The organism is Haloarcula terrestris, from assembly GCF_031624315.1.
GTDB classification, from domain to species: domain Archaea; phylum Halobacteriota; class Halobacteria; order Halobacteriales; family Haloarculaceae; genus Haloarcula; species Haloarcula terrestris.
Map to the genome: position 1 here is coordinate 165,315 of NZ_JAMQOM010000002.1, position 54,778 is coordinate 220,092.

Sequence of the window (54,778 nt, forward strand, 5' to 3'; positions counted from 1 at the left end):
TAGAAATCCTCGAAGCGGTCCGACAGCGATCCGCGGGAGCCCTCCGGTCCTTCGAAGGCCGTCGGGTCGTCGTCGTCCGTGCGCTCGTACTTGCCCGTGAGGAAGCCGCCGGCCAGCGGCGAGTACGGACAGACGGCCATGTCCTGATCGGCACACACATCGAGGTAGTCCTTCACGTCGTCGCGGTAGCCCGCGTGGAACAGCGGCTGGGTAACCTCGAAGCGCTCGTAGTCCTCGACATCGCTCTTCCAGAGGGCTTTGGTCAGCTGCCAGGCGGCCATCGTTGAGGCCCCGAGGTGGTGGACCTTGCCCGCGTGGACGAGGTCGTCAAGCGCCGACAGCGTCTCCTCGATATCGCTCTCCTCGTCCCAGCGGTGGATGTAGTAGAGGTCGAGATAGTCCGTGTCGAGGCGGTCGAGCGTGCCTTCGATTTGTGCGCGGATGTGCTTGCGGCCGAGGCCCGAATCGTTGGGGCCGGGCTCGCCGCGGCCGTCGAAGGGGAAGTACACCTTCGAGGCGATGACGAAGTCCTCGCGGTCGTAGTCGTCGAGCCACTCGCCGATGTATTCCTCGCTGGTTCCGTTGGGGTTGCCGTAGACGTTGGCGGTGTCGATGAAGTTGATGCCCCGCTCCCAGGCCGCATCGAGCAGGTCGTGGGCCTCCTCGCGGTCGGTCTCGACGACGCCGCCGGTCTCACGGCCGAAGCGCCAGGTGCCGAAACACAGCTGTGAAACTGTCGTCCCGGTCGAACCGAGTCTGGTGTATTCCATACCGGAGCCACATCGGGCTACCCGAAAAAGGGGTTTGGTCCCGGCGAAGGCTGTCCGGTACTCCTACGACCGCATCACGGACGCCGCGACGACCAGCCCGGTCACCAGCAGAAACGCCACCAGCGAGAGGTTCGGCACTGTCAGGCCCAGCACCCGGTACTGTATCTGTGCGCAACTGATCGCCCCGAGGCCACAGGTCGTCTGGCTCACCTGCAGCCAGGAGTGGTAGGCCGCGATGGCGCTCCCCGGTATCGCCAGCGGCAGCGCCGTCCGGACGACACCGGCGCGGTTCTCGACGGCGGCGACGCCGAGGACGACCACCAGCGGATACAGCAGGATTCGCTGATACCAGCAGAGCCGGCAGGGCGTCAGTCCGAGACCCAGCGAGAGATAGAGGCTGCCGGCCGTCGCAACGCTGGCGACGACAGTCGCCGCGGCCAACAGGAGCCGAGGTCGGTCGGAGACGAATCGGGAGTCGACCACAGCAAAACCGCCGACGGCCGGCCGAAAAAGCGTTCCGAGAACCGACCCATCTCACGGCTCCCCCTTGCACTGACTCGTCAGCACTCGCTTTTTCAGTGCCGCCGCCGACAGCCAGCGTATGCCCGATGATTCGGACCCCGAGGCGAACCTCGAACAGTGGAAGTCCGCGATGCAGGAAGAGCACGCCGAAGCCATTTCGAACCCGGACCCCGACGAGTCCCACCAGATTGAGGGCGTCGCGCAGGTCACGTATCGGGTGACATTCGACTACGACGCCGAGGACGACGCGCTCGAACGGGAAAGCGCCGAGGAGGTCGACGACCTGACCGACCCCGAACTGCTCTCCTGTGCGTGTGGCGTTCGCGGGATGACGCCCGAAGAAGCGCGGGAGCACATGGCCGCCGCCGTCGAGGCAGAATAAGCCGGCCCGAACTGCCGGCTCATACTGTTGGCTGTAACTATTTTAAGATATTCGCCACCCCAGGTGGAGAAATTCTTTACAGACTTACAGCCGACAGTATCAGTCGTGGATGGTCACGCTGTCGTGGTCGACCGAGATATCGAGCAGGCTTGTCACCTCGTAGTCGGTGTCATCCAGCGCCGAATCGCCCTGTTTCCGGAAGACGACGACGATGTCCGAGATGTTCGCGCCGATGCCGTCCAGCGCCTCACAGATGGAGGCCATTGTCCCGCCGGTCGAGAGCAGGTCGTCGACGATGAGTAAGTCGTCGCCGGCCTCGATATCGTTGATGAACATCTCGGATTCGGAGTAGCCGGTGGTCTTGTGCAGCGGGACCTCGTCGTTCAGGCCGTAGGAGCGCTTGCGGATGACCACGAGCGGGATGTCCGTCTGCAGCGAGAGCGCGGTCGCGATGTGGATGCCCATCGCCTCCGGCGCGACGATCTTGTCCACGTCGAGGTCGGCCGCCCGCGTCACGCCGACAACGACCTCGCGGAGGAGTTCCGGCTCCAGCATCGGCACGCCGTTACTGAGTGGGTGGACCAGATAGGCGTAGCCGTCCTTGTCGATGATCGGCGCTTCGTGTAGCGACTCGCGGAGCTTCTCCATGCCCCCGTTACCTGAAGGGAGCTAATAAACCGTTCGAGGCTGGGCTCCGGTGTGTGCGGTGAGGCACAGCGTCGTGATCCGGACCGCTTCGCGTGCACCGAACGGAGAACGTGACGGCCTATTCGTGGCCCGAAACCGGGACTGGCTCGTAGGGTTCTTCCAGGTACTCGATGTCCGACTCGCTGAGGTCGACTTCCAGGGCTTCGACGGCCGCTTCGAGGTGGTCGATGCTCGAAGTCCCGAGAATCGGTGTCGTCACCCACTCCTTGTGGAACTGCCAAGCGAGGGCGAGCTGGGCCATCGAGACGCCCTTTTGATCGGCGAGTTCCGCCACGCGCTCGTTGATTTCCCTGCCGCCGCCCGCCGCGTACGGCCGACCGATTTCGGCCTCGTGCTCCCCGCGCGTCGTCGCGTCGAACTCCTCGTGGGGCCGAGTCAGGAAGCCCGCACCGAGCGGGCTCCAGGGCATTACCGCGATGTCTTCCGTGTCACAGAGCGGGAGCATCTCGCGTTCTTCCTCCCGATAGACGAGGTTGTAGAGGTTCTGCATCGAGACGAAGCGGTCGAGGTTCAGCCGCTCGGACGTGTGCAGCGCCTCGGCGAACTGGTAGGCCCACATCGACGAGGCCCCGAGGTGGCGGACCTGGCCGCGCCGCACCGCGTCATCGAGTGTCCGGAGTGTTTGTTCGATGGGTGTGTCGTAGTCCCAGCGATGAATCTGGTAGAGGTCGACGGTGTCCATCCCGAGCCGGTCCAGCGAGTTCGATAGCTCCTGCTCGATGGCTTTCCGCGAGAGGCCACCGGAGTTGGGGTCGTCATCGCGCATCTGGCCGTACCCCTTCGTCGCGATGACGAACTCGTCGCGGTCGTACTCCGCGATGACCTCGCCGAGGATTTCCTCCGATTCGCCGTCGGAGTAGACGTTCGCCGTGTCGAAGAAGTTGATTCCCAGGTCGATAGCGCGCTCGATGACCGCGCGGCTCTCCGCGCGGTCGAGCGTCCACTCGTCGCCCTTCGTCCCGAAACTCATGCAGCCCAGACAGATGTCAGAGACGGTGATGCCGGTCGACCCGAACGTGGAGTACTCCATACCGGCTGGTCGGCCAGAGCGGTATAAAGTCCTGTGCCGGCCGCGTGGATTGTCGGCAGGTCGAGAGTTCCCGGTCCGCGTGGGGCCACGGTGTCGGGAGACGGATAGCTAGATTTCTGTAGCTGGCGGCCCGCTGAGATTGTATGTCCGAATTCCGCCCCGTCCCGGCGACTGACCGCGACGCCTGCCAGCGGATTCTCCAGTACGCGTTCGTTCCCGAACGGGGTCCTGTGACGCCGGACCCGGACGGCGACTGGCCGCCGTCGCTGTTCGATCAGCGCGGCCTCTACGACGACGGGACACTCCGGGCCGTCTGCAAACTGTACTCCCTCGATACGACCGTTCGCGGCGCGGCGACGACGGTCGGCGGTCTCGGCGCAGTGGCGACACCGCCCGAGTACCGCGGGCAGGGGTACGCCCGTGACCTCTGTCGGCACGCCGTACACGAGTCCCGTGAGTCCGGCGTCGGGCTCGTCGCTCTCTGGCCGTTCTCGACGCCGTTCTACCGCCGTCTGGGCTGGGGTACGGCGAACACCTATCGCCGCTTCGACCTGCCGCCGTCGGTGCTCCCGGAGCACGACACCGCCGGACGGATGGTCCGCCTCGACGCCGACGACTGGGAGCGGCTCCGCGGGGTCGAGGCGGACGCGGCCGCCGGGACGGCGCTCTCGCTCCGGCGCTCGGAAGCGTGGTGGCGCGAGCGGACGCTCGCCGACTGGGACGGGGACGGTCTCCCGTACTGCTACGGCTACGAACGCGACGGGGAACTCGAGGGCTACGTCGTCTACACCGTCGCGGACGACGCTGACCACACACTCTCGGTCACAAATTTCGCCGCCGCTGATGAGGAGGCCCGCCGTGCGCTGTTCGCCTTTCTCGGGCACCACGGCGCACAAATAGAGCGTATCACGCTCCAGTTGCCGCCCGACGCCGCTCTCCTTCACCGCGTCGACGACCCCAGTGCAGTCGACTGCACCGTCGAGGCCGGGCCGATGGTCCGTCTCACCGACGTGGGCCACCTCGAAGGCCTCGACTGGCCCGACGGCGACCTCACGTGTATCCTCTCGGTCAGCGATGCGCTGCTCGACCACAACGACGGGCTGTTCCGACTGGCAGTGAGCGGCGGCACAGCGACAGTCGAGCCGATTCCGGCCGCCGACTCGGCAGCCGACGCGGCTGTCGACATTGCGACGCTTTCCCAACTGACCGTCGGGACACACGGCGTCGATGCCGCCGAACGGCTGGCCGAACTGAAGATACGCGACGAATCGCTCCGAGGCCCGCTCGCGGACGTTTTCCGGCCTGAATCCGTCTATCTTGGCGAGTTCTTCTGACCGTCGGTCACTCAGTCGACGGTGAGTCGTCGCCCGCTCCCTCGCTGATTCGGATGGTCGTGATGCGAGTGCCGTCGACGCTCGTCACCTCGAACACGTAGCCGGCCGTTTCGACGCTGTCGCCGGCTTCGGGCGCGCGGTCGAGTCGGGCAAGCACCAGCCCGCTGACGGTCTCGAACGCGTCGCTGTCGAGGTCGACGCCCAGCGTGTCGGCGACTGTCGACAGCGGGACGCCGCCGTCGGCGTCGTAGCTCCCGTCGCTCCGTTTGTGTATCGAGTGTTCCCGCTCGTCAACGTCGAACTCGTCGCGCAGGTCGCCGACGACCGCCTCAACCACGTCCTCGACTGTTGCGATGCCCTCGAAGGACCCCCATTCGTCGATGACTGCGGCCATCTGCTGGTGGTCCTGCCTGAACTGCAACAGCAGGTCGTTGATAGCCGTGGTCTCTGGAACGATGAGGATTTCGCGGGCGATATCGCCCGCCGTCGCATCGTCGCCCTCCTCGCTTGCCCGCACTACGTCCTTGACATCGAGGAACCCGACGATCTGATCGCTGTCGTCGGCGTCGACCACCGGATAGCGCGTGTGTCCCTCGTCGAGGACGGTCGACCGGATATCTGACAGCGTGGCGTCGCCGGGAACGCTGATTACGTCGGGCCGCGGGACCATGACCTCACGGACGTTGGTGTCGTCGAGGTCGAACACGCGCTCGATCATCGCGACCTCTGCCGTGTCGATGTTCCCCTCCTCGCCGGAGCGTGCCAGCACCCGCCGAATCTCACGCTCGCCGAGCGTCTCGTCCGTCTCCGAGGCCGCCGGGACGCCCAGCAACTGGGTGAAGGCGTTGGCCGAGCCGTTGAACACGACGATACCCGGATAGAACAGGTAGTAGAAGGCCTTCATCGGCGGCGCGAGCAACAGCGAGATCCGTTCGGTCCGAGCGATTGCGAACGTCTTGGGTGCGAGTTCGCCGAAGACGACATGGAGGAACGTGATAATACTGAACCCGACCGCAAACGCGACGAGGTGGAGAAGGCTCTCGGGCAGGACCGGGGCCAGAACGGGTTCGAGCAGCGCCGCGACGGCGGGCTCACCGACCCACCCCAGTCCCAGCGACGCGAGGGTGATCCCGAGCTGGGTCACCGCGAGATAGTTGTCGAGGTCGGTCATCACCGCCTGGAGCGACCCTGAACCGGCCCGCCCCTCCTCAACCAGCTGATCGACCGACGTGCCGCGCACGCGGACGAAAGCGAACTCCGCAGCGACGAAGAAACCATTCAGTCCCACGAGCAACAGCGCCACGACGAGCTGTGCCGCCGAAAGCGCGACGTTTACCATCGCGACTCTGTGACGGCGGCATCAGTCGTTCTCGATGTGTGCATACCGATGCATCTCGGTCGACCCACTAAAATGCTGGAATAGACGTGCCCGAGCGACCGTCAGTCATTGTCTGTGAAGTGAGCTGCCAGCGAGCAGGGCCTGCCTGACCAGTTCCGAGGAGAATGCCGGTGAGAAAGTGAGTACCGTCCCCAAGAACAACGCGCCGAAGCTGCGGAGAGAACCAGTCCCCGGCTCGGCTGACGGATCTCTTTGGGGGCGTTCTCAAGCTCGCGTTCGAGGCTGTTGCTGTAGGAACGCGATGCACCGGAGGGGTCGTCGGTACTGTCACTCATGCTGTGGTCACGGGCGAGGGGTCGCCGACTCGCTCGCTGTCACCTGCTCCCGGTCGCTGATTAAAACGTTCGTCCCCCGGCTCCATCGGGGCCACCTGCCGAATCCCAGCCGGTATCAGACGTTGAGTCGAACGGTCGCGTCGGTGATGTCCGAGACGTACCGGTCCCGCAAGTGGTGGACCTGCTGGTTCACCGTGCCGTCCCACTGCAACTCCGAGAGTGTCTCTGGATCGGCGTCCGGGCCGACTTCGACGTGCAGGTCGCCGTTCCGGATGTCGTTCACAGTTCCGACCTCGACGCCGTTCTGGTCGACCACTCGCTTTCCGACGTGTTTGTCAGTGAATTGAGCAACCATGCGTAGAGACATGATCCGAGGACGTGAATGTGTTTGGGATGCACATGCAGGCACAAGGGCCCGCGAGCCGCCGTGGGCGTTTGAACTGAGGTGGACTATTCGATGGCTCTGCGGTATGGTTGCTCGGCCTGTTCTTCCACCTACCGCTGCGAATCCGATAGAGGTCGATGTCCACTGTGGCCACGACCGGGGAGCCTCAGCGCCCCGTTTAGCGTCGAAAATTCGGCCTCGGCACTCACGACTCACAATCTATTCATAGTGAATGTGTTTACAGCGTCTATAGAGTCCGCTCATCCCGTTACTGTTCGTCCAGCATCTGGATGCCGCGCTCCACAACCGCCTCGGTCACGAAGAGACTCGTCTCACGCTGGAGTGCTCGCATACGGGATGCCGCTTCGTCTCTGTCGAGCAATCCCCGGCCGTACCCAAGCGCGATGACGCCGATAGAACCGTGTACTTCGACATCCGCGTCGGATGCCGTCTCTCGGGCGGCGAGGTCGTCGGTTAGAAGAACGACTTCCCGCTCTTTTGCGACCGCAATCGCGGCGCGTTCTCCGGCGTCCAGTTCCTCAGTTCCGACTCGGCTTTCGTCGGCTTCGACGAGTTCGTACGAGAGGTCGGCCACCCCGTCCGGAACACCACCGGCGTCGACCTCCTCGTAAACCGTTTCCGGGACGAGTAGTGTGTCAAACGTCGAGAGCGGTTCGAGAGACCCGATTTCGGCGAGGTGAATGAGCGGTCCCGCGTCCGAGACAGCCGCAAGCGTCACGCGTTCAGGCCCCAGTCGACATCGTCCTCGACGACCGTACGTTCTTGCTCCGCGCGCTCGACTTTCGTCCGCCCGACGTGCTCGATGGCTTCCTCGCGGTCGAGTTCCCCGTTGAGATACTGCGCGAGAATGAGATCCTCCCACAGGTCTTCGAGACCGCGTTCGAGTGCCCGCTCGAACACCTCGGACTCGGGGAGGCCACGGGCTTCAGCGATTTCTCGAACCCGGTCGGAGATTTCGGCAGCCATACCGTGTGATTATTCGGCAACGATCATAAATCCGTGTCTGTCTGATCGGCGACGCCGTGGATAGACCGTGTCCATCCGCAGACTCTCACAAAGACGCATCTCCTGTCGAAAGGTAGTGGCCTCGGCACTCATAGGGCTCGTCACCACTGGGGAGTCACCCCGGTTCAGCCCTGTGGTCGTCGTCATCGGCCGGCAGATGCTACCGCCGCCGGCGACAAGACGGTTACTCATCGGGGCCACAGAGTAGAACAAACGCTAAACCCACGCGGGTTGACCAGGCGTATATGAACAGGCGACGCTTTCTGACGCTCTCCGGGGTGGGTGTCGTCGGCGCAGTTGCGGGCTGCAGTGGCGATACGGACAGCAGCGAGTCCGTCGACACCCACCCGGCGGCCGCGGATCTCGAAGCCCAGCCTCGCCGCGGCGAACTGGGTGGCCACGTCATTCTGGCGTTCGAAGATCCCTCCTGTCCGACCTGTCGCCGCTTCCACGAGAACACGGTTCCGGATATCCGTGAGAATATCGTGGACACGGGCAAAGGCGCGTATGTCGTCCGGACCTACCCCGTCATCTATCCCTGGGGCGAGCCGGCGACGCAGGCGCTGGAGTCGACCTTTGCCCGCGACAGCGCGGCGTTCTGGGCGCTGTTCGAGCACTACTTCGCCGAGCAGCCGTCGTTCGACCCGGACAACGTCTTGGAGCGGACGGCGACGTTTCTCACCGAGGAAACCGACCTCGACGGCGAGGCGGTCGCAAGTGACGCCCGGAACAGGGTACATGACGACGCCGTCCAGGCGGATATTCAGGCGGCCGAAAACGCCGGATTAGGCGAGACGACGCCGATAATTCTGCTGTTCGACGACGGCGAGTTCGTGACGAAAGTCAACGGGAGCGTTAGCTACGACCTCATCGCCGAGGCGCTGGGAGAGCGCGACCGATGAGCATCCGACGGGGACTCCGACTGCCGACGACGCGCGGGGACTGGCGGCTCATGGGTCGGACGGTCTGGCTCGTGCTCACGCTGCCCGTCTACGCAGCCGTTGCCGCAGTCGCCGCCATCGTCTCGCTGACGCTGTTCGTCGTCTCGCTGAACGTCCCGCTGGTGCTGGACCTCGTGATCGGCGGGTCACTGCCGCTTGCCAGCCGACTGCACGTTCTCGCCGAGCTGTACCCGTTCATCGGCACGTCGTTCAACCCCGCACAGGGACTCCTGCTCGTCGTCGTCGCCGTCCTCACCGGCGTGGACATCGGTCTGGTGACCTACCACTTCCGCAAGCACGGTCTCGACCTCCAGCAAGGCGGCGCGGGCGTGGCGGGCGTCATCCTGGGCACGCTCGGCGCGGGCTGTGCGGCCTGCGGGTCGGCGGTCCTGCTGGGGCTGCTATCGCTGCTCGGGGTTTCGACCTCGCTGCTCTTTCTTCCGCTCGATGGCCTGGAGTTCGCGCTGTTTGCGCTCGTGGTGTTGACCCTCTCTATCTACTGGCTCGCCGAGGGGATGCGTGGCGGTGAGATCAACGGGTGTCCGGTCGATATATAGGTGGTCGCCGCACCCGGTCTGGATCCATCGGGCTCCACTCGTTCCAGCGGGAGAAAACGTATAGTGTCGTCAGACAAACACCCGTGCTGAGAAGGCATGTCCGAGACGGAGTCCCAGGTGACGGCTTCGACGGAGTCCCCCGCCGAATACGAGCACCTCCACCGGAAGCGGAAGGAAACGGCCGGCACGGTCGAACTGGCCGAGGTCGTCGACGTGTGGGTCGGCGAGCACGAACTCGTCTGTCGGTTCCAGTTCGACTGGGCGACAGAGCCGATCCAGCGGCGCTACGACCTGGACAGCGACCGCGAGATCGCCACGGTCGAGCGGCTCTGTGAAGCGAACGGCTTGCAGTTCGAACAGGCCAGTCATTTAGCGGGGTCGCTGGTCGAACTCGAATACACCGGCTCGCAGTGGCTGCCGCGGCCGGAAGCCGCCTACACCGACGGCGAAGGGTCGGCGGTCGAGACGTTCCGCGCGGAATTACGGCTGCTGGTGCGTGAACTCGCCCAGTCGCCCGCGTTCCTCCGGCGAGGCATCGAGCGCGTCCGGGCGCTGTCGACGACACAACTGATTATCGGCGTCATCCTCGTCAAGAAAGTCGCCATCATTGCGCTGCTTGCTCACCTGCTTCTGTAGCCCGGCTGTCGCTGGGTACGGAAACAGTACCGACGGCGACCGCTCAGTTCGTCGTCGTGATCTCGACCACGTCGCGGTGGTCGAGTTCGGTATCAGCGCCGATCTGCCGCTCGGTGCGCACGTCGTGGGCGTGCAGAAAGCCCTCGCCGATGTCGGTGTGCAGGAAGTACGCGAAGTCCTCGGCGGTCGACCCGTCGGGCAGGACGAAACAGTCCTGCAGGAAGGTGCCATCCTCCTGAGGCTTGCGCGCGCCGGGGAAGACGGCGATGGCCTCCAGTTCCTCGAACAGCGCGGTTTCCAGCGCGTGCTGGACGCCGGTGCCGCCGAACTCCGTAACAAAGTCCCGGATCTGCTCCAGCCCCGCGGCCTTCTCCTCGGGCAGGTCCGCCGTCACGGTGAAGTCCTCGTCGCCGGGTCGGTAGTCCAGCACGCCCTGCTCGTTGCCGTTTTTCAGCGCCTTCTCCGCGTGGGCCGAAACCGGCACGAAAGTCAGGTGCTCGTACGCCGGGTCCTCGGTGACGGTCTCCCAGTTTTCTTGGGCTTCCGGGGTGTCCATCTTGTTCGCCGCGATGAGCATCGGCTTCGTTCGGATGCGGATCTCGCGGGCCAGGGCCTGCCGGTCCTCGTCGTCCCAGGTGTCGGGGTCCAGTTCCAGATCCAGCGCGAGCACGACCTGCTTGATCTCGTCGGCGTTGATCTTGAACGCCGACATCTGCTCGGCGAGGTCGTCCTCGATAGCCTTGTCCTCGCCGTGGTAGCCCGAGCGGTAGCGCTCGATGCCCTTCTCGAGGATGTCGAGGTACCACATGTCCAGTTCGTCTTCGAGGAAGTCGATGTCCTCTCGCGGGTCGTGGTCCTCAGTGGGTTCGCCCTCAAGGTCCGTCTCGCCGGTGAAATCGACGACGTGGACGAGCACGTCGGCCTCGTTAAGGTCCGTCAGGAACTGGTTCCCCAGCCCTTTCCCCTCGTGTGCGCCGGGGACGAGGCCGGCTACATCGACGAGTTTCGTCGGAACGAACCGGACCCCCTCCGTGCAGTAGCCGTGGTTGGGCGTGCAGGTGTGGTCGAACTCCGGGGCCGCACAGTCGACGCGGACGTACGCCTCGCCCATCGAGGGATCGATTGTCGTGAACGGATACGCGCCCTCGGGCACGTCGTTCATCGTCGCCGCATTGAAGAAGGTGGACTTGCCGACAGAGGGTTTGCCGACGAGCCCGATCTTGTAGCTCATTGCGCAGATGAAGCAGTTTCAGCTGCTTAAACGCTGTTACACGAGCTACGAGAGCGTGTGAGTCACACACGTACTATTGCCGATCAGATAAAAGCCAGCGTTCACAACCGCCGTTCGTACACGTTGACGGGGTGTTCCTGCCCGCCGACCTGAGTCGTCCGCTTGCCGACCTTCTCGAAGTGCTGCCGATAGAACCCGTTGCCGATCTCGTTTTCGGCCAGCACTTCGTCGCGGATTTTCCGCACCGAAAGTTCGTGCAGGTGCTGTTCACCACGGTGCAGTAGCTCCGTCCCGATCCCTTCGCCCCAGTAGTCCGGATGGACGTACAGGTCGAGATCGCCGAAACCGGTCGCGTCCGTCATCCCACAGCTCATGTATGCCACCACGTCGTCGTCGGCTGTCGAGACGAACAGGCCGACCTCTTCGAGTTCGATCATCTGCTCCAGCACCGGTGGAGCGTACCCTTCTCTGAGATGCTCGTTTACGACCTCTTTGCCGAGGATGTCGTCGTACACCGCGTGCCACGCAGCCCTGGCCACTCGGCGGATATCCGCGATATCCATCGATTCGGCCGGACGGATTGTTGTCTGGAACGACATGTGTGAGCATGTAACGCGAACCATCATAGAACTGTGGCCTGTTTGACAGCGCGAGCGCTCCGGTACGTCCTGCTGTTCTCTCAGTAAGAGGGTAACTCTTATGTACACTTCTGTACGTTAGTGTTCAGTAATGGACGACAGTGAGGAGATAGCCCCAGCAGTTCAGTCGATTCTCGACGCCGCCCGGGAGCGCGGTGGCGGCGGTGACCGGATCTCGGTGACGCCCCGGTCGCTGCCCGACGCCTTTGACGCGACGGCGGCTGACGGGCGGACGCCAGTCATCGCCGAAATCAAACCGACGAGCCCGACCGCGGACGGCGAGCGGACCGACGACCCGGTCGACCTCGCCCGGCAGATGGTCGCGGGCGGCGCGGCGGCGCTGTCCGTGCTGACGGAGCCGGAGCACTTCGGCGGGTCGGCGGCGACGCTCGAACGGGTCCGTGACGCCGTTGACGTTCCGGTACTCCGGAAGGATTTCATCCTTCACGAAGAGCAACTCGATGTCGTCGAAGCGGATGTCGTCCTGCTTATCGTCCGCTTTCTCGAAGCGGACGGGACCGACGACTTGGCGGATCTGCTCGCTGCTGCCTGCGAGCGGGGCTTCCAGGTGCTCGTGGAGACCCACACGGCGGCGGAGGTCGAGAAAGCACTGGATGCCGGCGCTGACATCATCGGCGTCAACAACCGCGACCTCGCAGAGCTGGAGGTCGATCTGGGCACGTTCGAGTCCGTCGCGCCCGACGTGCCTGAGAGCGTCACGCTCATTGCGGAAAGCGGCATACAGACGGAGGAAGACGTGACGCGGATGCGACGGGCCGGCGCGGACGCCTTGCTGGTCGGGTCGGCCATCATGGACCACGGCGAGACGACGGACGTGACGGCGAACACGCGGCGGCTGACACAAACGGAAACCGATGCGGCGACGACTACAGACACATGAGTACTGACGACGCACACGACCCCAAGTTCGGCGAGTACGGTGGACAGTACGTGCCCGAGGCGCTGATGCCAGCTATCGAGGAGCTGACCGACGCCTACCAGCGGTACGTACTCGAAAACGAGGACGGCTTCATGGACGAATTCCGGGAGCGGCTGGCCGACTTCGGCGGCCGGCCGACCCCGCTGCAGTACGCCGACCAGCTCTCGGCCCGGTACGACACGGACGTGTACCTCAAGCGCGAGGATCTGCTGCACGGCGGCGCGCACAAGCTCAACAACGCGCTGGGCCAGGTGCTGCTGGCGAAGTACATGGGCAAGGAGCGCATCATCGCCGAGACCGGCGCGGGTCAGCACGGCACGGCGACGGCGATGGCGGCGGCCCATCTCGACATGCCCTGTGAGATTTACATGGGCGAGACCGACATCGCGCGCCAGCGCCCCAACGTGTTCCGGATGCGCATCAACGGCTCCGAGGTCAACCCGGTGACGGTCGGCCGCGGCACGCTGAAAGAAGCCATCTCCGAGACGATGCGGGACTGGGCGACCACCGTCGAGAACACCCACTACGTCATCGGGAGCGTCGTCGGCCCGCACCCGTTCCCGAAGATGGTGCGGGACTTCCAGGCGGTCATCTCCGAGGAGGCCCGCGAGCAGGCCATCGAGAAGACCGGCGGGCTGCCCGATTCCGTGCTGGCGTGTGCCGGCGGCGGGTCGAACACGATGGGCACGTTCGCCCACTTTGTCGATGACGCCGAGGTCGACCTCTACGCAGTCGAGGCCGGCGGCTCCTCGCTGCAGGTCGACGAAGACGAAGGGGTCGCGCCCAACTCCGCGACCCTCTCGACCGGCGACGAGGGGGTCCTGCACGGCGCACGCACGAAGCTCCTGCAGGACTCGGACGGCCAGATCATGGAATCCCACTCCGTCTCCGCGGGGCTGGACTACGCCGGCGTCGGCCCGGAACTGGCCCACCTGGTCGACGAGGACCGCGTCATCCCGGTCAACGTCGACGACGACGACGCCCTGGAGGCGTTCCACCGGCTCTCCCAGGACGAGGGTATCATCCCGGCCCTGGAGACTGCCCATGCCTTCGGCTACCTGGAGGAACATCACGATGAGGTCGGTGACACCGTCATCGTCAACGTCTCCGGCCGCGGCGACAAGGACCTCGAAACGGTCATTGAGGAGACCAGCAAACGGGACCTCGACATCGCGCCCGATATGTCCATCTTCGAGCGGGTCGGCGGGGGTGGCCTCTGATGGGGCTCGAACGCGCTTTCGCCGACGAGCCCGCCTTCGTCCCGTACCTCGCGGCCGGCGACCCGAACTACGATGCGTCCCTGGCGTACGTCGAGGCGCTGGCCCGCGGCGGCGCGGATGTCATCGAACTCGGCCTGCCGTTCTCCGAGCCCATCGCGGAGGGCAAGACCATCCAGAACGCCATCGTCCGCTCGCTTGAGGCCGGGATGACGCCCGACCGCTTCTTCGAGTTCGTCGAGGACCTCGACGTGGACGTGCCGCTGGTGTGTATGACCTACTACAACCTCATCTATCAGTATGGTGAGGGCGAGGGTCCGCGACCGTTCGTCGAGAAGGCCGCCGCGGTCGGCATCGAGGGCCTCGTCGTCCCCGACCTGCCCGCCGAAGAAGCCGGGCCGCTCCGCCGGGCCTGCGACGAGTTCGGGCTCGATCTGGTGTTCATCGTCGCGCCGACGACGAAGGGTGACCGCCTGGAGCGGATGCTCGAACAGGTGTCGGGCTACGTCTACGTCCAGGCGCGCCTGGGCGTCACCGGCGCGCGCGAGGACGTGGACGACGCGACCGAGGAATCGCTGGCCCGACTGTCCGACTGGGACGTGCCCAAGGCTGTCGGGTTCGGTATCAAGACAGGCGACCACGCCGAGCGCATCGTCAGCGCCGGTGCTGACGGGATTATCGTCGGCTCCGCGCTGGTCGATATCGTCGCCGAGGGCCACGAGAACGGCGACTCCGTCGGCGAAGTAGCTGACCGACTCGAAGCGAAGGCTCGTGAACTCAAAGACGGCGCGCTTCGGGGGGCGTCAGAACGACCGCAACCGGAACGCACATAATCGTACTTGCCACACTGTCTCATATCATGACTGCAGGAAAACGCGCACGACTCGAACGCATCGGGACAGACGACACATACGTCATCGTCCCGATGGACCACGGTATCACAATGGGGGCCGTAACGGGCCTCAAAGACATCGAATCGACCATCGACGCGGTCACGAGCGGCGGCGCGGACGCCGTGCTCACCCAGCGAGGTATCGCCGGCCGCGTCCATCCGAACAAGAACGACGCGGGCTACATCACCCATCTCAACGGCTCGACCACGATTGGCCCGGACGAGCAGGACAAGCGGGTGACCGGCACGGTCGAGGACGCCATCCGCGCCGGGGCCGACGCCGTCTCGTTCCACATCAACGTCGGCAGCCAGTACGAACCCGAACAGATCGAGGAACTCTCGGAACTGACAACCGAAGCCAGCCAGTACGGCCTGCCGGTGCTGGCGATGGCCTACGCCCGCGGTCCCGACATCGACTCCGAGAACGAGGACTACAACCAGTCCGTTGGTCACGCCGTCCGGCTGGCCGAAGAACTGGGTGCGGACATTGTCAAAACGGGCTACACCGGCTCTGCCGAGACCTTCCAGCACGTCGTCGAGTCCACGTCGCTGCCGGTGGTCATCGCCGGCGGCTCGAAGGGAACTGACGAGGACACCGTCCGGATGGTCCGGGGGACGATGGACGCCGGGGCCTCCGGCGTCTCGATGGGCCGCTCTATTTTCCAGCACGACGAACCGGAGAAGATCGCTCGCGCCGTCTCCGCCGTCGTCCACGACGACGCTACCACCGAGGAAGCGCTCCGCGAGGCCGGCCTGGCCGTCGAGGCCTAAAGGCCAAACAGCGACCGCATTCGCGCCCCGAGACCCTTAGCCTCGGCTTCGTCATCGGTCGCATCCGCGTCCTCGCTGGGAGCGTCCGACGGTGAAGTATTGGTTTCCTGTTTCGGACCGTCGGTAGCATGCAGCGCCGGGGCAGCCGCCTGTTCCGACTGATCGGAATCCTGTTCCGGCGCGTCGATATCTCGTTCTGACACACCGGCGTCCTGTTCCGACTTGTCGGCAGTCCGCTCCGACTCGGCGGCAGTCCGCCCTGACCCGTCCACTGGTTCTGATTCGCTTTCCACCAGATCAGTGCCGTCGATTATCGACGCGGTTTCGGCTTCGTCCTCGGAGTCTCGACCATCGGACTCTGAGGCGGATGACTCGCCGGTGTCGGTCAATTCGGCTGTGTCGTCCGCTGGTGGATCATCCCTGCTGTCCGGTTCGGGCGGCGATGGACCGATCAGGTCGCCGTCGTCGGCGACCCCGTCCGGTGGGTGAACTTCCTGGCCACCGTCCGTTGTCCCAGCCGCGTGTTCCTGTGCTGGCTGTTCCGGAGGCCCGGTCGGTATGGTGTCATCCGAGGCGGGTGGCTCTGCTGGCGCGGACGCGTCTGCCGTGGTGTCGGTCGAGGCCTTCTCGGTATCGACGAGCTGTTCCGAAATCCGCTTGTAGGCGATTGCTGCGCCGCTGTTGGGTGCGTTCAGGACGACAGGTGTCCCGTTGTCCTGAGAGTGGGGAACGGCGTCGTCCTCCGGGACGTGGCCGAGCAATTCGACATCGAGGAACGCCGCGATCTCGTCAGCACCGGGCGAGGCTCCCGTCCCGGATTTCGTGAGGATGAGGCCGCGCACTGGCGCGTCGACCCGCTCAGTGAGCTCTTTCGTGTTCGAAACGTTCCGGATCGACGCCACCCGCGGCGTCGAGATGAGCAATACGTCGTCGGCGAGTTGCAGCGGCCGAATCGTCTCTTCGCTCAGTCCCGCCGGCGTATCCAGCAGCACGACATCGTGGTGCCACCGTAGGGTTTCGACGATGTCGGGCAGTCGGTCGAGGTCGGTATCGGCGTACCCCTCCAGGGTCGTCCCGCTCGGCACGATTGAGAGGTTCACGTCGGTTTCGTACATCGCGTCCGTGACCGACGCGTCGCCGGCTAACACGTCGTGAAACGTCGTGTCCTCGTCGGTATCGATCTCGATGTCGAGGAAATCGACGAGGTTCGCCATCGCGAGATCCATCTCCACGACAACGGTTGAGTATCCAGCCTCTGCCAGCAGCGTACCGAGGTTGATGCTTGATGTGGTCTTCCCGACCCCCCCTTTTGCCCCGGCGATTGTGTAGACATGGTTAGTAACCATTTGTAGGTTGCTTTATTATACAGGTGAGTCGTTAGTAAGACTCAATGATAAGTTCTCTGGCCAACATTTAATTACGATAATTGGGAGCAAATAAATAACAACTGTCCTTCGAGATGTCAGTTAAATCGGCAGAGTTTCCGTTCGTACACGCCACTCACAGATAGTTTCAGATTTGCGTCCGTAATATCTGTCATCCAACAGACTGACCCGGGTTCCGCCACGTTCAAGCCCCGCCGTTGCGGACGTGGGCGTATGACTCGAAGCGTCTGGCTCAAAGCCGACAGCGAGGTCGGCGATTGGGAGGCACGGAAACGCCGGATAACAGCCGGTATCGAGGCCGGCGTCGACTGGGTGCTGGTCGACGAGGAAGATGTCGACCGCGTCTCGGAACTCGGTGCGATAAACATCGCCGCGTTCACCAACGGGGATGTCCACGTGATGGAAGCCGAGGCCGAAGAATCCGCAGCCGACGCCACTATCGTCGGCAAGAACGGCGAAGGCGACGGGACGGTCGATTTGCCCTCCGATTTCTCCGGCTCCGCGGACCTCTCGACGCTGCGGCAGAACGGGGCCGCCCCCGACGGCGGGTACGTCCGCATCTTCGACGAGGACTACGAGGCCTTCGCCGAAGCGGTCGCCGCCGAAGCCGATTTCACCCTCGTCATCGGCGAGAACTGGCAGATCATTCCGCTCGAAAACCTCATCGCCCGCGTCGGCGAGGAGACGGACCTCATCGCCGGTGTCAGAACCGCCGAGGACGCCCGGACGGCCTACGAGACGCTGGAACTCGGGGCCGACGGCGTCCTGCTTGACACGGACGACCTCGACGAGATACGCAAGACCGTCGAAGTCCGCGACGAGATGGGCCGGGAGTCACTCGAAATGGAGTACGCTGAAGTCACTGCCATCGAACAGACCGGTTCCGCCGACCGCGTCTGCATCGACACGGGCAGCCTGATGGAACACGACGAGGGGATGCTCGTGGGGTCGATGGCCCGTGGACTCTTCTTCGTCCATGCCGAGACGGCGGAGTCGCCCTACGTCGCCTCGCGGCCGTTCCGGGTCAACGCCGGCGCGGTCCACGCCTACGTCCGAACCCCCGACGGCGGGACGAAGTACCTCTCTGAGTTGCAGTCCGGCGACGAGGTTCAGATAGTCGACGCCGACGGCCGCACCCGCGAGGCCATCGTCGGTCGCGCGAAGATCGAGAAGCGCCCGATGTTCCGCGTCCAGGCCGAAACCGAGGACTGCGACCGCATCGAGACGCTGCTCCAGAACGCCGAGACGATCAAGGTCCACACCCGCGACGGCCGAACTGCGGTCACGGACCTCGAACCCGGCGACGAGATTCTCGTCTACCACGAGGACACGGCCACGCACTTTGGCGAGCGGATCGAAGAGAGCATCATCGAGAAGTAAGGCGGCCTCGGTTCGGGGCTGGCCGCAACCGACTGGTTACTGCTGGTCGGGTTCGACCGGCTCTAACTGCGTCGTACACCAGTGACAGAAGTCGATGTCCTGGTCGATTTCCTTGCCGCAGTTCGGACACTTCACGCCGGCTTCGACCTCTTGGGTCTGGTTCTCGTTGACGGCGACCCAGTAGGCGTCGACGACGTTGAGCGTCGTAATCACGACCGAGCCGATCGTCACCTCGGTGGGCCTGGACTGATACGCTGACGAGATCGCTTCGAGGGTCAGTTCGGAAACCGGCTGGATCGTCCCGGTGACGACTAATAGCACCGACAGCGTGAACAGGAGGCCAAGCCACAGCAGTCCCCGCCCCCACTTGCGGAGATAGAAGTGTCCCAATCCGGGAAAGATGAACGCAAGCACTACGGCCAGTAACGGCCGCTTGCGCCCTGTCTCAGTCATACTCGGCGAATCTGTGGCGCATACCCCTATATCTTCCGAAGGCCCGATGTTCGGAGGAAAAGCCTGTGACGGACTGTCGAGAGCGGTTCCGGGCTCAGGTATCGCTCCGAAGCTGTCCGACCAGCGTCCGGAGCGTTGCGAGGTCGTACTGGCCCGGTGCAGTCGCGTCGGCGGGGTCGACCGGCGCGTAGCCGATGCGGGAGCCATACAGCGGGGCGACGGCTCTGGAGTGGCGACCGGCCGACCCCATACACATCGTGGCGACCTGCTCGCCCGTAGCGGTCAGCTCCCGGGTCGCCCCGAGCATCGCCAGCACGTCGTCCGGCGACTGAGCCGTGCTGGCCATCTTCCCAACGTCGCCGTGACCACAGGCCCGTTCGAGCCGGTCGACGATCGCTCCCCGGTCGGGCGTCGACTCGAAGTTGTGCGTCGAGACGACCACGGATGCGCCGCGGTCGCGGGCTGCGTCGGCGACGCGTCCGGCGTCGTGGTCACCGGCCCCCTCAAGCGCCGCGAGTTCGAGATCGACGGCCGTCACGGACTCGTGTTCGAGCGCGGTTTCGAGCGCGCTGAGCCGGCCCGCCGTGTCGGCAGCCTCGCCACCCTCCCAGGTCGGTCGGTTCGTGACGAGTATCGGAAGCTCGCCGTCGTAGGCGTCCAGCTGTGCCAGCGGCTCGTCGGCGAAGTCCAGTCTGAGTTCCAGCCCGTCGGCGTCGGCGCGGGCGGCCGGCTCCACCCCGAGATCGTCGGTGGCAGCGAGCAAGGTGAACGACTCGAAGTCCATACGCCGGCTTCGGCGGACCGGTACAAGAACCCCGCGTCTATTCGACCGGTTCGTGGACGGCCCGGAAGCCATCCTCAGTCGGCTTGACGGAGTCGACCGCGTAGAACCGGATTCGCTGCTCCTGTTTCGTATTGACGGCGAAGTCGTACTGTTCGGCCTCGTACCCCGGCTCCTTGCCGTCGGCCCGTCGCTGCTCTACCCACGAGCGGTGGTCATTGAGGCGCTCGCGGGCGATGGTCCGGGAGCGCTCTGGTGCGGTCGCAGCTCGGTCTTCCAGTGCCGACAGCAGGTCCGGGTCGCGGTCCACGCCAACCGAGTTCCGGCCGGCGACCATCGCCGCCAGCGTCGTCGTCCCGGTGCCGAGAAACGGGTCGAGAACGGTGTCGCCGTACACCGAGAACATCGAGATGAGTCGGTATGGCACCGTCAGCGGGAAGGCACCCGAGCGGTCTCGAAGCCCATCGTCGAGGTCCTGGGTCTCGCCGGGCAGTTCCCAGAGGTCGGAGAACCACTCGTTGCGCTCCTCCCAGAAATACGCGCTCTCGTAGCGGCGGTCAGCGCCGGGTTCGAGGCGGCGACGTTCCCCGTTGCGGAACACGAGGATATGCTCGTGTTCAAGCGTCGGATAGGCGTTGGGCGGCACCATCCCCGAGCCCATGAATTTCGCGCCGCTGTTGGTCGGTTTGCGCCACAGGATATCGGGCAGCGCGCGCAGCCCGTGATCGGTCAGCCGGTCGGCTATCTCCGCGTGGTTGGGATAGGAGCGAAAGCCGTCATCCAGGGACCGCGTCGCGTCGCCGACGTTGATACAGGCGATGCCGCCGGGGACGAGCACACGCTCTAGCTCGGCCCACACCGCATCGAGCACATCGTGCATCAGCGTGAACGCCCGGTCGCCGTCGTCGTTGTCCAGCGCCGCCCCGATGTCGGGGTCCAACTGTGCGAAGATGTCGTCCCACATCTCGATCATCGGATAGGGTGGCGACGTGACCACCAGTTCGACGCTGTCGTCGGGGCACTCGAGCGTGCGGGCGTCACCGGTTCGAACCCGGTGTGTCGTCTCCATACCGGTCCCAGCGGATGAACTGACTCTAGTCTTGTGGTTGTCGGTCGGGAGAATTGCTAGTGTACGCTGTTTTGGGACTGTCGGGTATCTTCCTGTAGAGAACCAGAAAGCCCCGGCTGTCATCGGACGCGAAGCGTCCGATTGCCCGCGAGAGCTTCGCTTTCCCGAGCAGTCGACGCAACGCGCCGACGCCGCCCCTTTCAGTCCCACCCGAAGCCGGTTGGTCAATCCACGTTGGGTGGGACTGAAAGGGGCCGTCCTCTCAGCGAACCCCGATGACGCAAGCACTGGACGAGCGACTGGAAGGAGCGAGGAAGCGCGCAGCGAGTCGCGGGAGCTGAGAGGACGGGGGCTTTCTGGTTGTTCGGATTGTCCGCTGGATGCCAATATGCTCCCGCTGTACGACCATTGACGACAAAAGAACCGGTTCTCACAGCAATTCTAAACGGACCTAGAGCTTACGCAACAGGGAGGTCCTGCTCGGCTTCCAGCAGTTCGTGGTAGCGGTTGCGGATGGTGACCTCGGAGATGTCAGCGACCTCGGACACGGCGGCCTGCGTCGTCTTCTCGTTAGTCAGCAGCGCGGCGGCGTACACCGCGGCGGCGGCGAGACCGACCGGCGACTTCCCGGAGTGGACGCCCTGTTCCTTGGCGTTCTGGAGGAGCTGGCGGGCGCGGTGCTCGGCCTCGTCGGACAGTTCCAGCGAGGAGGCAAAGCGCGGGACGTAGCTCTCGGGGTCGGCGGGGCGCACTTCAAGCGAGAGTTCGCGGACGACGTAGCGGTAGGTCCGTGCGATTTCGCTCTTTTCGACACGGGAAACCTCCGTGATCTCGTCGAGGCTCCGCGGGACGCCGGCCTGTCGCGCGGCGGCATAGACGGAGGCTGTCGAGACGCCCTCGATGGAGCGGCCAGGCAGCAGGTCCTCGTCGAGTGCGCGGCGGTAGATGACGCTGGCCGTCTCGCGGACGTTCTCGGGCAGGCCAAGTGCGGAGGCCATCCGGTCGATCTCACCGAGGGCCTGCTTGAGGTTGCGCTCCTTGGAGTCCCGAGTTCTAAAGCGCTCATTCCACTTGCGCAGGCGCTGCATCTTCTGGCGCTGTTTGCCCGACAGGGAATTCCCGTAGGCGTCCTTGTCGCGCCAGTCGATGTTCGTCGAGAGGCCCTTGTCGTGCATCATGTTCGTCGTCGGCGCGCCGACACGGGACTTCTCGTCTTTCTCGCTGGAATCGAACGCACGCCACTCGGGGCCGCGGTCGATCTCGTCGGATTCAACGACGAGGCCACAGTCCTCACAGACCGTTTCGCCGTGTTCGTCGTCGATAACGAGCGAGCCACTGCACTCCGGGCACGCCGTGCTCTCCGATTCCGTCGACTCCGTTGTCTGTTCCTCACGCTGCTGTCGCGTCCGTGTGTGTTCACTCATAGGTTGCGAAGGCGGGTGCTCACCGGGCGAGAGACATCACAGAACCCGGAGGCAGTCGGTAACACTGTATTCGAACGAAAGTTATTAAACGGTTTCGGTATTGTGATGGAGACCGCCGATACACGTCACGAAACTCCCGTTTGTGCATCAGTCGCATGACCATTCATATAACCGAAGTCGCGTGTTTCCCCACTGTCAGCCCGGTTACCGAATAAAACGTATCGTACAGCCGCTTTCAGTGTAGCACGGTACCGACCGCAGAACGGTCGTCGCTCAGTCGTTCGTTTCCGGCTCGATGGCCTCGGCGGACTGGGACTCCTCGACGGCCGTCGTGAGTGAGACGTTGAGCCAGGCCATCGACGCGACGCCGCCGATGATTGTGACGACATTCTTGACCGCGTGGTCGACGATAGCGACACCGATTGCGGCGGCGACGCCGACCGGCGTCAGCGACGCGACGATGACGGTGAACGCGCCCTCGTAGAGGCCGACTCCGCCGGGTGTCAGCGGCAGGACTTTGGCGAGGTTCCCGACGCTGACCGCGAAGAACCCGACGGCCACCAGCGACGGCGTCAGGCCGTAGCCGAAGGCCTCGAAGACGATCAGGGCCGTAATCACGTCGAACGTCCAGATGAGGAGACTGCCCACGCCGACGCGGGCGAAGGCCGGCCCGTCGGCGGCGACGGTCTGCACGTCGCCGACGAACCGCTCGATGACGCCGGCGACGTAGTCGGCGTAGGAGTCGCTGCTCAGCCGGCCGATGATCGCCCGGACGAAGTTCCGGTCGGTGCGGGCACTGGCAACGATCGCCACCACAGCCCCGATTGCTGCGAGGCCGACCCCGGCCGCGACGGCGACGGCCGTCCGTCCGCTGCTGGCCGCATCGCCGCCGACAGCCCCACCTGTCAACGCGGTCAGCAACTGCTCGGCCGATCCAGTCACGGCCAGCCCCATCATGACGACGCCGGCAAGCAGCGTGATCGTCAGCAGGTCGAACACCCGTTCGACGGCCAGCGACGCGAACCCGGAGGGGTACGGAATCGAGCGGCGGGCCTTGATGACGTACGCCCGGACCGCGTCGCCGGCCCGTGCCGGAAACACGAGGTTCCCGGTCTGGCTGATGAATATCGCCCCCGTCAGGAAGCCCCAACGCTCCCGATACCCCATCGAGACGAGGATATCCCGGTAGCGGATACCACGGAGCGGCCACGAGACGGCGTAGACGACGGCGCTCAGCGCGACGATTTCGGGGGCCGCACCGGCCATCTCGCTGAGCACGCGGTCGGGGTCGAGATACTGGGTCATCAGCAAGAGGGCGACGACGACGAGCATCGTGCCCGCGCCCAGTGACACCTTGCGGGTGATGCGGGGGCTGACCGACAGTTCCCAGAAGGTCCGCAGTATCTGGCTGCCCATGCCGAACACGTCCCGGACGATGTCGACCTTCGAATCGCCCTTGGGCGTCCAGTCGACGGGGAACTCCTTCACCCGGTAGCCGTTACGCTGGGCTTTCACCAGGAGTTCCGTGTCCCAGAACCAGTGTTCGTCCTGGACGAGGGGCAGCAGCGTCTCCAGTGCTTGGCGGTCGAAGGCCTTGAACCCGCACTGGTGGTCTTTGAGGTCCGACCGGAGGACTGTCCGGACGAGCGTGTTGTAGCCGAAGCTCGGAATCCCCCGTTTTGCGGGCCGGTCAGCGCGGTTCTCCGGCATCCAGCGCGACCCCGTCGCCACGTCGTAGCCGTCGACGCGGACGGCGTCGACGAGTTCTTCGAGATGCGCCATGTCCGTCGCCAGGTCCGTATCAAAGTACACCAGGGTGTCGCTGTCGGCCCGCTCGAAGGCGTACGCTAACGCGCCGCCGCGGCCCCGCCGCTCGTCGCTGTGGACGTGTCGGACCCGACTATCCTCGGTTGCGAGCCGCGTCGCGATCTCCGGCGTGCGGTCCGAGCAGCCGTCCTCCGCGACGATGACTTCATACGTGTCTTCGGGGAGAAACGAGGCGAGCGTCTCGAGTGTCGTCGAGACTGTCTGCTCGATGGTGTCTGCCTCGTTGTAGGCAGGGAGAACGACGCTCACCTCGACCGCAGTCATACGCTCTTGGTCATCCCCGGAGTGAAAAGTACTTTCCGTTCGATGCGCTGACGGGTCCGGGAGACCGTTAGTCAGCGCCTTCCGGCGACTGGGCGGTCACGAACCGTTCGATAGCGTCTACGTCGATGTCCCCGGCCGACTCGTAGGGCCTGTTTACCACCACGTCACCGGCGGTGCTCCGGCCGATGCCGGGAATCGCAGTGAGTTCGTTCATCGACGCGCTGTTGAGGTCCAGCGGGTAGGGAACGCCAGTGACCGACCGGTAGCCGTGATCGGTGACCGCGATATCGACGACGTTGCCGAGTTCGCGCTCGCCCGGAATGCCCACGAGCAGCGGGTAGGTCCCCAGTTGGCGGCCGAAGGTCTTGCCGTCCTGATGGTACTCCAGATGTACGTCGGGCAGTATCGTCCCCGGTGGCGCGACCCGCTGGAGCATCGGGTTGTCGATGGTCTCACGGACCTCCTGTTTGTACTGCTTGAACAGTTGCTTGTGGTCCTTGGCGATTTCCGCGCCGGTGTCGGCCATATCGGTCCCCTCGAAGGCCATCACCTGCCGGATGTTCACGCGCCGGAGCATCAGTCCCTCGTCGTAGACCCGCTGGAGGAACCGCTTGTTGTGCTCGAAGGTCTCCCGCGTCTCGCCTTTCAGCCCGTGGACCAGATTGATGCCGGGCAGCAGTTTCGGCAGCCGGCGGGCGGCGTCATCGCCGAAATTGGGGGCAGTGTCTTTCTCTCCTCCGGGCCGCCAGCCACCGACCTCGTTGACGATCTTCACCGCCTCGAAACACTGGTCGGCGGTGACGTTGAGGTTGTTATCGCTCATCACGTTGGGATCGGCCGACTCCAGACCAAAGGCGGCCGTGTCGCCGGGCGTGTTATGCTCGGCGATGATGCGGATCCCCTCGCGGGCCTTCTCGGGCCACTTGACGACGGTGATGGGGTTCATATTATCGAGGTGAAGCGTCTCAAGGTCCGGCGCGACCTCGCGGATCCCGCCGTAGAGCCGGCGGAGCGCGTCGGGGTTCGGGGCCTCGCCGTCGCCGCCGTAGGCCAGGATATCGGCCTGCCGGCCCAGCCGGAAGTGCTTCACGCCGCGGTCCGAGAGGGCGTCGACCTCGTCGACCACGCTCTCGGGCGGCCGGAAGTCCGGGTTGCCGTACATCGGCTCCGTGCAGAACGAACACCGGTACGGACAGCCCCGGGAGGTCTCCATCTCGCAGATGAGATAGTGGGGATGGTTCGGGTGCTGTTCGACGACGAACGCGCCGTCGCGCGCCCAGCGCGTCTCCTCCTCGATGTCCCGGTAGCGGTCGTTGAACCCCTCCAGGCCGGACTCCACGAGGTCGAAGACGGCGGCCTCGACATCTGCCATCGCCAGGAAATCGAAATCGAGGTCGTCGCGGGCCGTCTCGCTCGCGCCCTCGTTGGCCTCGCCGACGCCGAAGCGGACCGGACCGCCCATGATCGAGGTCCCGTTGGCCGTCCAGGCGAGTTCCTGCACTTCGTCGGGTTCGGCCGGCGTCCCTCCGACGTACTTGCCGGGGACGGTCATGCCGCCGACGTACACCATGAGGTCGGCGTCCTCTACGTCGCGCCAGACGGCGTTGTCCTCCCGGAGTTCGTCGATGGTGTGATACGTGATCTGCTCGCGGGGGATGCCGGCATCGACGAGCGCGCCGGCGGCGTACCGCGGATACGTCGAGATGTACGGCGGCACCCCGAAGTGTGCGGGCTCGTCGACGTAGCCGTCGACGATGGTCACGTCGAGCGTCTCGGGGTCAGTCATACCCGTCGCTTGACGTTCGATGCCTAAAACCGTGTCTGGTCGGCTATGGCGTTTCCGATGGGAGTGCGATTGCCGGAACGCCCCAGCAACCGATCCGTCCTGATTCTCCCCAGGTATTGGCACGAACGACGATTCACGGACAGTGCTGTCCCTTCGTAGTGGCTGCTCACAGCGTAGTCAGTGCCGGGGCCACTACGGTGTCATAGCACAGCTTACAGGGTAGTTTGTTTCAACCACTCTTGAGAGAGAACCACTCAGTAAGTGTGCTTACCTATCATTTCCATCCGCTGACCTCACCCGAATACAGTAGGTGCATGAAAATATATAAAATAAATGATGACATGAATCCACCAACGGCGCAGGTGACAATGTCACTAGGCAGGTTAACTTGCCTTCTTACGATCCAAACAACGACCGCAAAAGAAAGGATAGCTATTGCCCTGCCGAGAACTCCAATTCTCCGGAACCACGTTCCGACTTGTTCTCCGATTGGCGAATTTGGAACGGGTCCTATCGAAATCAAACCGATAACAAATCCGAAAAGAAACCAGCCCCAATAGATCGCCTGTAGGTATTCTAGGTGGAGTGGCAGCCAAACCAGAACGAAAAGCCCAACGAGAATATCTGTCCATGTTGGAGGGTGTTCAGGGAACCATCTTCGGAGGACCATTATTTTTGAAATATGGCAATGGATTGATAGTATTTCCGGTCGGAATGATATACGGTTTTCTTGTACTGACAGTCTGTTGGAGGAGTCATCGGTAGTGTGGGAGGCGTTGTATAACACCCTCGGGCCACAGCTATGGCTTATCGTTGTTGAGCCGGGCTATGAACTCGTCAAGCGAAATCGAGAGCCTTCCGCCACTGTGGTAGTACTGCAGCCCGAGTACTGTTCCGATGAACGACGCACTGACGAAAAACCCAAAGCCGATGATCGCCCACACGAGGAGGGAGCTAAATTGGACCATGCGTGGAAATGACTCTCTTTCGCGATAGTGTTTTTTATTGCCACCTTTGGGAACGTACTGACCGGAGGATTCACCCCGGATTCGCTGAATGCTTACTCGTCCGAATATCCCGTAATACGTCTGCAAAAGCGGATCCAGCGTTTGCCTACCCGTCCGAAATCGCAGCGGCGACCAGCTCTGCGTTCTTGACGTTGGCCTTCCAGTAGGCGTCGAAGAGGTCACCGACGACGGGCACGCTCCCAATCACTGCGTCCACGGCGATGTTCGCAAGCAGTCGGACCACCGTACGCTTGGGAACGCCGAGTCGCACCGCCTCCGCCACGATGTACAGCGAGCACAGCGTCATCGCCAGGTCGCCCGCAATTGGGAGCAAGCCGACTATCGGGTCGATACCGATTCGGAACGAGGTCCCGGGCACGCGGACGCTCTCATCCAAGAGGTGCGCGAGGGTTCGGATGCGACCCAGCGCCGCCGGTTCCGTGTCCATAGGTGTCACACGAGTGGGATACTCAAGGGCGTATCGGCGACGTGACGGGTCCGTGCTGGAGCGCGCGCTCAGTCGTCGGCGCTGACCGCCCGGTCGTCGGCCTGGGCGTGCCAGAGGTCGGCGTAGTCGCCCCCGGCCGCGAGCAGGTCGGTGTGGCTGCCCCGCTCGACGATTTCCCCGTCGTCCATCACGACGATGCGGTCCGCGTCCTGAATCGTGGAGAGGCGGTGGGCGATGACGAAGGCGGTGCGGTCCGCGACCAGTTGCTCGATGCTCTCCTGAATGCGGTCCTCCGTCTCCGTGTCAACGTCGCTGGTCGCCTCGTCGAAGATGATGATTTCGGGGTCGTTCAGCAGCGCGCGGGCGATGGCGACCCGCTGGCGCTGGCCGCCCGAGAGCTTGATACCGCGCTCGCCGATCTGCGTGTCGTACCCCTCGGGCAGGCCCCGGATGAACTCGTGGGCCTGGGCGGCCTTCGCTGCGTCGCGGACGCGGTCGCGCGCGGTCTCCCAGCCGGTTCCTCGGCTCTCTTCGTCTGCCTGTTCGGCGTCGAGGACTTCGCGGTCGCCGTAGGCGATGTTCTCGGCGACGGTCCCCGAGAACAAGTACGGCTGCTGTTCGACGATGGCGATCTCGCTCCTGAGGCTCTGGAGGCCGTATTCACGCACGTCGACGCCGTCGACGCTGACCGACCCATCATCCACGTCGTGGAACCGCGGCACCAGTTTCAGCAGGGTGGACTTCCCGGCCCCGGTCGCCCCAGCAAGGCCAATTGTTGCGCCGTCGGGGACATCCAGCGACACGTCGCGGACGACCGGCGGTTCGTCGCCGTAGCCGAACGTCACGCCGTCGAACTCGACCGATCCGTCGATGCTATCGGGTTCGTACGGGTCCGCAGGGTCGGTGACCTCGGGTTCCTGGCCCAGCAGGCCGAACACGCGCTCGGCGCTGGACTTGGCGAGTTGGTACTTGTTTGCGGACCGCCCGATTCGGCGCATCGGTGAGTACAGCCGGCGGAGATAGAGGAAGAACAGTGCAAAGCCACCGGTGGACAGCGCTGCCTCACTCTCGGGATTCGTGATGAAATCCATCCCGGCGACGTACAGAATCAGGACGAACGCGATACCCGTCAGGAGTCGCAGCCCCGCAAAGAAGGCCCGACGGATGCGGAGCGCGGCGACCTTCTGGTCGTGGTACGCCTGACTCTGCTCGGTTACCCTCCCGCGCTCGAATTCGTAGCGGTCGAAGGCCTTGATGACCGGCGCGCCGCTGAGATTGTTCTCTAATCGGGTGTTGAGTCGGGACACTGTCTGGCGGATGGACCGGTATTTCGGCTCAATCCACGTGAGGAAAAAGCCGCTGGCGATGCCGATGAGCGGTACCGGCCCGAGCGCGATGAACGCTAGTTTCGGCGACTCCAGGTAGAGGATGACCGCAATACCGCCGACGGTCGCCACCACTCGAATCATCTGGCGGAACTCCGTATTGAGGAACGACTCCAGGCGGTTGATGTCGCTGTTGAGTATCGACATCATCCCGCCGGTCTGATGGTTGGCGAAAAACGACAGCGAGAGATGCTGAAGGTGGTCGTATGTGTCGTTTCGGAGATCGCGCTGGATTTTCTGGGCGCTGGACTGCAGGAGATATCTGGAGGCGAACCGTGTCGCCGACCGGAGGAGGTAGGCGATAGCCGCGATGACGACCAGTCGCTGGAGGAATGCGATGCGGGCGGCTTCGCCGACAATTTCCCCGGACGGCAACAGGCCGGCGTCGGTCAGTAGTCCCGGTTCGCCGCTGCTGAGGACGACGCGGTCGATGGCCGCGGCGACGATTATCGGCGGCACGAGGCGGGCGAATCGGGTACAGAACGCCGCCAGAATGCCGACGAACAGCCGCAGCCAGTAGGGTGTGGCGTACCCGAACAGGTTGACCATCGGGTGGCCGTCGACGTTTTCGCGGACGCCCTCGAAGCCGCCCTGGTCGGCAGGCATAGACGGAACTTGGCCCGGAAACTGATATATGCCGGGCTTCGACCCCGAGACAGTGACGCCACTGTGTCGTCAAACGTAGATACAGCCTTCGCTCTCGGGGCCTGCTGCGGACGGTCTGGCTCCGTCGGCCAGCCGGCCCGCCGAAACCACTGCGGCCAGCGAGTCCAGCGCGTCGTGGTTCCCGAGGTAGGTGTCGCGGTGCTCGCCGACGGTGACGCTACAGGCTTCGACCGCCGCGACGTTTGCTTCCCGGCGCTGTCGGGGATCGTCGACGTTCTTGTACCCCTCGCGGTAACAGCCCAGCCAGCCGAAGGTCGCGGCGGGGTACACCTCGGCCACGAGCGTGTCGGCGTCCCAGCCCTGCATCGGCACGACGGCCGTTGTGTCGTCGTCCCGCAGTGTCCCGAGTACGTCCCGGACGCCGTAGAACGTCATGCTGCGCGTCCGATTCGTGTAGGGACACAGCGCGCCGCGACGGAAATCCGTCTCTCGGCGCAGGTCCCGGCTGCCAGTCGCCATTTCGGCGGTGTGTCGGCACACTTCGGAGAGCGACGCCGGGTCGGTCGGGCCGCTGCCGCTTGCGAGCCAGTCGACGAAGCCCGACCAGGTGCCGCCACACTGTGCGTCCAGCAGCGCCCGGGGCAGACTGAACGGGAAATCCAGCCCGACAGTGTCCACGTCGTCGTCGGTGATGCGGTCGACGAGGCCGGCGTGGGCCGTCTCGCGGTCCCGGCCCCACTCGTCGGTCCCGCGGTAGCATCGCCGTACGTCCAGTCCCTCACCAGTCGGTGTCGCCTCGGTGACCCAGAGCGCGTCGCCAGCGGCCGCTGCGCCGCTGAAATCCACCCCGAGGACGCGTTTACTCATACGCCCGAGTACGGCGGTGACAGTATCAATGTTGGGACTGGCGGGGGCGGGGAGCGGGTTTCCCCGTCCGTAAGGGGTTTGTCCCCGACGGACCAACGGAATAGTATGCCAGCCACTATGGAGGTCGTCTGCACGGACGACAGCTGCGAACTCGACATGTTCGAGATGCACTACACGTACGATATGCCGGACGATGTCGAACTCGCGGCGTTCTCCTGTCCGTACTGTGGCGGGACGGACTGCCTCGACGAAGTCGAACTATGATTCGGGATATCGGTTCCTCTATCGGCAACGCTATTGCCGAGAACATCGGCCGCGCTGCCGGTCGGGTACAGGAGAACAAGCCGCTGCCGTCGGACCTTCTGGAATCGGACGACGCCTACCTCGTCGTCTTCGACGCGCCCGGCACGACGGCGTCAGACATCCAGGTCCGGTACATCGACGACCGCGTGGAGGTCCGCATCGACCGCTTCCGCGACTTCTACGACGGCTTCGAGATGCGCTACCCCGGCCGTGGGCTCGCACTTGACGGCAGCGTCACCCTTCCGAGCGACGCCGTCGTCGACCCGGAGACCGCCCAGGCGACGCTCAAGAGCAACGGCACGCTCCACGTCCGCGTTCCGAAGGCCGAGACGGACCACGACGAGGACGACGTAACCGACGTTGGTGTCGAAACCGATGACGGCGAGGCGGACGCGGAGAGCGAAGCGGATGCGGACAACGAAACAGCGGATGCCGATGCGGACGACGCGGCTGAATCAGCCGACGAGGACGACGAAGCCGCCTGATCGTACAGTATACAATTTCTTACAACGTCTTCACTCGTCCCAGCCGCGCGTCGGATCGTCCAGCGCGGCAAATTCCTCAGAGCCATCGAATCGCGTCGGGTCGACGCGGTCCGGGAGATACTCGGAGAGCGGGTTCGGGCGGCCGAGAACGTCTGCGGCGAGATACTCGCCCATCGCCGGCGCGCGCATGAGCCCGTGGCCCTGCCAGCCGGTCGCCACCCAGAGACCGTCAGCGACCTGTCCGGCCAGCGGCGCGCCGTCCGGTGTGGCGGTACACAGGCCGGCCCAGGCTCGGTCACACGCCGGGCCGAGCGCCGTCGCTTGCTCGACGCGGTCGAGGCTCCGGTCGATGAATTCGGCGTCTGCGTCCGGGTTCCAGTCAGTCGGGTCGACCTCGTGTGCGCCATTGCCGACCAGCAGCGCGTCGTCTTTCGGTCGCCAGTAGAACTCTCGCGTCGCGTCGTAAAACGACGGCAACGTGGCGTCGACGGGGTCTGTCACGAGCGCTTGCGCCCGGTAGGCCTTCAGCGCGAGCGAGACACCGACATCGGCGACGAGTGGCTTCGTCTGCGGGCCGGCCGCGACCACTACCGCGTCGAGCGTCCGAGTCTCAGCCGGTGTTTCGACGGTCCTCGGGGACGAGAGCGAGACTGGGGTGTGTGTCTCGATGGTCGCACCGTCCGACTGTGCCTGCTCGGCGAGTGTCGCAACCACGGCGTCGGGGTCGAGCACGCCCGCGTCGCGGGCGAGGCCGGCTATCTCGATACCGCTGATATCGAGTGCAGGGTAGCGGTCGCCGAGTTCCGTCGGCGTCAGCGCCGTGGCCGCGATGCCGTTTCGCTGCATCCCCGCGATCTGCTCGCGGACGGCCGTGGCGTCGCTCTCGTTGCGCGCGACCCAGACGTAGGGGTGGGGCTCGAACAGGTTCAGGTCGCGGTAGCGAGCGAGCGCGTCCGCGGCCACGGCGGCATCCACGTCGTCGGCGAAGGCGTCGTAGCAGAGGCCGGCCGCCAGCCCGCTCGCGCCGCTGCCCAGTTCGTCGCGCTCGAACACCGTCACTGACGCGCCGTGGCGGGCCAGCGCCAGCGCGGTCGACAGGCCGACGGCCCCGCCGCCGACGACGGCGACGTTCATTACGAGAGTACGGGGTCGAGTCCGCGCGCCGGGTAGCCGACGACCGTGTCGACGCCGATGTCGCGGAGCCGCTCGGTTCGTTCGGCGACCGTCTCGACGGAGCCGACGAGGGCGTAGTCGCGGATCGCCTGTGTGAGTACGTCTCTGGCTCGTCCCGTCGCTCGGCTGTCCGTCGGTGCGCCCTCGGGCAGCGCGTTCCGGACCGGGCCGCGCCGGGCCGCGTAGTCGCCGACGGCGTCGAGCATCGCGTCCTCGCTGTTTGAGAGGACGAGCGGCGCGTAGACGGCAATCGACCCCTCGAAGCCGGCCGTTCGGAGCGTCCGCACGTCGCGGGCCGTCGTCCGAGAGAGGAGTTCGTACTGCGTGCCCCCGACCGCAAGCGCGAGGCGCTCGATGCCCTCGGTGCCGACCCAGGGGTCGGTGGCGTTGTCGACGGCTGCCCGAAGCCGTGGTGCGACGGCCCGTGTAGCCTCGTCCTCGGAGAGATACGCGCCGTGGCCGGCAACCAGGACGCGCTTCGCAGTCGCCGGCAGCGCGTCGAGTGCGCTGTCGTCACCTAACGGGTCGTATCCGTCCGCTCGGACCGGCGTGGTGACGCGCACGTCGGCGGTCGACGCCAACCGCTCGATGGTTTCGGCTGCCGGGACGTGGGCCGCTCCCTCGTAGTCGATCGCAAGCGCGTCAACGTCGAGTGCAGTCGCTCGTGAAACCTCGACTTCCGCCGGCTTGAGCGCCACCGCGTCGATGCCGGCAGCCGCGAGTGTCGCACCGGTAAGCGTGGTCATCCAGTTACGCTATCATCGCTACGGGGTCGCAAAATCCTGTCGTTCTTCGCGTCCGGAACAGCGCCTCCGCGTCACTCCACCTCGTCGCGCACGCTCGGCGGCAGGTCGTCGTCCGGCCCCATGTAGCGGTCCGGCTCCGGCGGCATCCGCCAGTCCGTTGTGAGTTCGAGCAACTGGACCAGCATCCGCGCCGTCGCGCCCCAGACGGTGTAGCCGTCGACGTAGAAGAAGTGGAGCCGAATCTCGCCGTAGTGGGGGTGGTCGCGGTGCTCGGATTCGTAGTTGTCCAGGTCCGTCAGCTCCGACACCGGCAGGGTGACGACCTCCGCGACCTCCTCGTCCGACGGTAGGTAGTCGCGGTCCGGAATCCGCCCGACAAAGGGGCGGACGGAATAGTGCGTGATGGTCCTGATGTCGTCCAGCCGGCCGACAACGTTGACCGCCATCGGGTCGAGGCCGATCTCCTCGTTGGCCTCCCGGAGCGCCGTCCGCAGCAGGTCCTCGTCTTCGGGTTCGCGGCCGCCGCCGGGGAACGACATCTGGCCGGGGTGGTCCGGCAGGTGGTCGGCCCGCTTGGTGAACAGTATCGCCTCCCCCTCCGGCCGTGTGACGACCGGGGCGATGACGGCCGCCTCCCGCTTCTCATCGTCCACGACGACTGGCTCGTGGGCCGCGACCCGGTCGAACTGCATAGTTCTTCGTAGGTAATGGCCCGTCTTAATTCGCGTGGCTCGGTCGCATGACGTGTATAATTAAATAGCAGCGCGCCAGCTGTCCAGTCTGGCCCTTCGGAAGCGCATTCTCCCGATAGAACTCGCGGTTGCGTATCCGAACGCCCACTCACACGTCGTCGAGCCGGTCGCGAAGCGCGTCCATCTCGACGTTTTCCCAGGCTTCGATGTCGTAGCTCACGTCGAGCAGTGTCTTGACTCGGTCCTCGTCGCCGTTCTTGACGGCCATTACCGCGTCCTCTCTGAAGCGGGACTTGACGGCCTCGATGACGGCCTCACGCGAGAGGTCGCGGGACGGCACGTCCATGATGTGCGGGAGGTCGGCCGCGCCGTCGGGCAGGGCCGGGAACGCGACCGGGCCGACCACCAGCAGCGTCTCGTCGGTGTCGGCTGCGTGGTCGTTGACGGCGACGAGGTGGTACGAGTCGATAGCGCCGTCGACGGCCGCCGCGACCGCGTCCGGGTCGGCATCGACGCCCTGCTTGAAGGCGAGTTCACCACAGGCGTCGGCGAGCTCCGCCCTGGTGAGCGAGCCAAAGAGGTCGACGACGCCGGCCAGCTCGTCCGGTGGCAGGTCCATACAGGTGACGCGGCACCGAGCGGCTTCAGCTTTTAGGCTCGGGCTGCGCTCGGCAGTCGGCCGTCGAGGTGTAGCGACACCATCGCGACAAGAACGGCAAGCAACGCCAGCCCCATGCCGCGAAGCAGCGCCGGGAACGTGACGCCGGCATCTAACAGGCCGCCGACGAGCGCGCTCCCGGGTGCTTGCATCACCATCATCCCCGCGCCGTAGGTGGCGTAGGCGCTCGCGCGATGGCGGTCCGGGAGCGAGCCAAGCAGATACGCGTCTACCGCTGGGAAGATGCTGTGGATGACGTAGCCCACGACGACGCTGAACGCGGCCAGTGACCAGAACCCGGTTAGCGCTGGGAGTACCAGCACGCAGGCGGTGAAGGCCGCCAGGATGGTCAGGAGATACGGAATCGGCGGGAAGCGGTCGGCGAGGCGGCCGCTGACGTAAAAGGCCGGCACGCCGGCTCCGAACGCGAGCAACAGGAGTGTCCGCCCTGTTCCGGCGGTGAGGCCGACACTCGTTGCGTAGGTGACATAGAAGTTGAACAGGCCGTTCCAGACCATGCCCGCGACGCCGATGGTGGCGACGCTCGTGACGATGATGTGCCACTGGGCGCGCGCCGCGCCGAGCAGGTCGCTGTCCTCGGTCCCGGCAGCAGGCAACTGGGACCGTCTCGCGATGAGCGTGAAGGCAACGGTCATCAGGGCCGCCGCGACGGCGATTCCTTGCAGGGCGGTCCGCCACGACCCGACGATGAGGACGAACGAGATCAAGGCCGGCGCACCCACGGCGGCGAGTTGGGAGGCGACGCCGTGTTGCCCGAGCGCGCGGCCAGGTCGCTCCGGATACAGTTCACTGACCAGCGTGTTCGCCGCGGTCAGGTAGACGCCGCTTGCGATCCCCATCGTGAACGCGCCGACGAGCAACAGCGTCGGGTCGAACGCGAGCGCGGTGAACGTCGTCCCGAGCGTCAGCACGACGCCGGAGCCGAAGATGGCTTTCGCCCTGGATATCCGGGTCAGCAGGACGCCGGTCGGCAAGCGTGGGAGCGCGCTCCCGGCCCAGACCATCGTCGCGAGCAGTCCAAGCGTCGCGTCGGACGCGCCCGTCGTCGCCCGGATCGGTTCGATAAGCGGTGCAAAGACGACTCTGGCGAGGTTGATGCAGAACACCATCCCCAACAGCGAGCCGAAGACGCGGCGACGAGACACGACGGGGGATAGGTGGGAAAACCTGAACAACGTTCCGAAACGCTGTCGCGGGCTCGCCGCCGGGGTGGATCGGCGACCCGGGACGCCGCCACGGGGTTTTTACACGCTGGTGGCACACTGGCAGGTATGGACTCAGTGAGGAAGGCCCTCCGCGCCGGCGATGTCGAGAAGGACAACTACGGACGGCTCTCCTGTACCAGTTGTGACGAACCGCTCGCGACGGAGAACGACCCGGACGAGGTCGGGAAAGTGCGCGTCTGTCCTGAGTGTGACGGCAAGTGGAAGGAGCTCAGCTAGCTACTCGAAGACGGCGTCGAACGCGTCCGCACCGAGCGGCTCGTACCGTCCCGCATCGACGTTCTCCCGGGCATGCTCGACTGAGCCCGTGCCGACCAGCGAGCAGGTCACGCCCGGCGCGCTACGTGCGAAATTGATCGCGCGCTGTGCGCTCGTCTCGCCCGAGAGCTTCGCCGCAACGTCGTCCGGGATTTCTGCTGCCAGCTGTCCCTGCATGATCGAGGCGCTGGTGAACACGTCCAGCCCGGCCTCGTGGGCGAACCACAGCGCTGACTGCGGTCCCTCCGCGCCGTCGTGGGATTCGACGGTGAACGCGTCGGCCATCGCGACGTTGAAGGGCAACTGAATCGCCCGGAGATGCGTCGCCGCGTTGCCGACCGTCTCCGCCGCCGCGCGGGCACGCTCGACGACCTCGGGCAGCGAGAGGTAGCTGTCGTGGTCGGCGGGCACGCGGAAGGCCGTCCACGTCGCGACGCCGTAGTGATTGATGTCGCCGGCCGCCGCTCGCTCCTCCAGTTGCTCGAAGGTCGCCTCTAGCTGGTCGTAGACCGCCTCGCGGGACTTCGATTTCAGTTGCGTCTCCGGGTTGTGGACGTAGTAGAGGTCGATGGTGTCCAGCCCCAGATTCGACAGCGAGCGGTCGAGCTGGTCGTCGATATAGTCGGGCGCGATGCAGTGTTGCCCCGCGACGAGGTCGTCGCGGTCGACGATGCCGGTGTCGAGATATTCCGACTGGACGAACGCGCCGGGGTCATCGGGGCGTTCCCCGTCGAACGGGATGAAGCCGCCCTTCGTTGCAACAGTGATCGCCTCGCGGTCCACGTCGGCGTCCGTGACAGCGTCGCCGACGACGCGCTCCGAGCGCTGGTGACGGTAGTTTATTGCCGTGTCGACGACGTTGATGCCCGACTCAAGCGCCGTGACGATGGCGTCGTGGTAGCTCGCGTCCCGCTCGTCGGTCGGGTCGCCGAGGTACGTGCCAACGCCGATGCTGGAGACGACGCCGTCGCCGAACCGCCGGTAGAACGTGCGTGCGAACTCGTCGTGGTCGTCCCGATACGCCCAGGTCGCCTCCCGTGTGGCCATATCCGACGTTGGCGGGGCACCGACAAAAGGGCGGAGATTCACGGCGCGCTGTGGTGTGACACATCTGCCGGTCACAGTTCGCCGGACATCGCATCGAACACCCGCTCGCGGAAGTCCTCCCGGGAGATGCCATCGCCGGGGCCGAGACCCGCCATGTGCTCGACCGGGACCTTGCCGCCGCCCATCCGGGCGTGGCCGCCCCCTTCGGCCATCGGGATGTCGTCGACGACAGCCTCTATCGCCCGCCCGATGTGGACGCGGTCGTCCCGGGAGCGGCCCGCGATGCGCATGGTCCCTTGCTTCTCGCCGACGACGACGACCGCCGAAACTCCTTCCAGCGTCTCCAGTTCGTCCGCGGCCTGTGGAATCGCGTCCGTGTTCGACACCTCGCCCACATCGCTGAACGCGTAGGGGGCCCGTACCTCGCGGTCCGTGATCGCCCGGGATTTCACTTCGAGCACTTCGGCGTCGACCTGCGGGTTCGCGATGCGGTTGAGCTGGTCGTTGTCCATCCCTTCATAGAGGAACGCAGCGGCCGCAAAATCCTCCGACTGGCAGCCATTGGTCAGTGACTTGGTGTCGGACTGGATGCCGTACATCAGCCCCGTTGCGAGCGCACAGGGGATGGTTCCGGCAGACGTACCGACCTCACTCCCGCTAGACTGGGCGTCGCTGAACTCGAACTCCAGTTGCTCCAAGTAGTCCGCGAAGATGGTCGCACAGGCTCCGTAGTCGGACCGCACGTCGGTGAACGCATCGCCGGTCCCGTTGCCGGGGTGATGGTCGATGACGGCTACCGGTTCGATCCCCTCCGCGCCGGGGAACCCGCGTGCGGTGTTGTGGTCGACGAGGACGACGGCCTCCGCGTCGATATCCTCGCTGGTCTCGATGTGGTTGAAATCCAGATCTAAGACCGTCTGGAAGGCTCTGTTCTCCGGGCGGCGTATCTCTCCCGAGTACAGCAGCGACGCCGACGTATTGGTGCCGGCGACGAGCTGGTCGACGGCCAGGGCGGAGGCCATCGCGTCCGGATCCGGATTCGGGTGCATTAACACCGCGATCCGGTCGTAGTCGGCCAGCACCCGGCGCAGTCGTTCGCCGGGCGTCCGGCTGAGATACCGGTACAGCCAGATGCCGGCACCGAGGAGGGCGAGGAGCACCACAGCGACACCAGCGACCAGTAGCGGGTTCTCGCTAGCGTACGCCGCGGCGGCGTCGACCTGCAGCCCGCCGGCGGCAACGCGAGTCATACCTCGCTGTTCCCCGGCCTGTCAATAATAAAGTTCGCCTCGATCTCGTCAGTTTTGCCGGTACTCTCGGACGGCGTCGCGATACCCTTCCCGGAAGGTCGGGTATTCGAACTCGTACCCCAGATTCCGCAGGCGGTCGTTCGAACACCGTTTGCTCGTCTGGATGCGGCGCTTCGCCGTCTCTGAGAGGCTGTCGTCGTCGAGTCGCTCCTCGGTCGTCTGTTTCGGCGGGAACGGGACATCGCACTGTTCGGCCAGCCAATCGGCGAAGGCCCACTTCTCGACGGGTTCGTCGTCGACGACCAGCACCACCTCGTCACGGTGGCCCTCGGTCAGTAGGTGCCGTACCGCGCCGGCCGCGTCGGTCCGGTGGACCATGTTCAGGTAGCCGGCCGTCACCGGCCCCTCCAGATACCGCTCCAGCCGGTATCGGTCGGGACCGTACAGGCCAGCAAAGCGCGCGACAGTTCCGTGGCCGCCATGCTCTGCTGGGCGCTCGCAGGCGACCCGTTCGGCTTCGGCCAGCACCTCGGTCTTCTCGGTCTGTGGGTCAAGCGGCGTCGCTTCGTCGACCCACGCGCCGTCGTGGTCGCCGTAGACGCCGGTACTGGAGGTGTACACCAACCGCTCGGGCGGGTCCGCCCGCGACCAGAAGTGGTCTATCGCCGTCCGGAGCCCCTCCACGTACACCTCGCGGGCGGCCGCGGCGCCCCGGCCGCCGGAACTCGCGGCGAAGACGAGCCAGTCAGCGTCCGGCACCGCGGACAGCGACTCCGGGTCGGTCACGTCAGCCTGAATACCCTCGAAACCGGCGTCCTCGATAGCCGCGATGCCGTCGTCGGACCGGCGAACGCCCACGACTTCGTGGTCGTCCCGTAGCTGCCGCCCGAGTTCGAGGCCGACGTAGCCACAGCCCAGGATGGCGACGCGTTCCGTCACCGCTTTTCCCCCTCGATGTAGCTGTGCAGGAGGGCGTACTCGGCCAGCGTCACCGGGTAGCGTCCCTCGATCTTCTGCTGGATCTCCTTCGGTTCCAGTTCGTCGTCGATGCCCGAGGCCAGCGACTCCACGTCCATCACGGCCGTCGTCATCCCCATCAGGAGGATGTCCTGGGCTTCGGCCTGCAAGGCGTCGGCGTCCGGCCGATCCGGGCCGGTTGCCAGCACGGCGACCGCCTCCTGAAGCGTTCGGTCGGCGATGTCGCCGCTGGCGAACGACTCGACCGTCGCCCGGTCGAGACCGGTCTCTGTGACGACGGTCTCGATGCCGACCGTCTCGACTGTCTCGGCCAGCACGGTCCCGTAGACCGCCAGTAACTCCTCGGGTGACTGCTCGCCCGCATCGGGAAATTCGCCTCTAAGCATGCGCGTCGGTATGGCCCCGGGGTATTTTACTTCGGTTATGCGGGCCGAGTTTAGTTGCCTGCGTTCGGCCACCCGCTCGATTCCTCCACGGCGGTCCCGTCCTTGTCACCGACCCCGCGCGGTTTGGGCGGCACCACGACGACGACGCCCGTCTCGGCGCTGAACGAAACCCGGTCGGCCGTACCCAGCCGTTCGGCCGCTCCGTCGTCGTCCACGTCGAGCGTGACGTTGCCCCCGTCGCGGGCGTAGGTGGTCCGCGCGCCGGGGTTGCCCGGCGACCCGTGGCTCGCGGAGACGGCGAATCTGGCATACTCGCCCTTTACCGTCACCCACCAGATGTTCGTCGTCGCGTACCATGGCGCGACTGGCGGCGCCAGCGGGAGACCCGCCGGGAGTTTGTCCGTCCCGAGTCGCTTCTTTGCGACCCGTTGGGCCTTCTGTCTGCCGGCGTCGGCCAGCGCGCTGCTCAGTTCGTCCTTTGCGACGGTCCGCACTGCGGAGGCGGTCCCGTTCGTTGACCCGAGCGTCGGTTTGGTCGCCGGCGTATCGACGCCAAGCAGCAGCAGGCGAAGCCGGTCGCGTTCCACCCGCGTGAGAGTCAGTCGGTCACCGGCGACGCGGGCGACCCGATCTTGGGCGGAGCCGTTGGTCAGCGCCAGCGCCCTGGCTTCCGGTGTTTCCCACGCCGACATCGCCTCGCTCACGATAGCCCTGCTCTCTCGCTTTCCGGCGTCGGTCTGTTCATCGACCGTCAGCCAGAGTTGTGTCATCATCTCCCCGTTTGCCACCCGCACCTCCTGCCGGAGGTCCTCCTGTTTGGCGGCGAGCGTGGCGTTCGACTCGTTTTCGAGGGTCTGGTTCGCGGCCGCGAGCGTGTTCGCCGCCGTTGCGAGGCGCACTCTATCACTGGATTCGAACGCACCGCCAACGACAGCGTCGGCGGCGTCGCCGTAAGGGATCGTGAACACGTTCGTGTTCCGCGCCACCAGCGGGTGCTCGCTCCCCTCCAGCGCGCGATATCGGCGCTCGTCCAGTTCGGCGAGCGTCAGGTACGGCGTCCGGGCGTCGACCCGCGTTCTGACGGGGCCGGCGGGGCCGACCGGGACCGGACGGGGCCGCGGAACGGGCGTTTCGCGGGCCGTTAACCCTTTTCGGAGAGCGCGAAGCGACCCGTCGGTACGCTCCGTTAGCTGCGTGTCGACGCGCTTTCGGTTACTGTCCCGCGCCGAGGCCTGTCTGTCCAAATCCGTCAATACCGCGTCCAGATAGGTCAGCCGGGCCGCAGCGCGTGCCTTCCGGGCCGTGCTGTCGTAGGTGTCCGGCACGTCCGCGAGGTCGGCTCGTCGCTGTCTCAGTCGCTCTCGGAGTTCCTTCGGTGGATTCGTCTCGAAGGTCCCGACGCTCCCTCGCTCGACGGAGACGGTCGTGTTTCGGACCGATTCCCGCAGGACCATCAGGTCCCGGTACACCCAGTCGTACAGTCCCGGCGGCCGGTCTGCCGTCACCGTCGCCTCCGTCCGGTCCAGACTGTCGTCGACGACTTGCTCGGCGAGCCGGTCCCGACCACCGGCGTCGCCGACGAGCGTCTCCATCGCTTTCGGCTCCACGTCAGCGAGGTTCGGCCCGTTGAGCGGGCTCGCACTCGCATCGTGGGCGGTCCGAATCGAGCGGTTCGGTGCCGGCGAACGGCCGTGGTGGCGGCCGACGACGGCGACGGATACGCGATAGCGCGCAGTGCTCGATGTGGTGGTGTACCGACGGTCAGCGCTGTCCTGCCAGACGCCGGTCCGCGTGTACCGACGCTCGACGGTCCGGCTGAACGTCTCGACCGTGTGCCAGCCGTCCGGCGTTCCGATACGGCCGCTTGCGTTTCCGACCGTTGCCACCGACGAGGTCGTCCGGTCGTCGACTAACGTCCAGTTCGAGCCCGGCGACGGCGGCTTACCCGGCGGGCCACCGGCCAGTCTGTGACTGTCGGTTTTCAGCGCGACCTCGACGGTGTAGGCGTCTTCGAGTGTCTCGTTAAGCGTCGATGGGACAGTGACAGTCCGGAACGCGCTCTCGGCCGTCTCGTTGACGCCGACAGTCATCGAATCCGCTGGACCTGGACCCGGTCGATTCGTGGTCCTCGGACGCGGCGGCGTCTCGCTGACCGGTTTGTACTCCGCTCGGTCGAGCACGTCGCTGGAGACAGCGGTGCCCCTGCTTCCCCGAACGATGTCTTCGATGCCGGTCACCGCTGTTGCCTCGGTCAGCGCGCGCCGTCCGGCGGGGTCGCTCCGCCCGAAGGTCGAGCGCTGGACGCCCAGCAGCGCGCCGTTCGCCGCCAGCGAGACGTGCCGGTTCGCAACGACGTTCTCGATGCCTGCGCCGCCGTATTGTGCGTATCCTCTCGCCCACGCCATCGGGTAGAGCCGCGCCGTCAGCCGCTGGCTCAGGCCCGGCTTGTCCAGGCTGTTGTTCAGCCGCGTCTGGTAGGTCGATACCTGGTCGTGGAGCATGAGCGCCTGCGTCGGAACGACGACGGTCGGCGAGACGTACCGCGTCGAAACGACCGCACCGTTCCGTCGAACCGTGAGCACGATATTCTCGACTGTCGCCCGCATCGCGGTCTCGTTCGGTCCGGCGCGTTCGACCGAGACGCGGTGTTTCGCCGCTCGAAGGTCGCTCACGTTCGCCACCCCCGGTAGACTCGCCGTCACAGTCACGTCACCGCTTCGGCCGTTGACCTCCTCCAACCGATTCGAGACCTGGTGATAGACACGGATTCGGAGCGCGTCCCGGAACGCCGTCGAGTCGTTCAGAACCCGGCCGGTGGGTGTCTCAGCCGGCGTGACGACCGGGTTCGCCGCCGCCTGCTGGCCGGCCGCCGAGACGCCGTCCCGCACGGCGACCTGTGTCTCCGCCGTCGCCTGGTTCAGCGCCCGCTCGACGGCCGTCCGGTTCGGTGCTGGCTCGGTGACAAACGTCGGAGCCAGCGTAAGACTGCTCACCAGCAGGAGGACGCCGAGGAGCGCGAAGGGAACCCGGCCGCGGGTGTCGTCTCTCACGGCGACCACGTCCTGACGGTCACGCGGACCCGACTCGCCTGGACGGTACTGGCGGCGTCCGCTGGTGAGTCGTACCGCGACCGCATGTCGGTTCGAAGCCGTGCGGCGAGCGCCGCGGTCAGTTCGCGGTTCATCTCGGCTGTCGACTGACGTTCGACAGCCACGGTGGTCCCCGTCAGGTCGCCCATGCGCTCGTATCGCGTGCTCATCAGCACGTCTGAGGGGTAGTCGCCCCGGAGCGCGTACCGCGACTGCGCCGGTGGGAACAGGCCGTCGACGACGCTCCGGGCCACCACTGTCGCCACGCCGTCGTAGCCGTTTGTCCTCGCCGCTTCCTGGGCCGGCTCCGAGACGTTCTCCATCCCGCTGGGGACCGTCACCGTCGCGGCTCGGACATCGACAGTAGCAGGCGGCCGGTCACCGACGCGATACTCGCTTTTGACCGGCGCACCTGGATACGGTGACCAGGCGACGCGGATAGACGTTCTGTGCCCTGGGTTGTGGAGCCTGTCACGCGTTGTCGCCCCCACTTTCGCCTCGAAGTCCGTTCCGGTTCGTGACAGCCGCTCGCCGTCGACGGTGACGCCGCTCATCGCTGCCTCGCCGAGCAGTTCCGCGACGGTTCCGTGACTCGTCCGCTGGCGAAGCGTGGCAGTGTCGGGCGGCTTGCGGTGTTCGGACGCTGGAACGATCAGCTCGTACTCAACGCTCGCCGTGCTCGTCGCCAGCGTTGACGCCTGTGTCGCCGCGGGGTTCGTGGTCGCCGGTTGGTCGACGGCGACGCCGCTTGTGACGGCCCCCGCGGCTGCACCGACGAGTAGGAGGAACACTGTCACGTCGGCGACGGCGCTCATCGCCCGGGTCATCGCCACACCCGCACAGTGAGCGTTCCGCGATGGACCGACCCCGGTCTGACCCGCACACTCACGGTTCTGGTCTCGGTGTCGGCGCTGTTCGGGGGCTCTCGGCCGGTACTCCACCGCTCGCCGGTCGTCGTCGCGACGGTTGCGTTCCCGTGGTAGTTCGCCGGCATCGTGTCGAGCCCCATACTGAGCCGTTCCGGCTGAACGATGCCCGCCGAGGTTACCTGTTGTTCCACGGTGTCAGCGGTCGGCGTGGCGATGTTGCGGTCGTCGTCCAGTGTCCGGAATGCGTCGTCCAGCACGCCAGCGTACAGCGACATGCCGAGCGTGACGGCGAAGACGGCCACGAGCGCGGCCAGCGGTTCCGTCGTCGCCCTAGCCGACGATGGTGACATCGGTCCCTCCCCAGGCAACGTGCCTGACCGTCAGTCGGTCCGGAGCGGGTCGCCAGTCAGCATCTGTATTCCGCGCCGCACGGACATCTCGGCGGAACGCATCCGGTGAGTCATACACGACAGCGGGGCGCTTCCGATCAAGTACTGTCCGTAGCTGGTCGGTCCGTGCCGGGACAACTGCTCGAATCAGCCGCGCGGTAGCTGTCCCGCCGTCGTTCCGAAGGCGTATCTCTCGGCTGGTGAGCAGCCATTTATCGGCGATCAGCCCTCGGTGTGTAACGGACCCGGCCGGGCTGGTAGTGATTTCGTCGATGGTCGCCGCTGCTCCCGTCGCGTCCGGCGGTGCGGTCGTCGGCAGGCCGACGAGGATACCCAGAACGGCGACGCTCACCGTCCCCAGGCCGACCCAGAGATACAGCGTGTCGACGTGCGTCTCGAACATGGGCGGCCCTGGCCGCGTGTTCCCATTTAAACACTCAGACCAGCAGCCCGGTGGCGACGACGGCAACGAGGAACGTAGCTGTTGCCGAGAGGAGCGCGAGCCCGGCACGGTAGCCGACGAGGGCACGGTCGAGGCTCCGGTGCAGGCCCGTTGACAGCACCGTCAACAAGACGGCGAGCACGAGCACGTACCAGCCGACGACCGTCCCCAGGAGAGCGCTGGGAATCGTTTCGAACTGCTCGCCGCCGCCCATCGATCCGGCCAGCGCGACGGTCGCGCCGCCGACCAGCGGGCCGAACAGCGCGGCTGTGTTCGACAGCGTCTCGGTTATCTGCGAGAGGTCTCGACGCGTCTCTCGCTCGATGGCCCGAAGTGCGTCCAGGTGCTCGCCCATCGTCGTCACGGACTCTCCTGCTGGTGGTCCGATGGTCGCAGCTGTATCCAGCAAGGTCACAACCCGCCGGGTCCGATGGCTCGGAATGTCAGAGAGCGCGCCGCCGGGACCCAGGAACGCCCCCTCGACGCTGGTGCCGAGTTGCTCCTGTCGAGCGACGGCGGCCTCGATGACGCCGCTGGTTGGTTCGGGCGCTTCGTCGACGGCCTCGACGAGCGCGGCTTCCACCGACTGCCCGCGGTCCAGCCGGCGACCGACGGCCGACAGCGCGTCCGGGAGGCCCGCTTCGACAGTGGTGACGTGATCGCGGACCTCGGAGACCGGCCGGTAGTGGACGACGAGCGCGCTCCCAACGCCGGCTCCGAGTGTGCCGATGGGTGCCGCCCATTCAGCGACGAGAGCGGCGGCGAGAAACCAGCCAGCGGCCCCTGCTGCAATGGTGGTTACAATCGACGGAAGCGCCGTGTCCGGCACGTCCGGATGGCTCCGCGGGACCGTCGTTGACGGGAACGCGACCGGTCGTCGACCCAGCAGCCAGCAGCAGGCGACCAGCAGTCCGGCAGGCAAGACGACGCCGTAGGTCCCGACCAACACAGGCGCGGTCACCGGGACGCCCGCGGCGGCAGCGGCGGGCAGCAGCGACGCCATCGCCAGCGGCAGGAGAACACCAAAGGCGTACAGCCCGGTCGCCGGCCCGCGGAGCGAGGCCGCAAAGGCCGCCATTTCGTCGCGCGTCCCGTCGAGAATACAGCGTCGCGCTCGTTCGAGTACTTCAGGTCGCTCCTCGGCCGGAGCGGCCGTCGCGCTCTCGACCAGTCCGACGGCGCGTTCGAGCGCCGGGAAGCGGTCGCTCCAGGCCGCTGCGAACGATCCCAATCCACTCTGGGGCGTGCCCGCGGCCCGCCGACGGTGCCGGTCGAGCCGCGTCGCAAGCAAGCCGTCTCCGGCCCGGCCGGCGAACGCGGCCGCCCGCTCGGCGCTTGGCCACAGCGTCGCCCCGAGGACCAGCGTCGTGACGAGCGAAGGTGCGGCCCCCAGCGTTCGGATACGCTTTGCCTCTGCGGCGAAGGGGACGCCGTACCGTCCCAGCGCCGCGATTCCTAGGGACACGACGAGGAGTCCGAGAACTGCAATTGTCGTCAGTGCGCCACTCGCCAGCAACACGGCGACTGTCGCGAGTAGGGAGCCACACAGCGCGAGGCCGTAACTCGCTGTCAGTACCGTCTCCGGTGAAACCGGAAGCGAGAGCAGTCGGCACGCCCGGCGGTAGTCGTCGGGCACCTCGACAGTGCCCGGATAGGCTGTTGCGAGCGCAGATACGAGAGGACGAACTGCTGCTGAGCCAATACTATCACTGGAGTCGTCTGCACCGCTCGCGTGACTCACGATCGCCCCTCATCTGTCGCGTTCTCACGCGCCTGGTTCTCGGCAGCTACGGAACCGCCGAACCGCTCGGTTCGCGCCTCGATAGCACCGAGTACTTCGGCATAGGACTCGCCCGGCGTGGCGAGTGACTCCACCAGACGGCTGTTCCCGCGCCTGAGGCGGCCGGTGGCAGTCGCTGTCGGCCCGTCGCGTTCGTAGAGAGATTCGAAGGTGACACCGTCACCGCGGGGGACGATCTCCGCGACAGAGGCGATGCCGCGGCCCTGCTCCGATGCGGGCGGTGCCAGCGTCACGACGAGGTCTGTCGCGGCAAACGACTGGACCGGAACGCCGAGGTCCGACACCAGCCGGTCCCGAATCGCCTCGGGACCGTTGCCGTGAATCGTCCCGAGGACGGCCCCGTCACCGCCGCCGACGCGCATCGCCTCGTAGAGGACGCTGGCCTCCTCACCGCGGACCTCACCGACGGCGAGTGCACCCTCTCCGAGCCGGAGTGCGGTCCGTAGCGCTTCTGTGGCGTCGACCGACGGTCCCTCTCCGCGGGCGGTCCGAAGCGCTTGCACGTCCCGACCGTCGGCCTGCAGCGATGACGCCGGAAGTTCGGGCGTGTCCTCGATGAGGATAGTTCGAACATCGCGCGGAATCTCCCGGAGCAGCGCGCCCAGTGTCGTCGTCTTGCCTGCGCCCCGGGGGCCGGCAATGAGGCAGGCCCCACCGCGCTCCGCGACGACGGATAGCAAGCTGGCGACGGGGGCTGGCATCGTCTCGTTGTCGACGAAGTCGGCCAGCCGCCACACGTCGCTGTCGTGGGCACGGAAGGCGAAGGCGAGGCCGTCGCTGACCGGTTTGCTCACGCCGGCGACGCGTATCTGCCGGTCGGCGACCGTCGCTGTCGCATCGAGCGTCGGGTTGGCTCGCGAGAAGGCGCGCCCGCTCGACCGTCTGAACGTCGACGCCATCGTCTTCGCGCCCGACGGCGTCATGCGGACGTTGGTCCGCATGGTCTCACCGTCGCAACGCACCCGGAGCCGCGTGTCGCTGATGGGGGCCGTCGCGAACACGTCGGACACCCGGTCGTCGGCGAAGATGTCCTCAAGGATACCGAGGCCACCGGTGTGTTTCTCCAGTACGGCACCGACGGCAGTCGCCGTTGTGCCGTCATCGCTCACTTCTCCGGCCGCGTTATAGGGATCGCAGCCGCCGTCGACGGCAGCGGTTGCGACCCGCTCGTACGCCCGCATGAGCGTTTCCATTGTTGCCGCGTCGAATCGCTGTTCGTAGGGTTCGATGTGGTACATCGGCAGCTGGTCGCCGGGCGTGTCGTATCGCCGAACGATAGCGTCCGTTGGGAGTGTTCGCTGGTCCCGAAGCACTGCGTCCGCTGGTGGCGCCACTCCGACACGGGCGTCACTTATCGTCGGCCCGGTGTAGGCGGCGAGGGCCTGTTCGCTGGTGTCGAAGCCGTCGGTTGCGACCGTCAGCCCGGTCTCCGCTGCAAGGTCCGCGACTGGACCCGCCCGCCCGGCTGCCTCCGTCGCTGCGGCGACCGGGTCGCGTCGGGCACGGTCTGCGAGTCGGTCGTCCAGCGACGCGACTCTAGTTGCGAACCGGCCGGCCGCGGTGAGCACCGCCACTGCCCGGTCGACATACACCCGCTCCTGTCCCGCCTGTTCCGTGACGACGGTATCGGCACCGGTCGATGCGAGCGAACCGACGACTGTTGTCCGGCAGTCAACCGACTCGGCGAGGTCGCCACCGCCGGGGCAGTCGTCAGCCGTCACCACCAGCCGTCCCCCCTCGACTGTTGTCTCACAGCGACAGGCAGACGCCGCCGACCCGAAGAGCCACTCACGCATGGCCGCCCCTGGCAGCGGCTTCGGACTTAAACCGATGGACAGTTAGTATCCGCTGGCTATCCGACCGCGTCAATACGAAGACGAGCCGATGGACGCCGGATTCTTCGAGACGGTCGGTCGAGGCTGTCGTTCGAATCGGCGTCTCGACCAATCGCTCGGTCCGCTTTCGGGATCCGACCTGCCAGGTCGCGACGCCGACGCCGGCCCGCGTCTCGAACTGCAGGTAGTCGACGCCGGCGTTCGTGTAGGTCCGGGCCGGCAATCGTATCTCTACTGCTCGCCGCGCATCGCCGTCTGCCGTGGCGACATCAGTCTCGACCAGCGTCGCCAGATCGGCCGCCAGCTCACTCTGTTGACGCTCCATCACACTGCTTGCCGCGTCCGCCCGGGCCGTCGACAATGCCGGAGCCGTCGCGCCGAGGAGTGCGGTCATGACTGCGACGGCGATGACCAGCCGGTATATCACAGCAGCGCGCGGATGCGTCCGAACATTCCTGAGTCCGTCGACTCGCTCTCTTCAGGGTCGCCGCCGTCGGTGATAGCGGAGAAATCGGTCCGTGACTCGGCTGCGAGGCCGGTCGTGGTCGTCGTTTCTGTCTGGGCAGCGCTATTCGACGAGCCTGGACGCCCCTGTGCCATCTCCGTCTGTAACTGCTCGGCCCGCGTCGTCGATGGATCGGACGCCGACTTTGACGCCAGCTCCTCGTCGAGTCGGGTCTCCAGACGGTCTGTCGCGGCCAGCGCCGCGTCGGCGCGCTGCTCGACATCTTCGTTTACCGAGCGGATGTTCCCCACGTACCCACGGAGGGCTTGCGTGGCCGCTTCGAGTTCCGTCGTCCGCTCGTCGATGTTCTCGACGCGCTGCTCGATGGCTGTCACGCGCTCGTCCAACGCCGCGAGTTCGGTCACCTCCGGGAACTCCGTCGTTCCGTCCGTGACTGCGCGTTCGACCGTCCGGAGCCGTTCGGCCAGCGTCTCGATATCCGTCATGCCCGGCCCTGGCCCCGTGTTGGTACTTGAACACTCGGACGGTGGTCGAGTGAGACGTACTGGTCTTTGCCCGCAAGTGTTACCCAGCCTCACACACCCATGCCGAGGATGAATAGCGCGAGGACAACGGAGATGAGCAGGGTCGCCAGAATCAGCAGCGCGACGATTGTGACCGACGAGAGCGCTCGGCCGTCGGAGCGAAGTTTGGTCGGTGACATTGTGATGAGTATCGCGTGGGTGGTTCTCGCCGAGCGGTATCGACACTCGGGCGGTAATTCTACCAAATCAGTCAGATTACTAAACTGTGTTCTTCTTCAACGAGTTCGGGTAGCGGGGCTGGCTCGAACGGGCCATTGATTGATCCGGAGCAAGCGAGCGTTTATATCGGATGCCGGGGCCACGTCGGCCCATGGCCGATAGCGACCAGGTGAAGGCGGCACTCACGGCGCTCGCTGACGGTGAGGGCGACAGCGACGACGAGGGTAGAGCTACCCAACTGGCCGACCGGGACAACAGCGGCGCGGACCAGGGGGCGACCGACGAGCTGGACACCGATGCCGACTACCGGACAGTCATCGAACAGGCGACGGCGGCGACCGACGACCTTGACGCGGCGGTCGCCTTTGTCGAGACGTTTGGCGTCGAGCGACTCGAAGCGGCTGTCGAACAGGCTGAACACGAAGTGAGCGGACTCGCCGACGAGGGGCGGGCGGCGTTGCGAACGTTCCGGCGGTATCGGGACGCCGCGGCGGCTGACGATGAGGTATAATCACCGATCCGACCGTGCTGCTGTCGACCACTTTCGCTCCGGTCACGATACCTCTTTAGGTGGCGCTGGCTTACCGGTGGGCAAATGACACGGGTGATACACACCGGCGATACCCACGTCGGGTATCAGCAGTACAACGTCCCCGACCGTCGGGACGACTTCCTCGACGCGTTCCGGCAGGTGATCCGGGACGCCATCGCGGACGACGCCGACGCCGTCGTTCACGCCGGTGACCTGTTCCACGACCGCCGCCCGGCCCTGGCCGACATCATGGGCACACTGACCGTTCTCGAAGAACTCTCTGAAGCCGACATTCCCTTCCTTGCTGTCGTGGGCAATCACGAGGCCAAACGCGACGCCCAGTGGCTCGACCTGTACGAGTCCCTCGGCCTGGCGACCCGGCTCAACGATGAGCCGACGGTCATCGGCGACACGGCGTTTTACGGCCTCGATTTCGTCCCGCGCTCACAGCGCGAGGGCCTCGACTACGACTTCGCCCCGCACGACGCCGACAGCGCCGCGCTGGTCACTCACGGCCTGTTCCAGCCCTTCGACTACGGCGACTGGGACGCCGAAGAAATTCTGACCGAATCATCCGTCGAGTTCGACGCGATGTTACTGGGCGACAACCACGACCCCGGCAAACAGCAGGTCGAGGACGCCTGGATCACCTACTGCGGGTCGACCGAGCGCGCGAGTGCGAGCGAACGCGAGGACCGCGGTTACAACATCGTCACCTTCGACGACGAGGTCCGGATCACCCGACGGGGCCTCGACACCCGTGAGTTCGTCTTTGTCGACGTGGAACTCGGGCCTGCGGAGGGCGTCGAACGCGTCCGGAGCCGAGTCGGCCAGCACGATCTGGAAGACGCTGTCGTCATCGTTTCCATCAGTGGCGACGGCGACCCGGTCACGCCGGCCAGCGTCGAATCGTTCGCACTCGACCGGGGCGCACTCGTGGCTCGCGTCACCGACCACCGGGAAATCACGCCCGAGGAGCAAGAAACGGAGATCAGCTTCGCCGACCCCGATGACGCCGTGAACGAGCGCGTCCGCGACCTCGGATTGAGCGAGGCCGCCCACGACATCGACGAGACGATCCGTGCCTCGAAGGTTGCCGATGCGAACGTCAAAGACGAGGTTGAACGGCACGTCAGAGAGCTGCTGTCCGAGGATGTGGATGCGCTCGCGGACGAGGCTGATGCGTCTGCGGCCGACGAAGCAGACGGCACAGATGTGCCCGCAAGCACAGCCGAGGACGACACCGACGACGGAGCAGCGGTGAACGAAGCCGACGGCTCAGACGACGACGGCCAGGCGAGCGTTGAGGAGTTCCTGTAATGGAGGCAAAACGATGAAATTCGAACGCGTCAAGCTATCCAATTTCAAGTGCTACGACGATGCTGACCTGCGACTGGACAGCGGTGTGACCGTCATCCACGGGCTCAACGGGAGCGGGAAGTCCTCCCTGCTGGAGGCCTGCTTCTTCGCGCTGTATGGCTCGAAGGCCCTGGACGAAAATCTCGGCGACGTGGTCACCATCGGGGCCGACGACTGCACCGTCGAACTGTGGTTCTCCCACGCCGGCGGCGACTACCACCTCACGCGACGGGTCCGCGCGACCGGGGCGCAACCGACGACGGCGAAGTGCGTGCTGGAGACGCCCGAGGGGAACTACGAAGGGGCGCGCGACGTGCGCCGACGGATCACGGAACTCCTGCGGATGGACAGCGAGGCGTTCGTCAACTGCGCCTACGTCCGCCAGGGCGAGGTGAACAAACTCATCAACGCCTCGCCGAGCGACCGCCAGGACATGCTTGATGACCTCTTGCAACTGGGGAAACTGGAGGCGTACCGCGAGCGGGCCAGCGACGCCCGCGTCGGCGTCGGTCGCGTGCGCGATGATAAACAGGGCGCACTCTCGCAGCTCGACGAGCAGATTCAGGAGAAAGAGGACAAGGACCTCCACGAGCGGTTGAACAGCCTCGAAACGAAGGAGTCCAATCTGCAGGACGAAATCGATCACATTGAGGACCAGAAGGCCACCGCCGAGGAGACGCTCACGCAGGCCGAGTCCGTCCTCGAAGAGTACGAGGAGAAACGCGAGGAACTGTCGGCGCTGGAAGACGACATCGAGGAACTGGAGACGACGATTACCGAGACGGAGACGGAACGAACCGAGCTCAAAGAACAGATTAGCGACCTGCAGGACCGGCGGGAATCGCTACAGGAGGTGCTCTCGGAGACGGTGGCCGAAACTGACCTCGACAGTGCAGAGCCGGACCCGAACACCGTCGATGCGCGACTCGACGAACTCCAGTCCCGCGACGACGAACTCCAGAGTCGAATCGAGGACCAGCGCGTGGACGCGAAAGAACACAGCAGCACCGCCGACGCGCTGGCCGAGAGCGCCGCCGACCTCGAATCACGGGCCGGGGACAAGCGCGAGGAGGCCGACGAACTCGAAGCCGATCTCGAATCTGCGCGGGAGACCATCGCCGAGCGCCGGGAGCAGATCAGCGACATCGACGATCAGATCGGCGATCTCGAAGCCGGATTCGAGGACGCACCGACCGACCGCGACGGAGCGGCCGCGTACAAGGAATCCGTCGCTAGCGACCTCGACGACGCCCGGCAGCGAGTGACCGAACTGGAGACGAAACTGGAGAGCGAGCGCGAGACGCTCGCGGAGGCCGAGGCGCTGCTGGAGGCCGGCAAGTGCCCCGAGTGCGGCCAGGACGTGAGCGAGTCCCCACACGTCGACTCTATCCAAGAGGACCGCGAGCGGATTTCGGAACTGGAGGAGACGCTCGCGGACGCCCGCGAGGACGTTTCGGAACTGGAATCGAACCACGAAACGGCGACGGAACTGGTCGAGACAGCGGACGAGCTATCGACGCTCGAAAACAACCGCTCGAACATCGTCCAACTGGTCGAGGAGAAGGCGGACGGACTGGACGCGGACCAGGAGCGCATCGAGACGCTCCGCGAGGAAGCGGCGGAACACGAAACGGAGGCCGAGACGAAACGCGAGAAGGCCGCCGAAGCCCGTGAACAAGCCGAGAACTGCCGCTCGGTCGTCGCCGAGTGTAATCAGGAACGCCAGCAGGTCAAGCAGTCGATTGAGCGCTTGGAGCGGGTCGAGGACCTACTTGCGGAGATAGACGACTGCGACGACGACATCGAGCGGCTGCGAGAGAAGCGCACGCAACAGGCCGAACTGAACGACCAGCGCCGCGACCAACTCGCGGAGAAGCGCGAGCGCAAGCAGGACCTCGCGGAGTCCTTCGACGAGGAACGAATCGAGGAAGCTCGAAGCGAGAAGCAACGGGCGAAAAAGTACATCGAACAGGCCGAGGAGACGCTGGCGGAGAAACGCGAAACGCGTGACGAACTCCAGAACGCCATCGGCGGCGTCACGAACGAAATCGAGGAGCTGGAGTCGCTGCGAGAACGTCGTGAAGACCTCGAAGCGACCCTCGAAAAGCTGGACACGCTGTACGACGAGACCGAGGAGCTACAGGAGATGTACGGCACGCTCCGGGCAGAGCTACGCCAGCGCAACGTCGAGACGTTGGAGCGAATGCTCAACCAGACGTTCGACCTGGTGTACCAGAACGACTCCTATTCCCACATCGAACTTGACGGGCAGTACCAGCTCACGGTGTACCAGAAGGACGGCGAACCGCTGGAGCCCGAACAGCTTTCCGGCGGCGAGCGAGCGCTGTTTAATCTCAGCCTCCGGTGTGCCATCTACCGCCTGCTCGCAGAGGGCATCGAAGGGGCCGCGCCGATGCCGCCGCTCATCCTCGACGAGCCGACGGTGTTCCTCGATTCGGGTCACGTCACGCAACTGCTCGACCTCGTGGAGTACATGCGCGACGAGGTCGGCGTCGAGCAGATTCTCGTGGTCAGCCACGACGAGGAACTGGTCGGTGCAGCCGATGACCTCGTCCGCGTGGAAAAGGACGCCACGACCAACCGCTCTCGGGTCGAACAGGTCGAGGCGACGGTCGCAGAACTGGCCTGACCTCAGTCACAATACTAACTTGCGCTCAGTCGCGGAGGTGGGCCAAGCCGTCGCTGGCGGTCTCTGTCGTGTCGTAGCCCCGCCGGCCGTGGACTTTCGCTTCGGTGAGCAGGCCGGCAGCGCGGAACTCGCCCAGCAGCCCGTGGAGGTCGCTCTCACAGAGGTCGTACGCAGACAGGAGTTCCTGTACCGAGAGCGGCCCGCGGTCGTCGAGTTCGACGAGCAGGCCCAGCGCCCGGTCGTCGTGGGCCGCGGTGAGGACGCGACGGGCAGCCTCGGGAACGGCATCGGCGGCTGTAGCAAGCGGTGATTCTCCATCGACAGACTCGAGGTCGGCGTTCGGGACGTGGCGCTGTTCGCCGGTTTCGGGGTTCCGGACCAGACTCGACTCAGTGGACTCCTTCAGCAGTAAGTAACGCGTCCCGTCGTCGTCCCGCACAGTACGCATGGCCGTTCGTAGCGGACCGGTCCGGTTAGCCGTTGTGGTCGCCCGACTCCGCATCGTCGGTCTGGGTATCCGTTCTATCGACGGTTTCGCCCCCGTCGTCGTCCGACTTGCGCTCCCGCTCGAACTTGACGTACCGAAACGTTCCGTAGCCGAACGCGATGAGACCGACGAGGAAGATTCGGATGCCGAGATCGACCTGCCCCTCGAAGTAGGCCAGCATCGGCCCGAGCGAGAGCGCCAGCAGCGCGACGTTGAACACGATGACGAGCCGGACGAACAGCCCCGTGGCATCGCCGCTGTAATCGCTGTCTGACGGCGACGGAACGTCCGGGCCGAGGCTCTCCGGGTCGAACTCCTCGGGTTCGTACTCGCTCTTTTCGGAGAGAACCCCCGGACTCTGGTTGGGGTCGTCCTCGCCGGGGATATCCATCACACTAGCTACGACGAGTGGAGGGTAAAAGTACTTCCTGTCAGGCGATCTCCTGTAAGGTGAGTGCTGTGTCGGTCTGCATCCACGCGAGGGGGTTCTCGGCATCATAGAATACTGTCCCCTCCTCGGTCTCGTACGTCTCGGTCGTCTGGATGGCATCCGGGAGCGC

59 protein-coding genes (2 of these 59 only partly in view) are annotated in these 54,778 nt (G+C 65.5%); 16 read left to right on the forward strand and 43 right to left on the reverse strand.

The window, feature by feature from the left end; genetic code table 11:
- Both NDI54_RS04655 and NDI54_RS04660 read right to left on the reverse strand, forming a co-directional pair.
- On the reverse strand, positions 1-770 hold the 5' portion of the coding sequence (locus NDI54_RS04655; protein WP_310895311.1) for an aldo/keto reductase. 262 nt of this gene lie to the left of the window's left edge; only the first 770 of its 1,032 coding nucleotides appear in the window; its start codon is at positions 768-770; the stop codon falls past the left edge of the window.
- A 63-nt stretch (positions 771-833) separates the two neighbouring features.
- Positions 834-1,253: a disulfide bond formation protein B gene (locus NDI54_RS04660; protein ID WP_310895312.1), complete on the reverse strand. Its 420-nt coding sequence runs from the start codon at positions 1,251-1,253 to the stop codon at positions 834-836.
- Between the two features lie 118 nt (positions 1,254-1,371).
- On the opposite strand from NDI54_RS04660, the gene NDI54_RS04665 reads away from it, so the two are divergent.
- Positions 1,372-1,674 (forward strand): hypothetical protein, encoded by a 303-nt coding sequence (locus tag NDI54_RS04665; protein ID WP_310895313.1) that lies wholly within the window; start codon positions 1,372-1,374, stop codon positions 1,672-1,674.
- A gap of 99 nt (positions 1,675-1,773) precedes the next feature.
- On the opposite strand, the gene hpt is transcribed toward NDI54_RS04665, so the two are convergent.
- Positions 1,774-2,322, reverse strand: a complete 549-nt coding sequence (gene hpt / locus NDI54_RS04670) for a hypoxanthine/guanine phosphoribosyltransferase (RefSeq protein ID WP_310895314.1) — start codon at positions 2,320-2,322, stop codon at positions 1,774-1,776.
- A 118-nt stretch (positions 2,323-2,440) separates the two neighbouring features.
- A complete protein-coding gene (locus NDI54_RS04675) occupies positions 2,441-3,412 on the reverse strand; it encodes an aldo/keto reductase (RefSeq protein ID WP_310895315.1) in 972 nt (323 codons plus the stop codon).
- 143 nt (positions 3,413-3,555) lie between these two features.
- On the opposite strand from NDI54_RS04675, the gene NDI54_RS04680 reads away from it, so the two are divergent.
- Positions 3,556-4,746: a GNAT family N-acetyltransferase gene (locus tag NDI54_RS04680; protein ID WP_310895316.1), complete on the forward strand. Its 1,191-nt coding sequence runs from the start codon at positions 3,556-3,558 to the stop codon at positions 4,744-4,746.
- 7 nt (positions 4,747-4,753) lie between these two features.
- On the opposite strand, the gene NDI54_RS04685 is transcribed toward NDI54_RS04680, so the two are convergent.
- From NDI54_RS04685 to NDI54_RS04700, 4 genes are all read right to left on the reverse strand, one after another.
- Positions 4,754-6,085 (reverse strand): hemolysin family protein, encoded by a 1,332-nt coding sequence (locus NDI54_RS04685; protein WP_310895317.1) that lies wholly within the window; start codon positions 6,083-6,085, stop codon positions 4,754-4,756.
- 450 nt (positions 6,086-6,535) lie between these two features.
- Positions 6,536-6,775: a hypothetical protein gene (locus NDI54_RS04690; protein WP_310895318.1), complete on the reverse strand. Its 240-nt coding sequence runs from the start codon at positions 6,773-6,775 to the stop codon at positions 6,536-6,538.
- Between the two features lie 298 nt (positions 6,776-7,073).
- Positions 7,074-7,544, reverse strand: coding sequence for a nucleic acid-binding protein (locus NDI54_RS04695; RefSeq protein WP_310895319.1), 471 nt, complete (start codon positions 7,542-7,544; stop codon positions 7,074-7,076).
- A complete protein-coding gene (locus NDI54_RS04700; RefSeq protein WP_310895320.1) occupies positions 7,541-7,792 on the reverse strand; it encodes a hypothetical protein in 252 nt (83 codons plus the stop codon). Before NDI54_RS04700 ends, NDI54_RS04695 begins: the two co-directional genes overlap by 4 nt.
- Positions 7,793-8,076: 284 nt before the next feature.
- Here NDI54_RS04700 and NDI54_RS04705 point away from each other — a divergent pair, with 284 nt between their 5' ends.
- The 3 genes from NDI54_RS04705 to NDI54_RS04715 all read left to right on the forward strand — a co-directional run bounded on the left by NDI54_RS04705 (position 8,077) and on the right by NDI54_RS04715 (position 9,965).
- A complete protein-coding gene (locus tag NDI54_RS04705; RefSeq protein WP_310895321.1) occupies positions 8,077-8,733 on the forward strand; it encodes a DsbA family protein in 657 nt (218 codons plus the stop codon).
- Positions 8,730-9,329: a hypothetical protein gene (locus tag NDI54_RS04710; protein ID WP_310895322.1), complete on the forward strand. Its 600-nt coding sequence runs from the start codon at positions 8,730-8,732 to the stop codon at positions 9,327-9,329. The genes NDI54_RS04705 and NDI54_RS04710 overlap by 4 nt, the downstream gene beginning before the upstream one ends.
- A 96-nt stretch (positions 9,330-9,425) precedes the next feature.
- Positions 9,426-9,965: a hypothetical protein gene (locus NDI54_RS04715; RefSeq protein WP_310895323.1), complete on the forward strand. Its 540-nt coding sequence runs from the start codon at positions 9,426-9,428 to the stop codon at positions 9,963-9,965.
- A gap of 43 nt (positions 9,966-10,008) precedes the next feature.
- Here the strand turns inward: NDI54_RS04715 and NDI54_RS04720 are convergent, their stop codons facing one another.
- Together NDI54_RS04720 and NDI54_RS04725 are read right to left on the reverse strand one after the other, a co-directional pair.
- The gene (locus tag NDI54_RS04720; RefSeq protein ID WP_310895324.1) at positions 10,009-11,196 is read right to left on the reverse strand and encodes a redox-regulated ATPase YchF; all 1,188 of its coding nucleotides are present in this window, start codon (positions 11,194-11,196) and stop codon (positions 10,009-10,011) included.
- A gap of 101 nt (positions 11,197-11,297) precedes the next feature.
- Positions 11,298-11,795 (reverse strand): GNAT family N-acetyltransferase, encoded by a 498-nt coding sequence (locus tag NDI54_RS04725; RefSeq protein WP_310895325.1) that lies wholly within the window; start codon positions 11,793-11,795, stop codon positions 11,298-11,300.
- Positions 11,796-11,925: 130 nt separating this feature from the next.
- Between NDI54_RS04725 and trpC the strand changes: the two genes are divergently transcribed.
- The 4 genes from trpC to NDI54_RS04745 are packed head-to-tail and all read left to right on the forward strand — an operon-like array spanning position 11,926 to position 15,654.
- Positions 11,926-12,735: an indole-3-glycerol phosphate synthase gene (gene trpC, locus NDI54_RS04730; RefSeq protein WP_310895326.1), complete on the forward strand. Its 810-nt coding sequence runs from the start codon at positions 11,926-11,928 to the stop codon at positions 12,733-12,735.
- Positions 12,732-13,994 (forward strand): tryptophan synthase subunit beta, encoded by a 1,263-nt coding sequence (gene trpB, locus NDI54_RS04735; RefSeq protein ID WP_310895327.1) that lies wholly within the window; start codon positions 12,732-12,734, stop codon positions 13,992-13,994. Before trpC ends, trpB begins: the two co-directional genes overlap by 4 nt.
- Entirely contained in the window at positions 13,994-14,824 is an 831-nt protein-coding gene (trpA, locus tag NDI54_RS04740; RefSeq protein ID WP_310895328.1) for a tryptophan synthase subunit alpha, read from the forward strand. Before trpB ends, trpA begins: the two co-directional genes overlap by 1 nt.
- Positions 14,825-14,850: 26 nt before the next feature.
- Positions 14,851-15,654 carry a 2-amino-3,7-dideoxy-D-threo-hept-6-ulosonate synthase gene (locus NDI54_RS04745; RefSeq protein ID WP_310895329.1) on the forward strand — a complete coding sequence of 268 codons (804 nt, stop codon included), beginning with the start codon at positions 14,851-14,853 and terminating at the stop codon, positions 15,652-15,654.
- Here the strand turns inward: NDI54_RS04745 and NDI54_RS04750 are convergent.
- Complete coding sequence (locus tag NDI54_RS04750; RefSeq protein WP_310895330.1) at positions 15,651-17,000, reverse strand: P-loop NTPase; 1,350 nt, start codon at positions 16,998-17,000, stop codon at positions 15,651-15,653. The genes NDI54_RS04745 and NDI54_RS04750 overlap by 4 nt on opposite strands.
- Before the next feature lie 252 nt (positions 17,001-17,252).
- Here NDI54_RS04750 and NDI54_RS04755 point away from each other — a divergent pair, with 252 nt between their 5' ends.
- The gene (locus NDI54_RS04755; RefSeq protein WP_310895331.1) at positions 17,253-18,419 is read left to right on the forward strand and encodes a 3-dehydroquinate synthase II; all 1,167 of its coding nucleotides are present in this window, start codon (positions 17,253-17,255) and stop codon (positions 18,417-18,419) included.
- Between the two features lie 36 nt (positions 18,420-18,455).
- Here the strand turns inward: NDI54_RS04755 and NDI54_RS04760 are convergent, their stop codons facing one another.
- The 11 genes from NDI54_RS04760 to NDI54_RS04810 form a co-directional block, all read right to left on the reverse strand.
- Positions 18,456-18,872 carry a zinc ribbon domain-containing protein gene (locus tag NDI54_RS04760; RefSeq protein ID WP_310895332.1) on the reverse strand — a complete coding sequence of 139 codons (417 nt, stop codon included), beginning with the start codon at positions 18,870-18,872 and terminating at the stop codon, positions 18,456-18,458.
- A 94-nt stretch (positions 18,873-18,966) separates the two neighbouring features.
- On the reverse strand, positions 18,967-19,656 hold the full coding sequence (locus NDI54_RS04765) for a type I 3-dehydroquinate dehydratase (RefSeq protein ID WP_310895333.1): 690 nt from the start codon (positions 19,654-19,656) through the stop codon (positions 18,967-18,969).
- Between the two features lie 37 nt (positions 19,657-19,693).
- Positions 19,694-20,722 carry a DNA-methyltransferase gene (locus NDI54_RS04770; protein ID WP_310895334.1) on the reverse strand — a complete coding sequence of 343 codons (1,029 nt, stop codon included), beginning with the start codon at positions 20,720-20,722 and terminating at the stop codon, positions 19,694-19,696.
- A gap of 458 nt (positions 20,723-21,180) precedes the next feature.
- The gene (locus tag NDI54_RS04775; RefSeq protein WP_004591241.1) at positions 21,181-22,146 is read right to left on the reverse strand and encodes a transcription initiation factor IIB; all 966 of its coding nucleotides are present in this window, start codon (positions 22,144-22,146) and stop codon (positions 21,181-21,183) included.
- 273 nt (positions 22,147-22,419) lie between these two features.
- Entirely contained in the window at positions 22,420-24,237 is a 1,818-nt protein-coding gene (locus NDI54_RS04780) for a flippase-like domain-containing protein (protein WP_310895335.1), read from the reverse strand.
- Between the two features lie 67 nt (positions 24,238-24,304).
- The gene (locus NDI54_RS04785; protein WP_310895336.1) at positions 24,305-26,023 is read right to left on the reverse strand and encodes a radical SAM protein; all 1,719 of its coding nucleotides are present in this window, start codon (positions 26,021-26,023) and stop codon (positions 24,305-24,307) included.
- A 274-nt stretch (positions 26,024-26,297) separates the two neighbouring features.
- Positions 26,298-26,693, reverse strand: a complete 396-nt coding sequence (locus tag NDI54_RS04790) for a hypothetical protein (RefSeq protein WP_310895337.1) — start codon at positions 26,691-26,693, stop codon at positions 26,298-26,300.
- 130 nt (positions 26,694-26,823) lie between these two features.
- The gene (locus tag NDI54_RS04795; RefSeq protein WP_310895338.1) at positions 26,824-26,991 is read right to left on the reverse strand and encodes a hypothetical protein; all 168 of its coding nucleotides are present in this window, start codon (positions 26,989-26,991) and stop codon (positions 26,824-26,826) included.
- 145 nt (positions 26,992-27,136) lie between these two features.
- Complete coding sequence (locus NDI54_RS04800; RefSeq protein ID WP_310895339.1) at positions 27,137-27,478, reverse strand: DUF4112 domain-containing protein; 342 nt, start codon at positions 27,476-27,478, stop codon at positions 27,137-27,139.
- 68 nt (positions 27,479-27,546) lie between these two features.
- Positions 27,547-29,469: an ABC transporter ATP-binding protein gene (locus NDI54_RS04805; RefSeq protein ID WP_310895340.1), complete on the reverse strand. Its 1,923-nt coding sequence runs from the start codon at positions 29,467-29,469 to the stop codon at positions 27,547-27,549.
- 69 nt (positions 29,470-29,538) lie between these two features.
- Positions 29,539-30,336 (reverse strand): DUF429 domain-containing protein, encoded by a 798-nt coding sequence (locus NDI54_RS04810; RefSeq protein WP_310895341.1) that lies wholly within the window; start codon positions 30,334-30,336, stop codon positions 29,539-29,541.
- A gap of 105 nt (positions 30,337-30,441) precedes the next feature.
- On the opposite strand from NDI54_RS04810, the gene NDI54_RS04815 reads away from it, so the two are divergent.
- Both NDI54_RS04815 and NDI54_RS04820 read left to right on the forward strand, forming a co-directional pair.
- Positions 30,442-30,600: a DUF7559 family protein gene (locus tag NDI54_RS04815; protein WP_004517194.1), complete on the forward strand. Its 159-nt coding sequence runs from the start codon at positions 30,442-30,444 to the stop codon at positions 30,598-30,600.
- Positions 30,597-31,124 carry an Hsp20/alpha crystallin family protein gene (locus NDI54_RS04820; protein ID WP_310895342.1) on the forward strand — a complete coding sequence of 176 codons (528 nt, stop codon included), beginning with the start codon at positions 30,597-30,599 and terminating at the stop codon, positions 31,122-31,124. The genes NDI54_RS04815 and NDI54_RS04820 overlap by 4 nt, the downstream gene beginning before the upstream one ends.
- 30 nt (positions 31,125-31,154) lie before the next feature.
- Here NDI54_RS04820 and NDI54_RS04825 read toward each other — a convergent pair whose 3' ends face one another.
- The 5 genes from NDI54_RS04825 to NDI54_RS04845 all read right to left on the reverse strand — a co-directional run bounded on the left by NDI54_RS04825 (position 31,155) and on the right by NDI54_RS04845 (position 35,523).
- Entirely contained in the window at positions 31,155-32,258 is a 1,104-nt protein-coding gene (locus NDI54_RS04825; protein ID WP_310895343.1) for an NAD(P)/FAD-dependent oxidoreductase, read from the reverse strand.
- A complete protein-coding gene (locus tag NDI54_RS04830; protein ID WP_310895344.1) occupies positions 32,258-33,043 on the reverse strand; it encodes a DUF7388 family protein in 786 nt (261 codons plus the stop codon). The genes NDI54_RS04825 and NDI54_RS04830 overlap by 1 nt, the downstream gene beginning before the upstream one ends.
- A 71-nt stretch (positions 33,044-33,114) precedes the next feature.
- The gene (locus tag NDI54_RS04835) at positions 33,115-33,735 is read right to left on the reverse strand and encodes an NUDIX hydrolase (protein WP_310895345.1); all 621 of its coding nucleotides are present in this window, start codon (positions 33,733-33,735) and stop codon (positions 33,115-33,117) included.
- A 148-nt stretch (positions 33,736-33,883) separates the two neighbouring features.
- Entirely contained in the window at positions 33,884-34,354 is a 471-nt protein-coding gene (locus NDI54_RS04840) for a DUF7109 family protein (protein ID WP_310895346.1), read from the reverse strand.
- A gap of 32 nt (positions 34,355-34,386) precedes the next feature.
- Complete coding sequence (locus NDI54_RS04845; protein WP_310895754.1) at positions 34,387-35,523, reverse strand: MFS transporter; 1,137 nt, start codon at positions 35,521-35,523, stop codon at positions 34,387-34,389.
- A gap of 162 nt (positions 35,524-35,685) precedes the next feature.
- Between NDI54_RS04845 and NDI54_RS04850 the strand changes: the two genes are divergently transcribed.
- Entirely contained in the window at positions 35,686-35,856 is a 171-nt protein-coding gene (locus NDI54_RS04850; RefSeq protein WP_004517187.1) for an HVO_0758 family zinc finger protein, read from the forward strand.
- Here the strand turns inward: NDI54_RS04850 and NDI54_RS04855 are convergent, their stop codons facing one another.
- From NDI54_RS04855 to NDI54_RS04915, 13 genes are all read right to left on the reverse strand, one after another.
- Positions 35,857-36,942 (reverse strand): aldo/keto reductase, encoded by a 1,086-nt coding sequence (locus NDI54_RS04855; RefSeq protein ID WP_310895347.1) that lies wholly within the window; start codon positions 36,940-36,942, stop codon positions 35,857-35,859.
- A gap of 71 nt (positions 36,943-37,013) precedes the next feature.
- Complete coding sequence (locus NDI54_RS04860) at positions 37,014-38,192, reverse strand: DHH family phosphoesterase (protein WP_310895348.1); 1,179 nt, start codon at positions 38,190-38,192, stop codon at positions 37,014-37,016.
- A 48-nt stretch (positions 38,193-38,240) separates the two neighbouring features.
- Positions 38,241-39,131 (reverse strand): SDR family oxidoreductase, encoded by an 891-nt coding sequence (locus tag NDI54_RS04865; protein ID WP_310895349.1) that lies wholly within the window; start codon positions 39,129-39,131, stop codon positions 38,241-38,243.
- A complete protein-coding gene (locus tag NDI54_RS04870) occupies positions 39,128-39,556 on the reverse strand; it encodes a DUF5791 family protein (RefSeq protein ID WP_310895350.1) in 429 nt (142 codons plus the stop codon). Before NDI54_RS04870 ends, NDI54_RS04865 begins: the two co-directional genes overlap by 4 nt.
- Positions 39,557-39,606: 50 nt before the next feature.
- Positions 39,607-42,615, reverse strand: a complete 3,009-nt coding sequence (locus NDI54_RS04875; RefSeq protein ID WP_310895351.1) for a DUF7286 family protein — start codon at positions 42,613-42,615, stop codon at positions 39,607-39,609.
- The gene (locus NDI54_RS04880; protein ID WP_310895352.1) at positions 42,603-43,472 is read right to left on the reverse strand and encodes a DUF7284 family protein; all 870 of its coding nucleotides are present in this window, start codon (positions 43,470-43,472) and stop codon (positions 42,603-42,605) included. The genes NDI54_RS04875 and NDI54_RS04880 overlap by 13 nt, the downstream gene beginning before the upstream one ends.
- Positions 43,469-43,864 carry a DUF7285 family protein gene (locus NDI54_RS04885; RefSeq protein WP_310895353.1) on the reverse strand — a complete coding sequence of 132 codons (396 nt, stop codon included), beginning with the start codon at positions 43,862-43,864 and terminating at the stop codon, positions 43,469-43,471. The genes NDI54_RS04880 and NDI54_RS04885 overlap by 4 nt, the downstream gene beginning before the upstream one ends.
- Positions 43,845-44,306: a DUF7283 family protein gene (locus NDI54_RS04890; RefSeq protein WP_310895354.1), complete on the reverse strand. Its 462-nt coding sequence runs from the start codon at positions 44,304-44,306 to the stop codon at positions 43,845-43,847. The genes NDI54_RS04885 and NDI54_RS04890 overlap by 20 nt, the downstream gene beginning before the upstream one ends.
- A 34-nt stretch (positions 44,307-44,340) precedes the next feature.
- Positions 44,341-46,086, reverse strand: coding sequence for a type II secretion system F family protein (locus NDI54_RS04895; RefSeq protein ID WP_310895355.1), 1,746 nt, complete (start codon positions 46,084-46,086; stop codon positions 44,341-44,343).
- On the reverse strand, positions 46,083-47,942 hold the full coding sequence (locus NDI54_RS04900) for an ATPase, T2SS/T4P/T4SS family (RefSeq protein WP_310895356.1): 1,860 nt from the start codon (positions 47,940-47,942) through the stop codon (positions 46,083-46,085). The genes NDI54_RS04895 and NDI54_RS04900 overlap by 4 nt, the downstream gene beginning before the upstream one ends.
- Complete coding sequence (locus NDI54_RS04905) at positions 47,935-48,408, reverse strand: DUF7311 family protein (RefSeq protein WP_310895357.1); 474 nt, start codon at positions 48,406-48,408, stop codon at positions 47,935-47,937. Before NDI54_RS04905 ends, NDI54_RS04900 begins: the two co-directional genes overlap by 8 nt.
- Positions 48,405-48,932 carry a DUF7310 family coiled-coil domain-containing protein gene (locus NDI54_RS04910; protein ID WP_310895358.1) on the reverse strand — a complete coding sequence of 176 codons (528 nt, stop codon included), beginning with the start codon at positions 48,930-48,932 and terminating at the stop codon, positions 48,405-48,407. The genes NDI54_RS04905 and NDI54_RS04910 overlap by 4 nt, the downstream gene beginning before the upstream one ends.
- Positions 48,933-49,021: 89 nt before the next feature.
- Positions 49,022-49,150, reverse strand: a complete 129-nt coding sequence (locus NDI54_RS04915) for a hypothetical protein (protein ID WP_310895359.1) — start codon at positions 49,148-49,150, stop codon at positions 49,022-49,024.
- Between the two features lie 191 nt (positions 49,151-49,341).
- Here NDI54_RS04915 and NDI54_RS04920 point away from each other — a divergent pair, with 191 nt between their 5' ends.
- The 3 genes from NDI54_RS04920 to rad50 all read left to right on the forward strand — a co-directional run bounded on the left by NDI54_RS04920 (position 49,342) and on the right by rad50 (position 53,731).
- A complete protein-coding gene (locus NDI54_RS04920; RefSeq protein ID WP_310895360.1) occupies positions 49,342-49,701 on the forward strand; it encodes a hypothetical protein in 360 nt (119 codons plus the stop codon).
- A gap of 84 nt (positions 49,702-49,785) precedes the next feature.
- Positions 49,786-51,042 (forward strand): DNA double-strand break repair protein Mre11, encoded by a 1,257-nt coding sequence (gene mre11 / locus NDI54_RS04925; protein ID WP_310895361.1) that lies wholly within the window; start codon positions 49,786-49,788, stop codon positions 51,040-51,042.
- A 13-nt stretch (positions 51,043-51,055) separates the two neighbouring features.
- On the forward strand, positions 51,056-53,731 hold the full coding sequence (gene rad50 / locus NDI54_RS04930; protein WP_310895362.1) for a DNA double-strand break repair ATPase Rad50: 2,676 nt from the start codon (positions 51,056-51,058) through the stop codon (positions 53,729-53,731).
- Between the two features lie 25 nt (positions 53,732-53,756).
- Here the strand turns inward: rad50 and NDI54_RS04935 are convergent, their stop codons facing one another.
- The 3 genes in view from NDI54_RS04935 to NDI54_RS04945 are tightly spaced (at most 40 nt apart) and all read right to left on the reverse strand, a layout consistent with a single transcriptional unit that may run on beyond the window.
- A complete protein-coding gene (locus NDI54_RS04935; RefSeq protein WP_310895363.1) occupies positions 53,757-54,179 on the reverse strand; it encodes a DUF7346 family protein in 423 nt (140 codons plus the stop codon).
- 25 nt (positions 54,180-54,204) lie between these two features.
- On the reverse strand, positions 54,205-54,609 hold the full coding sequence (locus NDI54_RS04940) for a DUF7322 domain-containing protein (RefSeq protein WP_310895364.1): 405 nt from the start codon (positions 54,607-54,609) through the stop codon (positions 54,205-54,207).
- Between the two features lie 40 nt (positions 54,610-54,649).
- On the reverse strand, positions 54,650-54,778 hold the 3' portion of the coding sequence (locus tag NDI54_RS04945; RefSeq protein ID WP_310895365.1) for a DUF7331 family protein. Its footprint extends 63 nt past the window's final position; 129 of the gene's 192 nt are visible here — the last part of the coding sequence; the start codon falls outside the window, past its right edge — the gene reads right to left on this strand; it ends in the stop codon at positions 54,650-54,652.

Coding starts and splice junctions, on each gene's coding strand:
- NDI54_RS04675 (WP_310895315.1), bottom strand. CDS start 3,412: ATGGAGTACTCCACGTTCGGGTCGACCGGCATCACCGTCTCTGACATC.
- rad50 (WP_310895362.1), top strand. CDS start 51,056: ATGAAATTCGAACGCGTCAAGCTATCCAATTTCAAGTGCTACGACGAT.
- NDI54_RS04755 (WP_310895331.1), top strand. CDS start 17,253: ATGACTCGAAGCGTCTGGCTCAAAGCCGACAGCGAGGTCGGCGATTGG.
- NDI54_RS04920 (WP_310895360.1), top strand. CDS start 49,342: ATGGCCGATAGCGACCAGGTGAAGGCGGCACTCACGGCGCTCGCTGAC.
- NDI54_RS04770 (WP_310895334.1), bottom strand. CDS start 20,722: ATGGAGACGACACACCGGGTTCGAACCGGTGACGCCCGCACGCTCGAG.
- NDI54_RS04790 (WP_310895337.1), bottom strand. CDS start 26,693: ATGGTCCTCCGAAGATGGTTCCCTGAACACCCTCCAACATGGACAGAT.
- NDI54_RS04900 (WP_310895356.1), bottom strand. CDS start 47,942: ATGCGTGAGTGGCTCTTCGGGTCGGCGGCGTCTGCCTGTCGCTGTGAG.
- NDI54_RS04815 (WP_004517194.1), top strand. CDS start 30,442: ATGCCAGCCACTATGGAGGTCGTCTGCACGGACGACAGCTGCGAACTC.
- NDI54_RS04910 (WP_310895358.1), bottom strand. CDS start 48,932: ATGACGGATATCGAGACGCTGGCCGAACGGCTCCGGACGGTCGAACGC.
- NDI54_RS04800 (WP_310895339.1), bottom strand. CDS start 27,478: ATGGACACGGAACCGGCGGCGCTGGGTCGCATCCGAACCCTCGCGCAC.
- trpC (WP_310895326.1), top strand. CDS start 11,926: ATGGACGACAGTGAGGAGATAGCCCCAGCAGTTCAGTCGATTCTCGAC.
- NDI54_RS04835 (WP_310895345.1), bottom strand. CDS start 33,735: ATGCAGTTCGACCGGGTCGCGGCCCACGAGCCAGTCGTCGTGGACGAT.
- mre11 (WP_310895361.1), top strand. CDS start 49,786: ATGACACGGGTGATACACACCGGCGATACCCACGTCGGGTATCAGCAG.
- NDI54_RS04705 (WP_310895321.1), top strand. CDS start 8,077: ATGAACAGGCGACGCTTTCTGACGCTCTCCGGGGTGGGTGTCGTCGGC.
- NDI54_RS04725 (WP_310895325.1), bottom strand. CDS start 11,795: ATGTCGTTCCAGACAACAATCCGTCCGGCCGAATCGATGGATATCGCG.
- NDI54_RS04935 (WP_310895363.1), bottom strand. CDS start 54,179: ATGCGTACTGTGCGGGACGACGACGGGACGCGTTACTTACTGCTGAAG.
- NDI54_RS04830 (WP_310895344.1), bottom strand. CDS start 33,043: ATGACCACGCTTACCGGTGCGACACTCGCGGCTGCCGGCATCGACGCG.
- NDI54_RS04805 (WP_310895340.1), bottom strand. CDS start 29,469: ATGCCTGCCGACCAGGGCGGCTTCGAGGGCGTCCGCGAAAACGTCGAC.
- NDI54_RS04715 (WP_310895323.1), top strand. CDS start 9,426: ATGTCCGAGACGGAGTCCCAGGTGACGGCTTCGACGGAGTCCCCCGCC.
- NDI54_RS04940 (WP_310895364.1), bottom strand. CDS start 54,609: ATGGATATCCCCGGCGAGGACGACCCCAACCAGAGTCCGGGGGTTCTC.
- NDI54_RS04700 (WP_310895320.1), bottom strand. CDS start 7,792: ATGGCTGCCGAAATCTCCGACCGGGTTCGAGAAATCGCTGAAGCCCGT.
- NDI54_RS04775 (WP_004591241.1), bottom strand. CDS start 22,146: ATGAGTGAACACACACGGACGCGACAGCAGCGTGAGGAACAGACAACG.
- NDI54_RS04880 (WP_310895352.1), bottom strand. CDS start 43,472: ATGACCCGGGCGATGAGCGCCGTCGCCGACGTGACAGTGTTCCTCCTA.
- NDI54_RS04855 (WP_310895347.1), bottom strand. CDS start 36,942: ATGGCCACACGGGAGGCGACCTGGGCGTATCGGGACGACCACGACGAG.
- NDI54_RS04750 (WP_310895330.1), bottom strand. CDS start 17,000: ATGGTTACTAACCATGTCTACACAATCGCCGGGGCAAAAGGGGGGGTC.
- trpA (WP_310895328.1), top strand. CDS start 13,994: ATGGGGCTCGAACGCGCTTTCGCCGACGAGCCCGCCTTCGTCCCGTAC.
- NDI54_RS04850 (WP_004517187.1), top strand. CDS start 35,686: ATGGACTCAGTGAGGAAGGCCCTCCGCGCCGGCGATGTCGAGAAGGAC.
- NDI54_RS04785 (WP_310895336.1), bottom strand. CDS start 26,023: ATGACTGACCCCGAGACGCTCGACGTGACCATCGTCGACGGCTACGTC.
- NDI54_RS04685 (WP_310895317.1), bottom strand. CDS start 6,085: ATGGTAAACGTCGCGCTTTCGGCGGCACAGCTCGTCGTGGCGCTGTTG.
- NDI54_RS04710 (WP_310895322.1), top strand. CDS start 8,730: ATGAGCATCCGACGGGGACTCCGACTGCCGACGACGCGCGGGGACTGG.
- NDI54_RS04860 (WP_310895348.1), bottom strand. CDS start 38,192: ATGACTCGCGTTGCCGCCGGCGGGCTGCAGGTCGACGCCGCCGCGGCG.
- trpB (WP_310895327.1), top strand. CDS start 12,732: ATGAGTACTGACGACGCACACGACCCCAAGTTCGGCGAGTACGGTGGA.
- NDI54_RS04810 (WP_310895341.1), bottom strand. CDS start 30,336: ATGAGTAAACGCGTCCTCGGGGTGGATTTCAGCGGCGCAGCGGCCGCT.
- NDI54_RS04820 (WP_310895342.1), top strand. CDS start 30,597: ATGATTCGGGATATCGGTTCCTCTATCGGCAACGCTATTGCCGAGAAC.
- NDI54_RS04870 (WP_310895350.1), bottom strand. CDS start 39,556: ATGCTTAGAGGCGAATTTCCCGATGCGGGCGAGCAGTCACCCGAGGAG.
- NDI54_RS04840 (WP_310895346.1), bottom strand. CDS start 34,354: ATGGACCTGCCACCGGACGAGCTGGCCGGCGTCGTCGACCTCTTTGGC.
- NDI54_RS04765 (WP_310895333.1), bottom strand. CDS start 19,656: ATGGACTTCGAGTCGTTCACCTTGCTCGCTGCCACCGACGATCTCGGG.
- NDI54_RS04760 (WP_310895332.1), bottom strand. CDS start 18,872: ATGACTGAGACAGGGCGCAAGCGGCCGTTACTGGCCGTAGTGCTTGCG.
- NDI54_RS04885 (WP_310895353.1), bottom strand. CDS start 43,864: ATGTCACCATCGTCGGCTAGGGCGACGACGGAACCGCTGGCCGCGCTC.
- NDI54_RS04680 (WP_310895316.1), top strand. CDS start 3,556: ATGTCCGAATTCCGCCCCGTCCCGGCGACTGACCGCGACGCCTGCCAG.
- NDI54_RS04745 (WP_310895329.1), top strand. CDS start 14,851: ATGACTGCAGGAAAACGCGCACGACTCGAACGCATCGGGACAGACGAC.
- NDI54_RS04780 (WP_310895335.1), bottom strand. CDS start 24,237: ATGACTGCGGTCGAGGTGAGCGTCGTTCTCCCTGCCTACAACGAGGCA.
- NDI54_RS04890 (WP_310895354.1), bottom strand. CDS start 44,306: ATGTTCGAGACGCACGTCGACACGCTGTATCTCTGGGTCGGCCTGGGG.
- NDI54_RS04720 (WP_310895324.1), bottom strand. CDS start 11,196: ATGAGCTACAAGATCGGGCTCGTCGGCAAACCCTCTGTCGGCAAGTCC.
- NDI54_RS04795 (WP_310895338.1), bottom strand. CDS start 26,991: ATGGTCCAATTTAGCTCCCTCCTCGTGTGGGCGATCATCGGCTTTGGG.
- NDI54_RS04825 (WP_310895343.1), bottom strand. CDS start 32,258: ATGAACGTCGCCGTCGTCGGCGGCGGGGCCGTCGGCCTGTCGACCGCG.
- NDI54_RS04665 (WP_310895313.1), top strand. CDS start 1,372: ATGCCCGATGATTCGGACCCCGAGGCGAACCTCGAACAGTGGAAGTCC.
- NDI54_RS04690 (WP_310895318.1), bottom strand. CDS start 6,775: ATGGTTGCTCAATTCACTGACAAACACGTCGGAAAGCGAGTGGTCGAC.
- NDI54_RS04845 (WP_310895754.1), bottom strand. CDS start 35,523: ATGGTGTTCTGCATCAACCTCGCCAGAGTCGTCTTTGCACCGCTTATC.
- NDI54_RS04915 (WP_310895359.1), bottom strand. CDS start 49,150: ATGTCACCGACCAAACTTCGCTCCGACGGCCGAGCGCTCTCGTCGGTC.
- hpt (WP_310895314.1), bottom strand. CDS start 2,322: ATGGAGAAGCTCCGCGAGTCGCTACACGAAGCGCCGATCATCGACAAG.